Annotated in this window: 53 protein-coding genes, 5 tRNA genes, 1 rRNA gene and 1 other annotated feature (1 of these 60 running past the window's edge); of the genes, 43 read left to right on the top strand and 16 right to left on the bottom strand. The window is 53.0% G+C overall.

Translation table 11 applies throughout. The features are described from left to right. Window positions 1-468: the beginning of an S-methyl-5-thioribose-1-phosphate isomerase gene (mtnA, locus tag RZ35_RS10460; protein WP_026743252.1), read on the bottom strand. Its footprint begins 564 nt before the window's first position; 468 of the gene's 1032 nt are visible here — the first part of the coding sequence; its start codon is at window positions 466-468; its stop codon lies beyond the left edge, outside the window. Between the two features lie 141 nt (window positions 469-609). Here mtnA and mtnK point away from each other — a divergent pair, with 141 nt between their 5' ends. The 4 genes from mtnK (at window position 610) to RZ35_RS10440 (ending at window position 5102) form a co-directional block, all read left to right on the top strand. Beyond that, a complete protein-coding gene (mtnK, locus tag RZ35_RS10455; RefSeq protein ID WP_026743251.1) occupies window positions 610-1812 on the top strand; it encodes an S-methyl-5-thioribose kinase in 1203 nt (400 codons plus the stop codon). 417 nt (window positions 1813-2229) lie between these two features. Further along, window positions 2230-3252 carry an alpha/beta hydrolase gene (locus tag RZ35_RS10450; protein ID WP_036153179.1) on the top strand — a complete coding sequence of 341 codons (1023 nt, stop codon included), beginning with the start codon at window positions 2230-2232 and terminating at the stop codon, window positions 3250-3252. 248 nt (window positions 3253-3500) lie between these two features. Then, complete coding sequence (lpcA, locus tag RZ35_RS10445) at window positions 3501-4082, top strand: D-sedoheptulose 7-phosphate isomerase (protein ID WP_026743249.1); 582 nt, start codon at window positions 3501-3503, stop codon at window positions 4080-4082. Window positions 4083-4334: 252 nt separating this feature from the next. Continuing rightward, entirely contained in the window at window positions 4335-5102 is a 768-nt protein-coding gene (locus tag RZ35_RS10440) for a class II glutamine amidotransferase (protein WP_026743248.1), read from the top strand. Here the strand turns inward: RZ35_RS10440 and dpaA are convergent. Further along, window positions 5073-5795, bottom strand: coding sequence for a peptidoglycan meso-diaminopimelic acid protein amidase (gene dpaA, locus RZ35_RS10435; protein ID WP_026743247.1), 723 nt, complete (start codon window positions 5793-5795; stop codon window positions 5073-5075). The two genes, RZ35_RS10440 and dpaA, sit on opposite strands and share 30 nt — an antisense overlap. Window positions 5796-6289: 494 nt before the next feature. Between dpaA and dinB the strand changes: the two genes are divergently transcribed. Beyond that, window positions 6290-7351 (top strand): DNA polymerase IV, encoded by a 1062-nt coding sequence (gene dinB, locus RZ35_RS10430; RefSeq protein ID WP_026743246.1) that lies wholly within the window; start codon window positions 6290-6292, stop codon window positions 7349-7351. Between the two features lie 69 nt (window positions 7352-7420). Here dinB and pepD read toward each other — a convergent pair whose 3' ends face one another. Continuing rightward, complete coding sequence (pepD, locus tag RZ35_RS10425) at window positions 7421-8881, bottom strand: beta-Ala-His dipeptidase (protein ID WP_026743245.1); 1461 nt, start codon at window positions 8879-8881, stop codon at window positions 7421-7423. Window positions 8882-9223: 342 nt separating this feature from the next. Here pepD and gpt point away from each other — a divergent pair, with 342 nt between their 5' ends. From gpt to RZ35_RS10370, 10 genes are all read left to right on the top strand, one after another. Further along, window positions 9224-9682 carry a xanthine phosphoribosyltransferase gene (gpt, locus tag RZ35_RS10415; protein WP_026739764.1) on the top strand — a complete coding sequence of 153 codons (459 nt, stop codon included), beginning with the start codon at window positions 9224-9226 and terminating at the stop codon, window positions 9680-9682. Window positions 9683-9820: 138 nt separating this feature from the next. Then, the gene (gene frsA / locus RZ35_RS10410; RefSeq protein WP_036153175.1) at window positions 9821-11080 is read left to right on the top strand and encodes an esterase FrsA; all 1260 of its coding nucleotides are present in this window, start codon (window positions 9821-9823) and stop codon (window positions 11078-11080) included. A 247-nt stretch (window positions 11081-11327) separates the two neighbouring features. Continuing rightward, window positions 11328-11831 carry a YfiR family protein gene (locus RZ35_RS10405; protein ID WP_167627226.1) on the top strand — a complete coding sequence of 168 codons (504 nt, stop codon included), beginning with the start codon at window positions 11328-11330 and terminating at the stop codon, window positions 11829-11831. Continuing rightward, a complete protein-coding gene (dgcN, locus tag RZ35_RS10400) occupies window positions 11815-13062 on the top strand; it encodes a diguanylate cyclase DgcN (RefSeq protein ID WP_455709705.1) in 1248 nt (415 codons plus the stop codon). Before RZ35_RS10405 ends, dgcN begins: the two co-directional genes overlap by 17 nt. Window positions 13063-13070: 8 nt before the next feature. Next, window positions 13071-13556 (top strand): OmpA family protein, encoded by a 486-nt coding sequence (locus tag RZ35_RS10395; RefSeq protein WP_036153172.1) that lies wholly within the window; start codon window positions 13071-13073, stop codon window positions 13554-13556. A 125-nt stretch (window positions 13557-13681) separates the two neighbouring features. After that, window positions 13682-14056: a sigma factor-binding protein Crl gene (gene crl, locus RZ35_RS10390; RefSeq protein WP_026743239.1), complete on the top strand. Its 375-nt coding sequence runs from the start codon at window positions 13682-13684 to the stop codon at window positions 14054-14056. Between the two features lie 128 nt (window positions 14057-14184). After that, window positions 14185-15288 (top strand): glutamate 5-kinase, encoded by a 1104-nt coding sequence (gene proB, locus RZ35_RS10385; RefSeq protein WP_026743238.1) that lies wholly within the window; start codon window positions 14185-14187, stop codon window positions 15286-15288. Between the two features lie 10 nt (window positions 15289-15298). Continuing rightward, entirely contained in the window at window positions 15299-16552 is a 1254-nt protein-coding gene (gene proA, locus RZ35_RS10380; protein ID WP_026743237.1) for a glutamate-5-semialdehyde dehydrogenase, read from the top strand. Between the two features lie 177 nt (window positions 16553-16729). Continuing rightward, window positions 16730-16805 (top strand) — tRNA-Thr (locus RZ35_RS10375). Between the two features lie 455 nt (window positions 16806-17260). Then, window positions 17261-18256, top strand: a complete 996-nt coding sequence (locus tag RZ35_RS10370; RefSeq protein WP_026743236.1) for a PDDEXK family nuclease — start codon at window positions 17261-17263, stop codon at window positions 18254-18256. Window positions 18257-18277: 21 nt separating this feature from the next. Here RZ35_RS10370 and yecR read toward each other — a convergent pair whose 3' ends face one another. Together yecR and RZ35_RS18320 are read right to left on the bottom strand one after the other, a co-directional pair. Further along, window positions 18278-18619: a YecR family lipoprotein gene (gene yecR / locus RZ35_RS17370; RefSeq protein WP_071999788.1), complete on the bottom strand. Its 342-nt coding sequence runs from the start codon at window positions 18617-18619 to the stop codon at window positions 18278-18280. Between the two features lie 215 nt (window positions 18620-18834). Beyond that, entirely contained in the window at window positions 18835-19086 is a 252-nt protein-coding gene (locus tag RZ35_RS18320) for a cupin domain-containing protein (RefSeq protein ID WP_268748628.1), read from the bottom strand. A gap of 436 nt (window positions 19087-19522) precedes the next feature. Here RZ35_RS18320 and katE point away from each other — a divergent pair, with 436 nt between their 5' ends. Beyond that, a complete protein-coding gene (katE, locus tag RZ35_RS10355) occupies window positions 19523-21781 on the top strand; it encodes a catalase HPII (protein WP_026743235.1) in 2259 nt (752 codons plus the stop codon). A 342-nt stretch (window positions 21782-22123) separates the two neighbouring features. Further along, window positions 22124-23071: an alpha/beta hydrolase gene (locus RZ35_RS10350; RefSeq protein ID WP_051625552.1), complete on the top strand. Its 948-nt coding sequence runs from the start codon at window positions 22124-22126 to the stop codon at window positions 23069-23071. 21 nt (window positions 23072-23092) lie between these two features. Here RZ35_RS10350 and RZ35_RS10345 read toward each other — a convergent pair whose 3' ends face one another. Beyond that, window positions 23093-23305: a YceK/YidQ family lipoprotein gene (locus RZ35_RS10345; RefSeq protein ID WP_036153168.1), complete on the bottom strand. Its 213-nt coding sequence runs from the start codon at window positions 23303-23305 to the stop codon at window positions 23093-23095. Window positions 23306-23674: 369 nt separating this feature from the next. Between RZ35_RS10345 and RZ35_RS18595 the strand changes: the two genes are divergently transcribed. Beyond that, entirely contained in the window at window positions 23675-23863 is a 189-nt protein-coding gene (locus RZ35_RS18595; RefSeq protein WP_081825718.1) for a YmiA family putative membrane protein, read from the top strand. Between the two features lie 448 nt (window positions 23864-24311). Here the strand turns inward: RZ35_RS18595 and RZ35_RS10340 are convergent, their stop codons facing one another. From RZ35_RS10340 to RZ35_RS10315, 6 genes are all read right to left on the bottom strand, one after another. After that, window positions 24312-25241, bottom strand: coding sequence for an alpha/beta hydrolase (locus RZ35_RS10340; RefSeq protein ID WP_026743233.1), 930 nt, complete (start codon window positions 25239-25241; stop codon window positions 24312-24314). Window positions 25242-25509: 268 nt separating this feature from the next. Further along, window positions 25510-26013, bottom strand: a complete 504-nt coding sequence (locus RZ35_RS10335) for an ankyrin repeat domain-containing protein (protein ID WP_235195104.1) — start codon at window positions 26011-26013, stop codon at window positions 25510-25512. 96 nt (window positions 26014-26109) lie between these two features. Then, the gene (locus tag RZ35_RS10330; protein WP_051625547.1) at window positions 26110-27657 is read right to left on the bottom strand and encodes a catalase; all 1548 of its coding nucleotides are present in this window, start codon (window positions 27655-27657) and stop codon (window positions 26110-26112) included. A 405-nt stretch (window positions 27658-28062) separates the two neighbouring features. Next, a complete protein-coding gene (locus tag RZ35_RS10325) occupies window positions 28063-28836 on the bottom strand; it encodes a (S)-acetoin forming diacetyl reductase (RefSeq protein WP_026743230.1) in 774 nt (257 codons plus the stop codon). Window positions 28837-29153: 317 nt separating this feature from the next. Next, entirely contained in the window at window positions 29154-29924 is a 771-nt protein-coding gene (locus RZ35_RS10320; protein WP_026739747.1) for a (S)-acetoin forming diacetyl reductase, read from the bottom strand. 436 nt (window positions 29925-30360) lie between these two features. Next, complete coding sequence (locus RZ35_RS10315) at window positions 30361-30864, bottom strand: SRPBCC family protein (RefSeq protein ID WP_394296482.1); 504 nt, start codon at window positions 30862-30864, stop codon at window positions 30361-30363. A 268-nt stretch (window positions 30865-31132) separates the two neighbouring features. Here RZ35_RS10315 and pncC point away from each other — a divergent pair, with 268 nt between their 5' ends. The 13 genes from pncC (at window position 31133) to luxS (ending at window position 40906) form a co-directional block, all read left to right on the top strand. Then, entirely contained in the window at window positions 31133-31627 is a 495-nt protein-coding gene (gene pncC / locus RZ35_RS10310) for a nicotinamide-nucleotide amidase (protein WP_026743228.1), read from the top strand. Between the two features lie 105 nt (window positions 31628-31732). Then, a complete protein-coding gene (gene recA, locus RZ35_RS10305; RefSeq protein ID WP_026743227.1) occupies window positions 31733-32809 on the top strand; it encodes a recombinase RecA in 1077 nt (358 codons plus the stop codon). Window positions 32810-32859: 50 nt separating this feature from the next. Further along, window positions 32860-33336, top strand: a complete 477-nt coding sequence (locus RZ35_RS10300) for a regulatory protein RecX (protein ID WP_026743226.1) — start codon at window positions 32860-32862, stop codon at window positions 33334-33336. A gap of 137 nt (window positions 33337-33473) precedes the next feature. Continuing rightward, window positions 33474-36101 (top strand): alanine--tRNA ligase, encoded by a 2628-nt coding sequence (gene alaS / locus RZ35_RS10295; protein ID WP_026743225.1) that lies wholly within the window; start codon window positions 33474-33476, stop codon window positions 36099-36101. A gap of 314 nt (window positions 36102-36415) precedes the next feature. Continuing rightward, window positions 36416-36601 (top strand): carbon storage regulator CsrA, encoded by a 186-nt coding sequence (gene csrA / locus RZ35_RS10290; RefSeq protein ID WP_005972168.1) that lies wholly within the window; start codon window positions 36416-36418, stop codon window positions 36599-36601. Window positions 36602-36914: 313 nt separating this feature from the next. Next, window positions 36915-37007, top strand: a tRNA-Ser gene (locus tag RZ35_RS10285). A 12-nt stretch (window positions 37008-37019) separates the two neighbouring features. After that, window positions 37020-37096: transfer RNA gene (locus RZ35_RS10280), tRNA-Arg, on the top strand. Between the two features lie 72 nt (window positions 37097-37168). Beyond that, a tRNA-Arg gene (locus RZ35_RS10275) sits at window positions 37169-37245 on the top strand. A gap of 53 nt (window positions 37246-37298) precedes the next feature. Then, window positions 37299-37375 (top strand) — tRNA-Arg (locus tag RZ35_RS10270). A gap of 218 nt (window positions 37376-37593) precedes the next feature. Next, window positions 37594-38160, top strand: a complete 567-nt coding sequence (yqaB, locus tag RZ35_RS10265; protein WP_026743224.1) for a fructose-1-phosphate/6-phosphogluconate phosphatase — start codon at window positions 37594-37596, stop codon at window positions 38158-38160. Next, the gene (locus RZ35_RS10260; protein ID WP_026743223.1) at window positions 38157-38585 is read left to right on the top strand and encodes a YqaA family protein; all 429 of its coding nucleotides are present in this window, start codon (window positions 38157-38159) and stop codon (window positions 38583-38585) included. Before yqaB ends, RZ35_RS10260 begins: the two co-directional genes overlap by 4 nt. Before the next feature lie 82 nt (window positions 38586-38667). Then, window positions 38668-40221 (top strand): glutamate--cysteine ligase, encoded by a 1554-nt coding sequence (gshA, locus tag RZ35_RS10255; RefSeq protein ID WP_026743222.1) that lies wholly within the window; start codon window positions 38668-38670, stop codon window positions 40219-40221. Between the two features lie 169 nt (window positions 40222-40390). Continuing rightward, on the top strand, window positions 40391-40906 hold the full coding sequence (gene luxS / locus RZ35_RS10250) for an S-ribosylhomocysteine lyase (RefSeq protein ID WP_026743221.1): 516 nt from the start codon (window positions 40391-40393) through the stop codon (window positions 40904-40906). 57 nt (window positions 40907-40963) lie between these two features. Here luxS and RZ35_RS10245 read toward each other — a convergent pair whose 3' ends face one another. Then, complete coding sequence (locus RZ35_RS10245) at window positions 40964-41758, bottom strand: cytochrome C assembly family protein (protein ID WP_026743220.1); 795 nt, start codon at window positions 41756-41758, stop codon at window positions 40964-40966. A 171-nt stretch (window positions 41759-41929) separates the two neighbouring features. Here RZ35_RS10245 and ffh point away from each other — a divergent pair, with 171 nt between their 5' ends. The 8 genes from ffh to tyrA all read left to right on the top strand — a co-directional run bounded on the left by ffh (window position 41930) and on the right by tyrA (window position 49085). Then, entirely contained in the window at window positions 41930-43291 is a 1362-nt protein-coding gene (ffh, locus tag RZ35_RS10240; protein ID WP_026743219.1) for a signal recognition particle protein, read from the top strand. A gap of 158 nt (window positions 43292-43449) precedes the next feature. Further along, window positions 43450-43698 (top strand): 30S ribosomal protein S16, encoded by a 249-nt coding sequence (gene rpsP / locus RZ35_RS10235; RefSeq protein WP_026739736.1) that lies wholly within the window; start codon window positions 43450-43452, stop codon window positions 43696-43698. A gap of 18 nt (window positions 43699-43716) precedes the next feature. Next, window positions 43717-44265 carry a ribosome maturation factor RimM gene (gene rimM, locus RZ35_RS10230; protein ID WP_036153165.1) on the top strand — a complete coding sequence of 183 codons (549 nt, stop codon included), beginning with the start codon at window positions 43717-43719 and terminating at the stop codon, window positions 44263-44265. A gap of 37 nt (window positions 44266-44302) precedes the next feature. Beyond that, window positions 44303-45055: a tRNA (guanosine(37)-N1)-methyltransferase TrmD gene (gene trmD / locus RZ35_RS10225; RefSeq protein ID WP_026743217.1), complete on the top strand. Its 753-nt coding sequence runs from the start codon at window positions 44303-44305 to the stop codon at window positions 45053-45055. A 65-nt stretch (window positions 45056-45120) separates the two neighbouring features. Continuing rightward, entirely contained in the window at window positions 45121-45468 is a 348-nt protein-coding gene (rplS, locus tag RZ35_RS10220) for a 50S ribosomal protein L19 (RefSeq protein ID WP_026739733.1), read from the top strand. 231 nt (window positions 45469-45699) lie between these two features. Continuing rightward, a complete protein-coding gene (locus RZ35_RS10215; RefSeq protein WP_157755381.1) occupies window positions 45700-46308 on the top strand; it encodes a DUF6216 family protein in 609 nt (202 codons plus the stop codon). A 582-nt stretch (window positions 46309-46890) separates the two neighbouring features. Then, complete coding sequence (locus RZ35_RS10210) at window positions 46891-47955, top strand: 3-deoxy-7-phosphoheptulonate synthase (protein ID WP_036153199.1); 1065 nt, start codon at window positions 46891-46893, stop codon at window positions 47953-47955. An 11-nt stretch (window positions 47956-47966) separates the two neighbouring features. Further along, window positions 47967-49085 carry a bifunctional chorismate mutase/prephenate dehydrogenase gene (tyrA, locus tag RZ35_RS10205; protein ID WP_026743214.1) on the top strand — a complete coding sequence of 373 codons (1119 nt, stop codon included), beginning with the start codon at window positions 47967-47969 and terminating at the stop codon, window positions 49083-49085. Window positions 49086-49144: 59 nt separating this feature from the next. Here tyrA and pheA read toward each other — a convergent pair whose 3' ends face one another. The 3 genes from pheA to bamD all read right to left on the bottom strand — a co-directional run bounded on the left by pheA (window position 49145) and on the right by bamD (window position 51917). After that, window positions 49145-50305, bottom strand: coding sequence for a bifunctional chorismate mutase/prephenate dehydratase (pheA, locus tag RZ35_RS10200; RefSeq protein ID WP_026743213.1), 1161 nt, complete (start codon window positions 50303-50305; stop codon window positions 49145-49147). A 29-nt stretch (window positions 50306-50334) separates the two neighbouring features. Further along, window positions 50335-50459 (bottom strand) — a sequence feature (Phe leader region). Window positions 50460-50570: 111 nt separating this feature from the next. Further along, window positions 50571-50909 carry a ribosome-associated translation inhibitor RaiA gene (gene raiA / locus RZ35_RS10195; protein ID WP_026743212.1) on the bottom strand — a complete coding sequence of 113 codons (339 nt, stop codon included), beginning with the start codon at window positions 50907-50909 and terminating at the stop codon, window positions 50571-50573. A 276-nt stretch (window positions 50910-51185) separates the two neighbouring features. Continuing rightward, a complete protein-coding gene (gene bamD / locus RZ35_RS10190; RefSeq protein WP_026739727.1) occupies window positions 51186-51917 on the bottom strand; it encodes an outer membrane protein assembly factor BamD in 732 nt (243 codons plus the stop codon). 133 nt (window positions 51918-52050) lie between these two features. On the opposite strand from bamD, the gene rluD reads away from it, so the two are divergent. From rluD to RZ35_RS10170, 4 genes are all read left to right on the top strand, one after another. After that, complete coding sequence (gene rluD / locus RZ35_RS10185; protein WP_026743211.1) at window positions 52051-53028, top strand: 23S rRNA pseudouridine(1911/1915/1917) synthase RluD; 978 nt, start codon at window positions 52051-52053, stop codon at window positions 53026-53028. A gap of 4 nt (window positions 53029-53032) precedes the next feature. Continuing rightward, entirely contained in the window at window positions 53033-53755 is a 723-nt protein-coding gene (yfiH, locus tag RZ35_RS10180) for a purine nucleoside phosphorylase YfiH (RefSeq protein WP_026743210.1), read from the top strand. A 134-nt stretch (window positions 53756-53889) separates the two neighbouring features. Further along, window positions 53890-56463, top strand: coding sequence for an ATP-dependent chaperone ClpB (gene clpB / locus RZ35_RS10175; protein WP_026743209.1), 2574 nt, complete (start codon window positions 53890-53892; stop codon window positions 56461-56463). 469 nt (window positions 56464-56932) lie between these two features. Further along, window positions 56933-57671, top strand: a 16S ribosomal RNA gene (locus tag RZ35_RS10170); the annotation flags it as partial.

Below are 57671 nucleotides of genomic sequence, written 5' to 3'. Positions count from 1 at the left end.
CGCCGTCGCCAGTCCGCCGGTGTTGCAGTGTGTCAGCAGCCGGCTGCCGGAGGTGACCAGCGTGGCGCCGTAATCCGCGATGCGATCGCACAGGGCGCGATCTTCCTCAATCAACCGCAGGGCTTCCCGCCCCAGCGCCGGGATCCACTCCGGCGCCGCCAGCGCCTGCTTCATGCGATCAAGATTGTTCATCAGGTTGACGGCGGTCGGGCGTGCCGCGCGCAGCGTCTCAAGCGCGACCGTCAGCGCCTGTCGCGACAGGCCGCCTTCCGCCAGCAGTGCCAGCAGCAAACTCGCCGATAATCCGATGACCGGCGCGCCCCGCACGCGCAGCGCTTTGATGTGTTCTACCAACGCAGGGACGTCCGGGCAGGGATGCCAGACCATCTCCTGCGGCAGCGCCTGCTGGTCCAGGATCCAGAGCTGGTTATCGATAATCTTCAGACTTGTCGTGTTAATGTTTTGCATTCAGGGTTAAATCCGTGTTGCGCTATTGCATCAATTTTTTTATTCTGCCAGTATGCTTTACGGATGTATAGACGTCCAAACGCTTTTATGTCTAAAACAACAATAAAACGACCAACAGCACCACATACCAGGGGATTCGCAATGTCGCAATACCGTACTTTTCACGCAGACGATGCTGTAGCATACNCCCGCCAATACGGCGGCGTGGCAGAGGCACATACGTTGGTCGCCGCCGAGGAGATTGGTGACGGCAACCTGAATCTGGTCTTCAAAATCCGCGATACGCAGGGCGTCAGCCGTGTGATTGTCAAGCAGGCGCTGCCCTATGTGCGCTGTGTCGGCGAGTCGTGGCCGCTGACGTTGGACAGATCGCGCATCGAAGCGGAAACTTTGCTGACCCATGCGCAGTTTTGCCCGCAGCATACCGTCGCGGTGTTGCATTACGATCCCAAACTGGCGGTGATGGTGCAGGAAGATCTGTCCGATCACCGCATCTGGCGTAACGAACTGGTGGCGGGGCGCCATTACCCGCAGGCGGCCTCTCAGCTAGGCGAGTATCTGGCGCAGACGCTGTTTCATACCTCCGACTTCTATCAGCCGCCGCACGATAAGAAAGCGGCCGTCAGCCGTTTCACTAACCCGGAGCTGTGTCAGATTACCGAGGATCTGTTCTTTACCGACCCTTATATCGACCATGAACGTAATCAGTTCGAGCCGGAGCTACTGCCGGACGTACTGGCGCTGCGGGAAGATCGCGCCCTGAAGCGCGCGGTGGCGGCATTGAAACACGGTTTTCTCGCCAAGGCGGAAGCGTTGTTGCACGGGGATGTGCACAGCGGATCGATTTTCGTGGCCGAAGGCAAGCTCAAGGTGATTGATGCCGAGTTCGGTTTCTACGGTCCCATCGGCTTCGATGTGGGGTCGGCGCTGGGGAACCTGCTGTTGAATTACTGCGGCGTGACGGGATTGTTAGAAGCAGAATCGGCAAAGATCGCCCGATCTCAGCGTCTCGAGGAGTGCGCCACGCTATGGCGGACTTTTGCTGAGCGCTTTACGGTGCTGTGCGCAGAGCAAGGTCGTGAGCCTGCGCTGGCGGCTGACGGCTATGCAGAACTGTTTTTGCGTCAGGTGTGGCGAGACGCCGTCGGGTACTGCGGCAGCGAATTGATTCGTCGCACCATCGGCCTGGCTCACGTCGCGGATCTGGACGGTATTGGGGATCCCCAGGCGCGTTTGACCGCGAAAAGACATGCGCTGGCGCTGGGCAGAGCGCTGATCGTCGAAGCGCCGGTTGTCGGCGACATCGACGTGCTTTTGACGCGGATCCGTCAGTTCGACGTCTGATCCACTCCGTATCGCAGTCGGTGCGGCCAGGCCGCCGTCACGACAGGAAAATAGCATTCGTGGCGGTGGTCGACGCATCGAATATTGCGCTCATCGGTCATGGCGGCGCGCCAGCGCTTCAACGCTTGGCGACGTCAGGCGCACAATTCCACTCCTCGTTGTTTCTTCGTGTTCCTTCCCCACATATCGCTGAAGTAAGGGNTCTTTCAGGCAAGAACCACTTGAATGTGTCGCTGTTTTCGAATGAGGGCTTTGCGATATTGGCGCTATGTGGGCGTTGTTCATCTGTTCATAAAACACCGAAGGTTAAAGTCGGTGAGTTGTGGCTATTTTCACCTATCATTTTCATGAGCAGGATTGCATTAACCNCCATGAACGCTTGGATTACGGCATCAATGCGCTGATAGAGGGTAGAAGATGAAAAAACGCGCTTGTCATCGACACGATGGCAGCCTGTTACCGTCGGCGGGTATCGCTTACGCGGCCAGTGCTGACCCGTATATTGAACGTGACACGCAGGCTTTGTTAACTGCGCTGAGCCGCGGGGATGGCCCGCCGATTGAGCAACGCTCTCCGGCAGAGGCGCGAAAGGTACTGGCCGATCTGCAGGCGAGCGTCGAAGTAGATCTGTCCGGCACCATCATCTCGCATAAAACGATTCAGGTGGACGGGCATCCGCTGGCGTTGACCATCGTGCGGCCTGACAACGTCGGGGACATGCCGCCCGCGTTCATGTTTTTTCATGGCGGTGGCTGGGTGCTGGGTGATTTTATGGCCCACCAGCGTATGGTCAGGGATTTGGTGCTGTCTTCTCATGCGGCGGCGGTCTTTGTGGACTACACCCTCAGCCCTGAAGCGCATTATCCCGTGGCAATTCATCAGGCCTATGCCGCGACCCAATGGGTGTCTGAGCACGGCGCTGAAATCAACGTCGACGGACAGCGTCTGGCCGTAGTTGGCAATAGCGCTGGCGGTAACATGGCGACGGTGGTCAGCTTGATGGCGAAAGAAAAGGGCACGCCGACGCTTCGTTATCAGGTGCTTTTCTGCCCGGTTACGAATGCCAAATTTGATACGGAATCTTACCAACTTTTTGCGGAAGGCCGTTTTCTGACTCGCGCTATGATGACCTGGTTTTGGGATCACTACACAATTAGCGACGCGCAGCGCGCCGAGATTTACGCATCGCCGCTGAGGGCGAGCGAAGCGCAGTTGAAAGGGTTACCGCCAGCCCTGATCCAAACCGCAGAAAACGATGTATTGCGAGACGAAGGAGAAGCCTATGCGCGTCATCTGAACGCGGCGGGCGTTGATGTCGTGCAGGTGCGTTACAACGGCATGATCCACGACTTTGGTTTTCACAACGCGTTAGTGAACGTGCCGGAAGTTCAGGCCGCGCTAGATCAAGCTGGCAGCTTGCTGAGAAAGCATCTGCAGTAATCACCGCGTGTCGAGAGGCATGTTTTAATGTCTTATACTGCCGATACGTCGGCGGTTTTTTTTCATTCCAGCCGTGCCTTGCAACGTGGTTCTATGTGATGGACGGTGGAAACTGTGCGTTAAATAATCTCCCCTACGTGACCTCCGCCGCGAATCATATCAATCGTTAATTGTCCGCTTCTCCGGGTTTGGGCGATCCGTTACACTGCATGGCAGACCATCGTGATATCACCTAATGAGAGGGTTCCATGTATCAGGACTTAATCCGTAAAGAGCTAACAGAAGCGGCGGATACGCTGAATACCTTTTTGAGCGACAATGCCAATATTCAGTCGATTCAGGATGCGGCGGTACTGCTGGCGGACGCGTTCAAAGCGGGCGGAAAGGTAATCTCCTGTGGGAACGGCGGTTCTCATTGTGATGCCATGCATTTCGCTGAAGAGCTGACCGGCCGTTACCGTGAAAACCGTCCGGGACTGCCGGCGATCGCGATCTCCGATCCGAGCCATATCTCTTGCGTCGGCAATGACTTTGGCTACGACTTTGTGTTCTCGCGCTACATAGAATCGCTTGGACGTGAAGGCGATGTGCTGTTGGGGATCTCCACCTCGGGCAATTCCGGCAATATCATCCGGGCCATTGCGGCCGCGCGCGCCAAGCGGATGAAAGTCATCACGCTGACCGGCAAAGACGGCGGCAAAATGGCGGGATCGGCGGACGTCGAAATCCGCGTGCCGCATTTTGGCTACGCCGACCGTATTCAGGAAATCCATATCAAAGCGATTCATATCCTGATCCAGCTGATTGAAAAGGAAATGGCGGAGAGCTAATCCCGCTGCGCCTACGGTGCATCAGGCAGCATCCCGCACCGGTGCAAAGGCTGTCGTTGCCGCGAAATCGCTTCATCAAGGCGCGGACGGGCGCTCCGCAGAAGATGGGGATGTCACGTTGGCCCTAAGGAGCAGAGCTGCGCTGTTTTTTAGGGCCATTCACACCGCACGGATCTCGCCTGAAGACGCAGGCTAATCACCGCCAGCGGCTCTGACGTTTTCATCGCGGGTCACAGAGGTAAGGAATCCACCATGTGTGAACTGCTTGGGATGAGCGCTAATGTCCCAACTGATATCTGTTTTAGTTTTTCCGGGCTGATGCAACGCGGCGGCCGTACCGGGCCGCATCGTGACGGCTGGGGCATCACCTTTTACGAGGGCAATGGTTGCCGTACGTTCAAAGATCCGCTGCCTAGCGCCACGTCGCCCATTGCACAGCTGGTACAGAAGTATCCCATCAAGTCCTGCGCCGTGGTGTCTCATATCCGCCAGGCCAACCGCGGTGCGGTGGCGCTGGAAAACACCCATCCGTTTACCCGCGAGCTGNGGGGGAGAAACTGGACGTTCGCCCACAACGGTCAGTTAAAAGGCTATCGCAGCCTGAAAACCGGAACCTACCGCCCGGTAGGGCAGACAGACAGCGAATACGCCTTCTGCTGGCTGCTTCACCATCTCTCGTTACGCTATCCCCGTACGCCATCTCACTGGCCTTCGGTCTTTCGCTATATCGCATCGCTGGCGGAAACGCTGAGCAAAAAGGGCGTGTTCAACATGCTGTTGTCCGATGGACATTTCGTGATGGGGTATTGTTCCACGCGGCTATGCTGGATTACGCGCCGTGCGCCATTCGGCAGGGCGACGCTGCTGGATGATGATGTGGAGATCGATTTTCAACAGCAGACCACGCCGGATGACGTGGTCACCGTGCTGGCGACGCAGCCGCTGACGGGGAATGAAACCTGGCATCAGATCGAGCCAGGCGAGTTCGTGTTATTCCACTTTGGTGAGCGCATAGTTTGAAAACGGGTTCTTGTTCGGCGTCGCCTGATTCACCATATACTGGCCGTTAAACACCGCAACGGCCGGGGGCTGGTGGTGCTGGTTGAAGTAGGCGTAGCCCGGCTGCAACTGCTGCCAGAAATTGGCGTAGGTAGAATTGCGATGCCGCTGCAGGTTTTTGTCCGTCATGCGGAACGGGTAAATCGCCAGTTCGACTTTCGCCTGCCCGTTCAATAGCGCCCGCTCGACGTAGGTGTAGATCTCATCGATGTACTGATTGGTCATCGCATAACAGCCGACCGATACGCACTCGCCGTGAATCATGAGATAGCGTCCGGAATAGCCCTGGGCACGGTCATATTCGTTGGGAAAACCGACGTTGATGGCGCGGTGAAATCGGCTATCCGGTTTAAGCTGATGCAAATCGACCTGATAAAATCCTTCCGGACTTTTCATATCGCCTTCCACACGTTTGGGACCGAGACCGCCCGAGTATTTGCAGATGGGATAGCTTTGCACCAGACGATAGTCGGTGCCGATTTTGGCATACAGCTCCAAAAGCCGCTCTTCTTTGAAGATTTGAATATAAACCGGCGAGCCTAACGCCTGCTGCTTGAAAGAGGTCGTGACCGGAATGACTTCGCTCGCATAGCTGGTAACAAATACGGAAGGCAAAAAAAACAGCGTCGCAAATGACAGTGCGATTTTTTGCATTGATGGATCCTGATAACTGAAGCTGTGTGACATACGGTATTTTTGTGGTGTCGTCCCGTATTCCTGTGCCTAAGGCGGTGTAGCGCTGTCACATTAGCACTGCGTTTATTTTATTCAAGTGGGAAATTATGTCAGACGCAAACAGCGGTGAAAGAGAGGTCGGACCGGGGGCGTCATCGTGGCCGGAATGACGGCTCCGCGCCCAGCCGATAAGGCGCGAGAAGGTCAGGGCAAAGCACCGGTAACACGACGATTTTATTAAGAAACTTATTGGCATCAACCCGTCTGAGGCAGAAAAGGGAAACCCTCCCTGAGACAGGAAGCGAGCGCGAGCCATTTTTCTTTTAGCGTATTTTCCACGAAAATCGGGCGGATGAGCGCGCCGTCAGGGCCTTTGACTTTCGCGGTTCACTGGCGCGACGTGGCTCCGGTGGTGGAGCTGCTTGCATCATTCCATATTGGTACTGTATTTTTATACAGATACCGGAGGGGATATGCGCAAGATTATTCATGTCGATATGGATTGCTTTTACGCCGCCATTGAAATGCGGGACAACCCGCGCCTGCGCGATATTCCCCTTGCCATCGGCGGCAGCGCGCTGCGCCGCGGGGTGATCAGCACCGCCAATTATCCCGCTCGCCGTTACGGCGTACACAGCGCAATGGCGACCGCGACCGCTTTGCGACTCTGTCCGCATCTGACTTTGCTGCCGGGACGTATGGAGGTGTACAAAGCCACCTCCCTCCAGATCCGTCAGATCTTTGCCCGCTATACCGAACTGATCGAACCTTTATCGCTCGACGAAGCGTATCTCGATGTCACCGACAGTCTTCACTGCAACGGCTCCGCCACGCTGATGGCGCAGGAAATACGTCAGACCATTTTCGATGAGCTGAATCTGACTGCCTCCGCGGGCGTCGCGCCCATCAAGTTCCTGGCGAAAGTGGCCTCGGAGCAGAACAAACCCAACGGGCAGTTCGTCATTACGCCCGCTGAGGTGGATGACTTCATTCTGGCGCTGCCGTTGGCGAAGATCCCCGGCGTCGGTAAAGTGACGGCCAGCCGGTTGTCCGAGCGGGGGCTGCATACCTGCGCCGACGTGCGGCGTTATGATTTGTCCGCGCTATTGAAGTCGTTCGGCAAGTTCGGGCGTGTGCTGTGGGAGCGCTGTCATGGTATTGATGAACGCCAAGTGTTGCCTGACCGGCTGCGTAAATCCGTCGGCGTCGAGAAAACGCTGGCGGAGGATATTCACGACTGGCCTCAATGCGAAGCGCTGATCGAAACGCTGTATGACGAGCTGGAGGTGCGGCTGCGTCGGGTGAAGCCGGATCTGCATATCGCGCGTCAGGGCGTGAAGCTGAAATTCGACGATTTTCGGCAGACCACGCAGGAGCACGTCTGGCCGGTGCTGAACAAACAGGATCTCATCCAGTTGGCGAGGCAGACCTGGGAGCAGCGGCGGGAGGCGCGCGGCGTTCGGCTGGTGGGATTACACGTGACGCTACTGGACCCGCAGCTGGAGCGACAGCTGGTATTTAACTGGGAGCGTTAATCGAGGGCGCTTGGCGCCGCATCCGGCGAGGTTTCCAGCCGGATGCGGGAAGGGCAGGCGATGAACGCCTTAGCGTTTCTCTGGGATGGCTTTCAGAACCGCAGTCAGCAGTTGCCAATAGAGGCCGACGCTGACGATATTTACCCGCTCATCCGGCGAGTGCGGTCCGGTGATGGTCGGGCCGATAGAAACCATATCCATCTCCGGATAAGGCTTCTTAAACAGCCCGCATTCCAAACCGGCGTGTATCACCTGAACGCTCGGCGTTTTATCGAACAGCTGCTGGTAGGTTTCCCGCACCAGTTGCATGACCGGCGATTGCGCGTCCGGCTGCCAGCCCGGATAGCCGCCTTTGGGACGCGTTTCCGCGCCGGCCAGCTGTCCCAGCGACGTCAGCATGCTCACCACATAGTCCTTGCCGCTGTCGATCAGCGAACGGATCAGGCAGTGCACTTCCGCCTGTGTCTCCGTCATGGTGATCACGCCGACGTTAAGCGAGGTTTCCACCACGCCTTTCACCTCGTCGCTCATGCGGATGACACCGTTAGGGATCGCGTTGAGCAGGGCCACTAGCCGATCGCGGCTATCTGTGGTCAGGGCTGCGGCGGCGTCCGACGTCGGTTCGACCAGAATAGTGATGTTTTTTTCCACCGCGGCCAGTTCGTGTTTCAGTACGGCCACATAGTCCTGCGCTGCCGCTTTCAGCGCAGCGATTTTATCTTCTGCGATGGCCAGCGTGACCGCGCTTTCGCGCGGGATGGCATTGCGCAGCGTGCCGCCGTTCAGGTCGAGAAGACGCAGGTCCAGCGTTTTCGCCTGCTCCGCCAGGAAACGGCCCAGCAGTTTATTGGCGTTGCCCAGCCCCAGGTGAATATCGCAGCCGGAATGACCGCCTTTCAACCCTTTAATCACCAGCTTCATCACCTGATAGCCCGCGGGCACCGCTTCCCGCTGCAGCGGCAGACGCGTCAGGAAATCGATCCCGCCCGCGCAGCCCATGTAGACTTCGCCTTCCTCTTCCGAGTCGGTGTTGATCAGAATCTCTCCCTGCAGCCAGTTCGGTTGCAGGCCGAAAGCGCCGTCCATGCCGGACTCTTCCGTCATGGTGAGTAGCACTTCGAGCGGACCGTGTTCGACGCTGTCGTCGGACAGGACGGCCAGCGTAGACGCCATGCCGATACCGTTGTCAGCGCCCAGCGTGGTGCCGCGCGCTTTCACCCACTCCCCGTCGATATATGGCTGAATCGGATCTTTCGTGAAATCATGCGCCGTATCGTTGTTTTTCTGCGGCACCATATCCAGATGCGCTTGCAGCACGACCGGCTTGCGGTTTTCCATGCCCGGCGNCGCCGGTTTGCGCAGCAGAATGTTGCCGACGCGATCGCGCTCTGAATGAATGCCGCGCGCCTGCGCCCATGACAGAATGTGCGCCGCCAGCGCCTCTTCATGATAGGAGGGATGCGGAATGGAACAGATCGTGGCAAAAATATCCCACAAGGGCTGTGGGGAAAGCTGAGACAATTCAGACACTATTCACGTCTCCTTTTCAGCAGCCTAAGTCCGCGTCTGGCGCGTGAGGCGCTACAGGTTAAAAAAATGATCGCGCTTGAGCGCGGCGATCGGGCATCATGAAACAGAGTATCACTTTCCCGCCGCCGGGGAGAGTCTGTCAATCCTGGTGGCGAAGAATCGGCTGAGGTGGCTGGCAGCGGGCGGATTGCTAACGATGGCGGCGGGGATTTTGTCGCCACCCACAAAACTCAATCGGATAAAGGCTGGTTTTTATGAGGTTGCCTATCTATAATCTCGCGCAACCTTTTTCCCCCTCCGACTATGATAAAGCCGACTCCACCGTTGGCCGGGATATATTATATGAGTGAAAAATACGTCGTAACCTGGGATATGTTGCAGATTCATGCCCGCAAACTGGCCGAGCGTTTACTGCCGGCGGACCAATGGAAAGGCATTATCGCCGTCAGCCGCGGCGGTCTGGTTCCTGGTTCTCTGCTGGCCCGCGAACTGGGCATCCGTCATGTGGATACCGTATGCATTTCCAGCTACGACCATGACAATCAGCGTGAGCTGAAGGTGCTGAAACGTGCCGAAGGCGATGGCGAAGGCTTCATCGTGGTGGACGATTTGGTCGATACCGGCGGTACCGCCAAAGCGATTCGCGATATGTATCCGAAAGCGCACTTCATCACCATTTTTGCGAAACCCGCAGGGAAACCGTTGGTGGACGATTATCAGGTTGATATCCCGCAGGATACCTGGATTGAGCAGCCTTGGGACATGGGCGTGGTGTTCGTGCCGCCGCTGTCCGACCGCTAATCGCTCCCTGATTTGCCGTCTATCACGCCCGGTTTTGCCGGGCGTTGTCATTTCCGACTCTTTTCCCTCTCCCGTACTGCATTTCCATGTAGTGTTGAGTACACTTTAGCGAAACGCTCTCTCTGCTGCTTGACCTTTATGGAGGCTGCTGNGGTTCAGGCCAACCTGTCCGAAAAGCTGTTCAAACCGTCCTTCAAACATCCGGAAACCTCGACCCTGATCCCGCGCGCGCATCACTCCACCAGTGCGATGCACTCCGCCCTGGAAGGCAGCGACAACAGCGCCTGGTATCGGATGATCAACCGCCTGATGTGGATTTGGCGCGGCGTAGCGCCGCTGGACATCGAGGAGGTACTGTCGCGCATTGCCGCCAGTACAGCCCAGCGCAGCGACGACGCGCTGTTGGATACGGTCATCGGTTACCGCGGCGGAAACTGGATTTACGAATGGGTCGTACAGGGAATGCGCTGGCAGCAGCAGGCGACGGAAAGCGAACACGATGAAGAGAGCAAAGGGCAGTGCTGGCTGAAGGCCGCCGCGCTGTACAGCATCGCCGCCTATCCGCACCTGAAGGGCGATGAGCTTGCCGAGCAGGCGCAGACGATGGCGAATCGCGCCTATGAAGAGGCTGCCGGCCTCCTGAGCTATGAACTAAAAACGCTGTCTATTCCCATCGACGGCGGCGGAACGCTGACCGGTTTTTTGCATATGCCCTCTCAGGGCAGCGCGCCGTTCCCCACCGTACTGGTGTGCGGCAGCCTGGACCTGCTTCAAAGCGACTATTACCGCTTGTTCCATGACTATCTGGCGCCGGCGGGGATGGCGATGCTGACGATTGATATGCCATCAGTCGGTTTTTCGTCGCGCTGGAAGTTGGACCAAGACTCCAGTTTCCTGCATCAGCAGGTATTGAAAGCCTTGCCGGACGTGCCGTGGGTGGACCATACCCGAGTAGGGGCATTTGGTTTTCGCTTCGGCGCGAATATCGCCGTCCGGCTCGCGTATCTGGAATCGCCGCGTCTGAAGGGCGTTGCCTGCCTGGGGCCGGTGGTGCATTCGCTGCTGGCTGGCGCCGTGCGTCAGCAGGACGTGCCGGATATGTATATGGATATCCTCGCCAGCCGGCTCGGTATGCCGTCTTCCACCTACGCCGCATTGAAGGCTGAGATGGGGCGTTATTCTCTAAAAACGCAGGGACTGTTGGGTCGACGTTGCCCAACGCCGATGCTCTCCGCTTACTGGAAGGACGACGTACTTAGCCCGAAAGAGGAATCCGAACTGATCGTCAACTCATCGCTCCAGGGCAAGCTACTGGAGGTCAAAGCTTCACCGGTCTATGAAAGTTTCCATCTCTGTTTACAGCAAATCAGCCATTGGTTAGGGCGTCAGCTTCAGTAGCGATGTCTTTATCTGCCGCATGATCGTCCCCTTTATCGTCCCATTACCTTGAATGGGATGGTGATAACGTATTCATTAGCTATGCTATTTGAAAAACAAAATAGCTTCGAAGGTAAGCCGCCGCGCGTATGGCTTCGCAGCGCGCGCAAAAAACATTCCTTCCTAATTGGATGATAAGCAGCTGGATAACGTTATTATGGAGAGAAGGTGGATCTTACTTGTTCTGATATTTTCGATGTTACCCCTTATGTTGTTAGCCAGGGCCGATGCGTCCAATCTTAAAACAGAGATGAATCAGGTTTCGGCTGCCGACCTACGCCGTACCGTATCCGGTATCGTCAGCTACACTCGATGGCCATCCGCCCAAATGGTTCCCACGCTTTGCGTATTCTCTTCAGCGCATTTCGCTGCCGTGCTCACCGATATGCGTAATGAACAAGATACCCCTTTATTCAATGCAATCTTGGTAGAAGATGTCGATGATTTTTCGTCCTCGCACTGCGATGCGGTATACTTCGGCAGGGAATCCATTCAAGAGCAGGTCGGAATTTCAAGCCTGGACCCGGCGCATCCACTCCTGACTATTTCGGAGCAAAACCCCGAATGTGTTGATGGCAGCGCGTTTTGTCTTATCTTCGCGGATAAAAAGGTCAGTTTCTCTGTCAATTTGGACTCGTTGTTTCGTACCGGGGTGAAAGTTAGTCCCGAAGTCTTAATGCTTGGTCGTCCGCGGAATGCTAAACATGGATAAGCCAGCCTCTACGTCCAGTACAGTCACCGGCAGAATCACTTTCAGGAATGCCCTGGCGCGTATCAGTACCTTGAGTATCGTCATCACCATGACGGTGTCATGGATGTTGATCACCACGGCGTCGCTGATTTCATTCAAACAGTATTCTGAGAAGAATCTGCAACTGCTCACCAGTACCCTGAGCCAAAGCATCGAGGCCGCTGTCGTGTTCCGCGACGGCGTGGCGGCCCGTGAAACGCTGAGCACTCTCGGCCAGCAAGGTCAGTTCAGTCAGGCTATAGTCACTGATGCGAACGGACGTAAAATCACATTCTGGCAAGCCGCGGGCAGCGAGCACGCCGACCCGATGAGCCGTATGATCGCCAAATGGCTTTTTCCCAGTTCGGTACTGCAGCCCATCTATCACCGTGGCAATCTCGTGGGCCATATCGAGATTTCGGGCAGCGACGCCCCGGTTAAAAGCTTTGTTTACTTTTCCCTGCTGGTGCTCACGCTTTGCCTGGTCTTCGCCTCGATATTGTCCGTCATCATCACCCGTCATCTGCACCACGGCTTAATTATGGCGCTGCAGAATATTGCCGAGGTGGTGCACGATATTCGTGAAAATCGTAATTTCGCCCGGCGTGTACCGTCGGCAAAGATTGTTGAACTGGATGTCTTTAGCCAGGATTTCAACAGCCTGCTCGAAGAGATCGAAAGCTGGCAGGAGCAGATTCTGAAAGAGAATGATTCCTTGCTGAAACGTTCTCTGCACGATGCATTAACGGGCCTGGCCAACCGCACGGCATTCTGCAGCGCGCTCGAAAACGTGCTGGAAGATGAAGACAGCCACAGCCATACGGCCGTGNTGTTTATGGATGGCAACCAGTTTAAATACATCAATGATACCTATGGCCATGCTGCTGGCGACAAGGTGTTGATAACCATCGCTAAACGATTGAAATACTGCGCAGGAAAAAAAGACCTTCCGGCGCGATTGGGCGGCGATGAGTTCGCTTTAATCCTGTCTGACGTCCAGGATATGGATGACGTTATNCCCATCGTGAACAAGATCCGCCGTCGCGTGAGTCAGCCGATCGAACTTCAAAATGGCGCGGAAGTTGTGATGTCGCTAAGCATTGGCGTAGCGATTGCCGATCAGTACTCCACTATAGAGGACCTCCTGGAGCAGGCTGACAAAAACATGTACCTGGAAAAGCAAAAATACCGGCGACATGCGTTAACGAGGTAAGTGGTTGTATGAAGTTCACTCTGCAGTTCGTGTTGATTGCCGCGCTGGCTCTAGGGCTGACGGCCTGCCAGTCGCACAAAGATCCGTTTACTCCTGAGCAGGTTGCCGCATTGCAATCGACTGGATTCAAGCCGAGCGAAGAGGGGTGGACTCTGGGGCTGACGGAAAAGGTGTTGTTCGGTGTCGATCAATCCACGCTGACCCCCCAAAGCCGGGCGGCGATAAAAAGAGTTGCCAATACGTTGTCCGCCGTAGGACTGAGCCATGCACGCATGGATGGTCATTCGGATAATACGGGTGAAGATCGCTATAACAAGGCGCTTTCCTTACGCCGTGCGGAAGTCGTCGCGGATGTTTATGCCGTCAGCGCCAACATTCCGCGTAGCCATATCCAGACGCGTGGCTTAGGTAAGGATTATCCCATTGCGAGCAATGCGACGGCGCAGGGTAGAGCGCAAAATCGCCGTGTCGCGATCGTGATCACCGCCCCGTAAATTCTCCCCGCTGGCGTCAGGCCTCGATAAGCACGCCTGTCGTCAAGCCTTATTTATCCCGCAATTTGGTTGAAAAATGCGGCATCTCTGCTAATAACTTAAGGGTAAAACTTGGAGAATGCCGAATGACATTATCGTGTGGACATACGCGACACCGTTTGATTAAAAACTTTACCTCTTTGGGACCCTATTTGCGGGAAGGCCAGTGCCATGATTTCTACTTCTTCTTTGACTGCCTGGCGATGTGCGTCGATGTCAAAGCGGATCCGGAAAAACGCGAGTTTTGGGGCTGGTGGTTAGATTTGGAAGCGCAGGGACAAAGTATGACTTACTCGTATCGTTATGGCCTGTTCGATGAAGCTGGCAACTGGTCTGAAATTAAGTTCAAAGACAAAGCCATCACCGAAAAAGTGCACACTACGCGTCAAAGTTTCCACAAGCGACTGGAAGTCCTGGTACAGCAGCTAGCCCCCCCCTATTCCTTAACGGAAAGACCCTAACGCCTCTTCAGGTCACGCGCCGGTGCCGGTTTTTTTTCGCGTTGTGCCTGTTGGCATAACGCGTCTCTCCTGTTACAACGTTTTCTTCATCATCCTCTTTTTTTATACAAAGCAATGGCAGAAAAATTATGAATGGCAGCCAAACAGTGGTTGTAAAGCTGGGCACCAGCGTGCTGACAGGCGGGTCTTCTCGCCTCAACCGGGCCCATATCGTAGAACTTGTACGTCAGTGCGCGCAGCTGCATGCCGCAGGGCATCGCATCGTGATTGTAACTTCAGGCGCTATCGCCGCAGGCCGTGAGCATCTCGGCTATCCCGACCTCCCCGCAAATGTCGCCACCAAGCAGCTTTTAGCCGCTGTCGGACAGAGTCGACTCATCCAACTATGGGAACAGCTGTTTTCGATTTACGGCATCCACATCGGTCAGATGTTACTGACCCGTGCGGATATGGAAGATCGAGAACGGTTTCTCAATGCGCGCGACACCATGCGCGCACTGCTGGATAATCGCGTCGTCCCGGTGATCAATGAGAACGACGCGGTCGCGACGTTGGAAATCAAGGNGGGCGACAACGACAACCTGTCGGCGCTGGTCGCCATTATGGCGGACGCCGANAAGCTGCTTCTTCTCACCGATCAGAAGGGCCTTTTCACCGCCGATCCGCGCGATAATCCCGAGGCGAAGCTGATTAGCGACGTGTCGACCATCACCGATGAGCTGCGTCACATCGCCGGCGGCAGCGTATCAGGCCTGGGCACCGGCGGTATGTCGACCAAAATCCAGGCGGCCGAAGTGGCCTGCCGCGCCGGTATCGACGTGATCATTGCCGAAGGATGCCGACTCGGCGTCATCGGCGATGTGATGAATAATGTGTCGGTCGGGACTCACTTTCATGCCGTCGACGAGCCGCTCGAAAAACGCAAACGTTGGATTTTCGGCGCGCCTCCGGCTGGTGAGATCATTGTCGATGACGGCGCTCTGTCCGCCATCCAGGAGCGCGGCAGTTCTCTCCTGCCAAAAGGCATTCGGGAGGTGACGGGGATTTTCTCGCGTGGCGAAGTCATCTGCGTACGCAGCCTTTCCGGTCGTGATTTGGCACATGCGGTCACTCGCTACAACAGTGATGCATTGCGCATGATTGCGGGTCACCACTCCCAGGAGATTGAAGATATTCTTGGATACGAATACGGTCCGGTGGCGGTTCATCGGGACGACATGATTATTAATTAAGGAGTACGCGGTGCTTGAACAAATGGGCAAAGCGGCAAAACAGGCCTCTTATCAACTAGCGGCCTTGAGCACCAGTCAGAAAAATCAGGCCCTTCTCGCGATAGCCGATCTGCTGGAAGCGGAGAGCGCCTCTATTCTGTCCGCCAACGAACAGGACGTTGCCGCCGCTCGTGAAGAAGGACTGAGCGAAGCGATGCTGGACCGTCTGCAACTGACCCCAGCGCGTTTGTCGGCGATCGCCAGCGACGTGCGTCAGGTCTGCCGCCTCAACGATCCGGTCGGCGAAGTCATCGATGGACGGATCCTGGACAACGGTCTCAAGCTGGAACGTCGACGCGTACCACTGGGCGTGGTCGGGGTTATCTACGAAGCGCGTCCCAATGTGACGGTCGACGTAGCGAGTCTGTGCCTGAAAACCGGCAATGCGGCCATTCTGCGCGGCGGGAAAGAGACTTATCGCACCAACGTGGCCACGGTCAGCGTGATCCAACGGGCGTTGACGCAGTGCGGCTTGCCGGCGGCGGCGATCCAGGCGATTGAAAAGCCGGACCGCGAACTTGTTAACCAATTGCTGAAGCTCGACCGCTACGNGGATATGCTGATCCCGCGCGGCGGCGCGGGTCTCCACAAGCTGTGCCGAGAACAGTCCACGATCCCGGTTATCACCGGCGGCATTGGCGTCTGCCATATTTACGTTGATGAGTCGATGGAGTTCGATCCCGCGTTGCGCATCATCGTGAACGCGAAAACTCAGCGTCCCAGCACGTGCAACACGCTGGAAACGCTGCTGGTGCATCAGCGTATCGCTCAGGATTTCCTGCCGCAGCTGAGCGCCGCGATGCATAAAAGCGGCGTCACGCTCCACGCCTGCCCGCGTTCTCTGCCGCTGCTAAGCGGGGGACCGGCGCAAGTCACGGCCGTTGAAGCCGCCGACTTTGACGATGAGTGGCTGTCTCTGGACCTGAATGTCGCGCTGGTGGACGATCTTGACGATGCCGTCTCCCACATCCGTGAGCACGGTACGCAGCACTCAGATTCGATTCTGACCCGTTCGCTGAGCCGTGCGGAACAGTTTATCCGTGAAGTCGACTCCTCCGCTGTCTACGTGAATGCCAGCACCCGTTTCACCGACGGCGGACAATTCGGACTGGGCGCCGAAGTCGCCGTCAGCACGCAGAAACTGCACGCCCGCGGCCCGATGGGACTGGAAGCGCTCACCACCTACAAGTGGATTGGCTACGGCGACGATCTCGTCCGCGCTTAATCGCCCGTGTTATAGCGATTTAGTTCGTTATAACAGGCTGCTATAACAGGAAAAAAGCGCTCGTTGGCCCGATTATAAAATCGGCAGACGAGCGCCAGATGCTTGACTTGCTGGCATGATTTCACTAGTTTGTCACCCCGTAACACAACGTCAGGCATTCGCCGGGCGACCTAAAAAGCCGATATAGCTCAGTTGGTAGAGCAGCGCATTCGTAATGCGAAGGTCGTAGGTTCGACTCCTATTATCGGCACCATTTCAACATCCTCAAACGACCGTTTTTAACTCCCAACAACTTTCGTATTGTGACGTGAAATAACTGTTTCACTGAGTTTACCGTTTTTTTGTTCGTCTTGATTTATGAGCGTGCTGCGTAATCTGTGAAGGGATGAGTGTAAAACGACAGCGCCCCTGATAAAGGGGAGAATGAGTTCGCGGCAGAGACTCCGGACTTTCGAAACAATGTAGCGCGACCGACAATTACGTCCTCTAGATTGACATTAATCTCCATGTTGAATTATTACTCGGAGGGTGAATATCTCTATTTCGATGACGATATTTCTGACCTATTCATGGTCTATTGCATTTCCACTTCTCATGGTGAGGAAATGTTCACGCATGTCGTACTCGTTCACTTTAAACGGCAAAAGTGAACAACAAAACTCTTGCAATGGGTATGATAAATAAAAAACAGCCATGGATAATTTAATTATGTCGCTTTTCCATATTGAAAATAAATCACTGAGCGCAGTGAACAAAACCAACTTTCAATCCGCCGGTATTACTGAACGGTATGATTTACAGCAGGCGCTAAAAAGCAACATTGCCTCTATTGCACCGGATTGCCTGATTATTTCTGAGGAGTTCTCCGATTGGGAGGATAGCCGACGCCGAATTGATTTGCTGGCGATAGATAAGAACGCAAACCTTGTCGTCATTGAGCTGAAACGGGATGAGACCGGCTCGCATATGGAACTTCAGGCCCTCCGTTATGCCGGGATGGTGTCGACCATGACGTTTGAGAAAGCATGCGGATATTACGAGTGCTATCTCCAGAAGCAAGGCACCGAGCGCAACGCGAAAACTGAGATTTTAAATTTCACCGGTTTAGATGAGTCGAATATCGATGAATTTGGTAATGATGTAAGAATAATCCTTGCCTCTGGAGATTTTAATAAAGAGATTACTTCTTCCATTCTTTGGCTAATCAGCAAAGGGATTGATATAACCTGTGTGAGAATGACATGTTATTCTTTTAATGAGAATATCTTTATCGATATAGATCAGATAATCCCTGTCCCTGAAGTGGCTGATTACCAGGTCAAGTTTCGTGAAAAGCAAATTGAACAAAAAATTATCAAATCAAAATCCAGAGACTATTCGATGTATAGTTATAATGGAGAAATCTTTAATAAAAGGAATTTAGCTTTGAAGATGATGTCTGACTGGATAGCGAATAATGATTTAAAAGATATTGATTCCGTTCGTTGCGCGCTGGATAGTCGGTTGAATAATAAAATAATTGAGTTGGTGTCGGAAATCCCTGACAATAAGATTAATCGTTATCATATGAATGACGAGGATCTCATTGAGCTTCCTTCCAGAGAAGTGGTCACAATTTCGAATCAATGGGGGGTAGGTAACATTAATATTCTTATCGAATTTTTAAGTCGATATAATCAAGTCGTTGAGAAAGTCAGTGGCTGATCGCAGNATGGTTTTAGTTGACTAATATTTTAAAAAGGGGCGAGCTGCCCCTGTGTTCATTTTTTTTATTTCGCCAGTACATTGATACTCAACTGTGACGGTTGTCTGCATGCAGCCTGAATATGACGGTTTCGTACATTGAGACGTGAATCCTCCGAATGGTTCGGCTCCTGAATAGCCCCAAGCAGCACAACGAGCCTTAGCTGCTACCATGCCCTGTTTTGGATCTATTACCGGACTTTCAAACAACCCAAAAGAATATCCCATGCGAACTGTGCCATCGGATTTACTACCACCTGTCGGAATAAGCTCTTTCTTTATTGAACATCCGGAAATAAGTAGCGTGAAGCATAATGCCATCATTAACTACGTTTTCATTTTACCTTTATTTGTTATTAGTGGTGGGGGGGTAACTCTTTATTTTATATTTCAATGTGAGTAACATAGTGATTTTTATGTGAATAGAAAATTCATTAAAATTAAACTAAGCAAGGGGAATGTATTCGATAAAAAGCAGCAATCAACAAAAGTGGAGCGAATGCACTCCCTGTTGTCGTTATTTTTTGTGAATATTAAATTCAAATATCATATTTGGCCGTTCTCTTTCCCCTTTCATATCCGGTATTCAATACGCCGCGGAGTTCGATCAGTAGAGGTGTCACTTCTTTTTCCGCGCAGGGTTTATGTTCAAGTCCGTGTTTAACCGCAAACATTTCTCCGGCGTTGAGGGGCACTGCGCCATCGTGAAAATCGATCAGCAATGTGCCTTCCGGCACGTTGAATGTCTCGTCGGTTTCTTTGTGAGTGTGCCTGACAAACTTGCCTTCGATTTTGACGACTTGAAATTAATAGCCATACATTTCAGCGATGACTGTCGAGGGCAATGGCATTGTGGATCCCGCGGATTAAGGTATAGAAGTATTAAAAATCTAATGAGTGACTCGTAATAAGCTTCAGATCGTCAGGCGGCTTTGAGCGACCAAGACGAGGGGATTCACCGGCGACTCAAATCGTCTGACTTTCGGGCGCCAGTTGACCCGCGATGGATCACTAACCCGGAGCCAATCCCAATCCCCCCAGATGACCACTGCGTTGCTGAGCGATTCCTGCTATTCAGCGTGGCGTCTCTTTCCCATGTCTCCGCTTTAATCCCCGCTTTTATGCCGCCGCATCGCCCCGTATCACAATCCATTAACTATATTTAAAGTGTGGTTATTTTTATGCCTTTCTTATGTATTTGTTTTCTAACAATTAACAGGAGGAAACATGAAAGATGAAAAGGATCGAAAGCCGACGAAGAGGGTAAAACTGGATGCATCTCAGTCGGTCAAGCCTCATCTGGCGGATACCGCACCCGACGATGCCGCGCTAAAACCGGCAAGCAGTCCGACTCCGCCAGGCGCGGAACCGATGTTTCCCGGCAGTGCTAAAACGCCTAAAAACACTAACGCTAAGTTGAAACAGCTGGACAAATACCGTACCGATCCTGAGCACGAAGCCCTGCGTACGGATCAGGGCGTTAAAATTGCAGATAACCAAAACTCACTTAAGGCAGGCGCGCGTGGTTCTACGCTGCTGGAAGATTTTATCCTCCGTGAGAAAATCATGCATTTCGACCATGAGCGTATTCCTGAACGCGTGGTCCATGCACGTGGGGCGGCCGCGCACGGCTATTTCCAGGTTTACGCGCCGCTCTCCCGCTACACCAAAGCGGAGTTTTTGCAGGACCCGAAAGTAAAAACGCCAGTGTTCGTACGTTTCTCCACCGTGCAAGGATCGCGAGGGTCAGCCGATACGGTGAGAGACATCCGCGGATGGGCCACCAAGTTTTACACGCAGGAGGGCAACTTCGATCTGGTCGGGAACAATACGCCGATCTTCTTTATTCAGGATGCGATCAAGTTCCCTGACTTCGTGCATGCGGTGAAGCCGGAGCCTCACAATGAGATTCCTCAGGGGCAGAGCGCGCACGACACCTTCTGGGATTACGTCTCCCTGCAACCGGAAACGTTGCACAATGTGACCTGGGCGATGTCGGATCGCGGTATTCCGCGCAGTTATCGCATGATGGAAGGTTTTGGGATCCACACCTTCAAGCTCATCAACGCCGAAGGAAAGTGTCACTTCGTGCGCTTCCACTGGAAGCCGGTTTACGGCGCGGCGTCGTTGATTTGGGATGAAGCTCAGTTACTGACGGGGAGAGACCCCGATTTCCATCGTAAGGAGTTGTGGGAGGNAATCGAAGCCGGCGATTATCCCGAATACGAGCTGGGACTGCAAATTATCCCCGAGGAGGATGAGCACAAGTTCGATTTCGATATCCTCGACCCGACGAAGCTGATCCCGGAATCTCTCGTGCCGGTGCAACTGGTCGGTAAGATGACGCTTAATCGCAATCCGGACAACTACTTCAGCGAAACAGAACAGGTGGCGTTCTGTCCGGGCAATATCGTCCCAGGGATCGACTTTTCCGACGATCCGCTGCTTCAAGGGCGGTTGTTCTCATATCTGGATACGCAGATTAGTCGACTGGGCGGACCGAATTTCCACGAGCTGCCCATCAACAAACCGGTTTGCCCGTTCCATAATCATCAGCGAGATGGTATGCACCGGATGGAAATCAGCGGAGCGGCGAATTACGAACCCAATTCCATCAATAATAACTGGCCTCGGGAGACCGCCCCTGCACAGGCTAACGGTGGATTTTCGNCCTATCCACAGGCGCCGGACGGTGAAAAAATTCGTCAACGCAGCGAGTCTTTTGCTGACTACTATTCTCAGCCTCGCTTGTTCTGGCTAAGTCAGACCGACGCGGAAAAAAAACATATCGTAGGTGCCTATAGCTTTGAGTTAGGGAAGGTGGCGCGTCCGTGGATCCGTGAGCGCGTCGTCGATCAGTTAACATATATCGATCACGATTTGGCAGAGAAAGTGGCGGAGAATCTGGGGATGAAACTCACCGCTGAACAGCGCCAACATCCTTTGCCTGGCGCTATCAACGGTATCACGACGGATGCAACGCTCAGCCTGTATGCGGCGGATAAAAAGCAGACGTTGAAATCCCGACAGGTCGCGATCCTGGCCGCGGACGGCGTATGCGGCGCATCAGTCGAGAAAATCGAAAAAGCGCTGCATAAACTGGGGATTCATACCAAAATCTTTGCCCCCCACCTTGGCAAGATCAAAACGCTGCAAGGGCAGGAGCTGGAGGTGTCGGGCACGATTGAGGGTAACCCTTCCGTTCTGGTCGATGCGGTGATTGTACCGACTGGTAAGCAGAGCATTGAGACGCTGAAATCCGATGGCAACGCCAAGTACTATCTGCTGCAAGCGTTTAAGCATCTTAAAGCGATAGGGCTGCAAGGGGATGCGCTGAGCCTGTATCAGGCGCTGCCGCTGCCTGAACCGGATGAAGGCGTGCTGATAGACGAAGAGGCCAAAAAGGTCACGGAGAAATTTATTCACGCTATGCGGGAACACCGCGTATGGTCTCGTGAGCCTGTCGCGCAAACCATTCCAAGCTGATGTGGCGTAACTGATTAGTCTGCTGTTGCTTTCCTAAATCACGGCTGTGCCTGTCTCAACCACGAGAGAGGGCAGCCGTTCCTGTATTGACGATTCTCCAGCAGCCATAAGTTATTGATGATCGCCTTCAGCGTTAGCTCAAGCTGAAAGCTGTGAGTGAGCCGTGATATTTCGCCGAAAAAGATCGGAGTCGGCGCTGCCGAGGGTTTTAAAACATGGCGTAACACTATCCGCAGGCGTTACAGAGACCCCGTTGGGGGAACTGCCGAAGCTGCCCTATGCTGTGTATTGAGGCTCCGTGGATGAGGGCGCCGACTTTCTGGGAGAAATGCTGGTATGAAGATAAATCGTCGACATTTTCTGGCCGGTTCGGCAGCGGCGCTGCTGACAACGCCTATCCGTGGCAGTTGGGCGACCAACGAACCGCTGAGGAGTCATCTTCCGCTGTGGCGTGACATTCCGCCGGGCGGCGGTGGGCCGTCAGGGGACGAAGTGCTTTCCCCAGGCGGTGCGCTGAAAAATATCTCCCATCCCGCTCTGGAGGTGTTTACGCCAACGAATCCGAATGGCTGGGGTATTTTGGTCGCTGGCGGCGGGGGCTATAAACATATCGAAATGGGCGATGAGGCGTGGCCTGCCGCGCAGTGGTTGGCGGCGCTCGGGTACTCGGCCTATGTTCTCAGCTACCGCTTGCCGGGGGAAGGCTGGGGCGCGGGCAGTCTGGTCGCATTACAAGATGCGCAGAGGGCGCTGCGGATGATACGCCATCGTCAGCAACACGTCGGCGTTTTGGGATTTTCCGCAGGAGGGCATCTGCTGGGAATGGCGATAACACGCACCGATTTTAAATCTTATCCGGCAGTGGACAGTCTTGATGACGTTCCCGCCTATGCTGAACATGCCGCGCTCATCTATCCAGTCATCACTCTGGAAAAGCCCTATACGCACACCTCGACCCATAAAATTCTGGTGGGGCCTCACGCTGATCCTACGGCAGAGGCCGCGTGGTCGGTACAACATTTCGTGACTTCGGCCACGCCGCCGGTGTTTATGGCGCAGGCGAAAGATGACACCATTTCCGATCCACATAACACGTTGATCATGGCGGCAGCCTGTCAGCGACACCATGTTCCGGTCGAAATGCATCGTTATAGTCATGGCGGACATGCTTTCGGTATGGGGAAGGCGGGAACGCCGACGGTGAAATGGCCCGCCAGCTATCGGGAGTGGTTGGCGACAGTTCAGGAGCGCGCCACCAGCAGAAACTCTGTAAAAACGAAGGAAGCGTGAAGCGCTTAAAACGTGGCGCCGCTACTCGTAGGGACCATGTCGCATATCGACGGGCAGCAAGATAGTGTCGACGATGATAGAGAAGGGNAAATCGATAAACGTGATGTATTTCAGCCAGGTATCACGCACGTCCCACTGCACGCCGGGATAGTATTGATGACCGTGTCCCTGTCCCTTGATGTTGCGACTGATGATGCTGCCGCAGCCGGACAGAAGGCTGCTGATGATGAGCATGGCGATAACTCTTTTCACTATATCCTCGGTTTAAGCGTCGATGGGGTGCCGTATGCGGTAACGAATGTACGTCAAAAAGGGGCAATCTGGCGATCTGAATCGGATAATCTTACTGTCATCTTATACATAAATGTTCTCTGAACGTCAGTCTTTCCGTCAAAGTGGCATAACATGGCGTTTTTCTTACCGTCGACTCTGCCGACACAGGCAATTCCTTCCCGATGGACTATGATTAACATTCCTTGAATATCAATTAAATAACGCTAAGTAGCGTTTTTTAGTACCCCGGTTTACCTTCCGTTTGGCTGGTACATGATTATTTAAAGCGCGATATAAGGGTGGAATTGAATATTAAAGTACCGATTACGGATGCCGATATTCATGTATCATGACCCACCCGAATCATATCAACATAAAGTAAGCAATAGGATGATTGAGATAATTACTATGGGCGACAACCAAGACTCCGATTTGAAGCGTAAAGCCTGGACTGCTTCATTTTTTGGCTGCCTGCTGTTTTGGATTGCTGTAGGTGCCTTAGCTTATTTCTGTTTCTGAGTGGCTCATGCCGATCCATCGGCTGATGAATGCCCCATTCTGGATAGTTGTCTTGCTAGTATCACCTCAATAACTCCCTCGGAGTCGCATTAGCAGGGTTGGCGTTATGCTGATGATGCCAACAAATGACGAATCGACGAGAGACGCTACTGCTACGAGCGGCCGGGCCGGGCGTCTTTACCCTCTTAAAATCTGAACTGTCCTTTCTGTCATTTCAATAAGTAGATATCGCATAGGCCGTGTGGCCGAGTACAGCGATCTTTTCTTTTACCCCCTATCGTGCCAGACCCCAGACCCCGGTTGAAGCATCCGCGTGGCTACTTAGCTTTAATATTCAGCCCTGGCTCACATTCAATGTGCCTGCGATGACACGTGTTGAGACACTTTCCCGGCATAAAATCGCTGACCAGCCGACAACGAGGTTTCTCACGTGCGGTTCGTTGCCTCGCTAGTCTTCTTCTGTATTCACCATCCGCCCGACGTTGGAAGCGATATCCTGCATGACGTCTCGTGCCGCCTGGCTAATTCCCCCGAGTTGGAAAAATCCATGAATGACGCCCAGATAGCGTTTGCATCGTACGCTCACGCCCGTCTCCACCAGCGTGCGATACAGCTGTTCTCCCTCATCACGCAGGGGGTCATACTCCGCTGTGATAATCAGCGTTTGGGGAAGATCGTTCAGGTCGTGCCGCCACAAGGGGCTGGCTTCAGGATGATGGTACTCAGACGAAGCGAAGTAAGCTTCATAGCCGGTGAGCAGCGTATCGCGAGTGATAATGAAGTCGTCGCCATGGGTGTGGTACGTGTCACAGCGAGCGGTGGCATCCAACATGGGGTAAATCAGCACCTGCCCGCGAGGCTGCTGGCCCCCGCGATCTCGTAACCGCAATGCCGTGATGAAAGCCAAATGGCCGCCAGCGCTGTCTCCCATCAAAACCAGATTGGCGGCATCGATTTGTAACGTCGTCGCCTGCTCCTGAATAGCACAGAATGTTTGAAAAGCGTCGTCGTGGGCGGNAGGATAACGATGCTCCGGCGCAAGCCGATACTGGACGGCAATGATGCGACATCGGCTGTGATACGCCAGCTGGCGCANTGTGTTGTCGTGAGTGGCAAAGCCGCCGCTGACGAAACAGCCGCCATGATAATAGACGATGGCGGGGGCATTGGACGGTGCCTGGAGCGGCGAGTAGATCCGCAGAGACACCCCCTGCAATGCCCGCGCCTCCACACTAACGCGTGTTTCACTATCGCCGGACAGGCTGGCCGCGGCGATGTATCCCGCCCGGCGTCCATCAATAGATTGGTGTCTTGCTGATGGGCGGCCTGCGTTGATGAAGTCCTGAACGAGTGCGGCTATGCCGGGCTCAAGCGTCATGGCGATAGCTCCATAATGCGTATTCATGGATAGGCGCAATCGGAGAGGTTGACGTCATCCTGTCAATACCTGGGTGGAAAGCATTGACGGTAGCGCACTCGCTTTGACGACGTCAAAGCCTCTGAGACGAAAGTCGCTAGCCTGTTTGCAGAAGGTGATGAAACTGGTTTCGTCATGAAGAGGAAGGGGTTAACGCGATGATGCGACAGCTGTTATGACTTTGATGGGAAGCAGCGGCCGATAGTCAGGCCGCCGGGAAGAGGAAAGTTTACTGCCCTTTCACGTCGCCGCGTTCGAGCGTGGTAACGCTGTTGCCCATGGCATCTTTTGTACTCATATCTGCCCCTTTTCGCTGCAAATCGTGGAGAAGCTCGGTACGTTTGAACAATGCGGCATACATTGCCGCCGTCTGTCCGGCGTTGTTACGTTCGTCCGGGTTGCATTCAGCAGCGAGTAGCCGTTTGGCGATGCGCAGTTCTCCTTTGAATACGGCGCCCATCAGCGCGGTATTACCTCGTTTGTCCTTCAAACAAGGATCGGCCCCGTGTTTTAGCATGAGTGCGACGGCATCATCGTGGCCGNGATAGGCCGCAAGAATCACGGGGGTATACCCTTTTTCATCCTGCACGTTCAGATTGTAACCCGAGCGGATGAACTCGGTGATGACAGGCAACTCGCCATTTCGGGCGGCATCCCACAGATAATGATTTAACTGCGATGGTACGTTCCCGGCATCTTCCGGCGGTTGAGCTTGCGCAAGACCGATTAGCATCAGCAGGCCCGTAACGAGCGATAATAGACGTTTCATGATGGTATTCCCTGAAATGAGTGGCCGCCCGCAGAGATCCCGACGGGCGGCCGGGCATCATTAGTCGCTCAGTTTAGCGGCCAGACTCTTCACCTTCGCCAAATCGCCTTTGGCGATCGTCGTCAGTCGTGAGCCATATTCCTGATCGGCTTTATAGAAGTAGGACAGCATGATGTTTCTGCTTTCAACGTCTGCCGTTCCCAAGGCTGAACCCAGGCTGTTAACCAGATCGGTGCGATCCTTTTCGCTATAAGAGCGGTACAGCTCGCCCGTTTGCTTAAAGTTCTGCTCCTTCTGGATCTTGCTTTGCTGTGTTGTCCCAGTCAGCGTAGTTTGGCTATAACGGGCGGAAACCAGCTCTTCACGCGGATGTAGTCGGCTGGGCTGATAGTTCACCCCCTCATCCTGGGTGTGCCCGTGGTTCAACGTACCATCCTGATTGCCGTTATTGACGGCTTTAAGCGGCGCATTGATCGGCAGGCTCAGCCCCGTCGTGCCTACCCGGTACAACTGGGTATCGGCATACGCGAACAGTCGGCCTTGCAGCAGTTTGTCTTCAGACGCTTCGATACCGGGAACCAGATTCGCAGGCGCCATCGCGACCTGCTCGGTTTCCTGGAAGAAGTTATCCGGGTTTTTGTTCAGAACCATCTGTCCGATTTTGCGTTCAGGGACGTCAGGCCAGATTTTGGTGGCATCCAACGGATTGAAGTCGAACTTCTGCAAATCTTCCGGCTTCAGCACCTGAACATAAAGATCCCACTTCGGATAGTCGCCGCGCTGGATCGCGGTGACCAAATCATTGGTCATGTGGCTGTAATCTTTGCCCTGTACTTCTTCAACCTGTTTGGGGTCCAGATTCTTCACGCCCTGCAACGTTTTCCAGTGGAACTTCACGTAGTGAACTTCACCTTTCGCGTTAATCAGTTTGTAGGCGTGAACGCCGTTACCATCCATATTCCGGTAAGTCGCCGGCGTNCCTTCGTTGGAGTAGAGCAACGTCAGCGTACGGGTGGATTCCGGCAGGTGGGAGAAGAAGTCGAAGCGACGTGCATCGTTATCCTGGTTGGTGCGCGGGTCCGGCTTGAACGCATGCACCATATCGGGAAACTTGATGGCGTCTCGAATGAAGAAGGTGGGGAAGTTGTTGCCGACTAAATCCCAGTTACCCTGTGTGGTATAGAATTTGGTGGCGAAACCGCGCGGATCACGCAACGTTTCCGGGGAGTGGTTGCCATGCACGACGCTGGAAAAACGAACGAAGACGGGGGTGTGCGTTCCTTTTTTGAATACCTCCGCGACCGTGAGATTGGAGATGTCGTCCGTGGCGGTAAACTGACCATGCGCGCCGGTTCCCCGAGCGTGAACCACACGTTCCGGAATGCGTTCGCGGTCAAAACGCTGCAGCTTCTGTAGCAGTTGGACGTCCTGAAGAAGAACCGGGCCATTGGGACCGGCGGTTTGCGAGTTCTGGTTATCGCCCACCGGGGCGCCATTGTCGCGGGTCAAGGTATCGGCGAATGCCGACTGAAACACGATAAGTGAAGATACGGCGACCAGCGTTCTTTTCCAGCCGGCGCCACGATGCGTTGCGGGTATATTGCTCATAATTTGCCTCTTCTTCCTTGCGATGTTCAACAATAAGGAGTGTATTGCCGTCGAGTCCGTTGTGCTGATTTCCGGCAAACCGCGGTCTATAGCCGCCTGATGCTCTGTCTTTCCTTGGGCGTGTCGTTGTTTCCCTCTGTTCAGGCCTGACCGGGTTGCCACCTATAGGTCGATCATCTCGGTAAGCACCAAATAGTTACTTGCCGTGACCGAATTACTTTACCTGTTTTAACCTTATGCTTGAGGCTGTTATTTCTATTGAATTGATAGGTGGGNTATAGCGGCAGAATCGTTTTGCGAAATCGGAAAAAAAGAGGGGGAAAGAGGGCGTCGGCGGAGAGGTTTCCCGCCACAGACAATGTCATCCTGGCGGGAAATACACGACGTTATGGCTAAGATGATGGCTTATTTAAATACCATACCACCGTCGATCAGCAATGACTGACCCGTCATGTAGTCAGAGTCCGGCCCACAAAGGTAGGACACGCATGCCGCGACGTCTTCCGGCGTGGAAGGACGACCCAGTGCTATCTGCTTGGTGAACTGCTCCGTACCATAACCTTCCGGTTGACCTGCCGCGGCAGAGAACTTGCGGTCGAATTCTTGCCAGAGCGGAGTAACGACGATGCCAGGGCAAAAGGCGTTTACATTAATGCCCAGCGGCGCAAGGTCGCGAGCGGTTGTTTGCGTCAGTCCGCGAACGGCAAACTTACTGGCGCTGTAGATGGACATATCGGGGTTGCCGACCTGGCCTGCTTGTGAACAGGCGTTGACGATTTTGCCGCCGTGCCCCAGTTTTTTAAACGCTTCTACCGCGGCCTGAGTTCCCCAGATGACGCCTTTGATGTTGATATCCACAACGCGGTCGATGATCTCGGTCGTCATGTCTTCAATCGGGCCACGCGGCGCAATACCGGCGTTATTCACGATCACGTCGAAACCGCCCAGCTGCTGTTCGGTCGTTTTGACTGCGGCGAAGATTTGATCGCGGTCGGAGACATCCGCCGTGATCGCGATGGCTTTACCGCCGGCGGCGGTGATTTTCTCAGCGACCTGCTTGGCGCTTTCACCGTTATAATCAACGATAGCGACCGCGAATCCATCTTTGACAAGGCGAAGCGCGATGGCTTCACCAATTCCCTGACCCGCTCCTGTAACCAGCGCGACTTTATTTGTCATCTGTTATCCCTTCAATAAATGTTATTAATCAATTGGGAACAGGGTAGCGTCTGGCGTATTAAATAAAAACTCATAATAAATTCAGTGACTTTTACCCGGCATGCAATAACCAATAGCGCTTATCAACCCCAATAATTGTTCTCTGGCTAACCATTTTGGGCTTGGTCCGGGGAAGTTCCTGCGAGGGAATATCGAAAATGAGTGGGGTGGGAGGAGCCGAAGAGTAGCGTTCTCTCGTCTAACTTAATTGTAGGACGGGAGAACGCTGGGGGGCTGGCAGCGCCGTTGAGGCTGCCATCACGGGTTAACGCGTCGAATTAACTAAATACCATACCGCCGTCGATGAGCAGCGACTGACCGGTCATATAGTTGGAATCAGGGCTGGCCAGGTAAGAGACGCAGGCGGCCACGTCTTCCGGTTCGGACAGACGGCCCAGCGTAATGCGTTTGGCGAATTGTTCGGTGCCATAGCCTTTGGGTTTGCCCGCGGCTTCGGAGATTTGGCGGTCGATTTCATCCCACATCGGCGTTTTCACGATACCGGGGCAGAAACCGTTAACGGTAATACCCAGCGGAGCCAGGTCGCGTGCTGCGGTTTGCGTCAAACCACGAACGGCAAATTTGCTGGAGCTGTAGACAGCCAGTTCCGGGTTGCCAATATGACCCGCTTGGGAACAGGCGTTGATGATTTTACCGCCGTGTCCCAGTTCTTTGAACGCTTTGACGGCGGCTTGAATACCCCAAATCACCCCTTTCAGGTTGATGTTGTAAACCTTATCGACGATTTCCGGCGTGATTTCTTCAATCGGCGTGCTCGGCGCGATACCTGCGTTGTTGACGATCACATCAAAGCCGCCCAGCTGTTGCTTGGCTGTTTCAACGGCGGCAAAGACCTGGTCCCGGTTGGAGACGTCGGCTGTGACCGCAATCGCTTTACCACCCGCTTCATTAATACGCTGCGCTACCGCTTTAGCGCTGTCACCGTTGTAATCCACAATAGCTACGGCAAATCCGTCTTTAACCAAGCGAAGGGCGATAGATTCCCCGATGCCTTGACCCGCACCGGTTACCAATGCAACTTTCGTCATGTTCTATTCCTTAGTATGTAATAGTTAAACCGTTCTAATGAGGATAGCTGTAGACCTAAAGAATAAAAACTTATAGTGAGAATGATTATTGTTAGTTGGCTTTAAATAACTTATCGATATTAATGCGCGCATCGTTATTCGCCACTCGCTATTCACCAGTTGTTATTCACCACATAGTGCATGGCGATTGATGAGGGGCAGTTTGAAGATCATCCCCTGTAAAACCGGGTCATCATGAGTAAAGGAAGGGTGAAATCAGAAAGTTTGTAACATGCCAAATTCACCTTACATCCTCGCCATCAACCTTACCGACCTATGACAGTTCTATACATTCAGGTTGATAGATTAGAGCCATCCCTTGTTGATGTTGTGTTATTCATCCCTGTCTGAGAGTAGTTATTTACCCGCTTCCGAGCGGGTTTTTTTTGTCTGTTGATTATGATGAGGCTGCTGACGGCGCTGGTTTCTGCTCTGCCAGTTTTTTGAAGCGTTGAAGGGTATTGTTCAGCATTTCTTTAGAAAGCAACGCGAACATCTGGCCGATTTGTCGCCCCAGAAATCCGCCGGGCGCATCGAAATAGATCGTCAGCGTGACTTCGGTGCCTTTTCCCTGAGGGGCTGGCTGAAAGACCAATTTGCCCTCATTGGGAACACGGGCGCCTGCGAGGGAACACCAGTGGATGAAACTGCCAGGCTGTTCCTCAACGATACGAGCTGTCCATTCGATGCTTGGACCGAGCGGCGCTTTGACCCGCCAGAGAGAATCCGTGGCGTTGAGAATGTCTATTCGAGCAAAGTGATTCATCAGAACCGGCAGCGTCTCTGGCTTACGCCACAAGTCGAATAACATGTCAGCAGGTCGGTCTATGACGATCGATTTGCCAAAACGGGTGGCGTTAGGACCTTTCACGCCCATATTGTTCAAGAACGTTGATGACACGTTCGTCCCTCCTTTATTTGGCGCCATAGGTCGCTATCGAGAATGGTATTCCCAAGTGTATCGCAGAATGTGCGTTCGCAGGATCGTTCTATCGGCGTGCCTCATCGCGTTGATGAAAAGGAGACGACGATCTGAATGTTATTGCTGGTCTTTATGCGTTTCTCATCCTTGCTGCTTATCGGTTTGCACTTCGGGACTTGCCACGTTTTTTGAGGCGAGAAATGCTACCCTGAGGGGTAACAGCTTCATTACTATAGTGAGTCGATAGATGACAGAACATGCTATTTTTCAGTTGAGTGAGCAGGTTGGCGAACGATTGAAATCCCGCGGCGCGCACGTGACCTGCGCAGAGTCCTGCACAGGGGGCGGGCTGGCGAAGGTGATTACTGATGTCTCGGGCAGTTCCGCGTGGTTTGACTACGGTTTTGTGACCTACAGCAATCGGGCCAAAGAGGTACTGGTCGGCGTCAAGTCGGAAACACTGGCGGAGTATGGAGCGGTCAGCGGCGAAGTGGTTGAAGAAATGGCCTCAGGCGCACTGGATAAAGCCGATGCGGATTATGCCATTTCTATCAGCGGTGTCGCCGGACCGGATGGCGGTACCCCCGAAAAACCGGTCGGCACCGTATGGTTTGGCTTCGCCGCAAGACAAGACAAGGGGTTCGTCCGCAGAATGCAGTTCGACGGCGATCGTAACAGTGTCCGCCAACAAGCGGTCCAGTTTGCGTTGGAAACGCTGCTGAATACTTTTCTGCAAAATTAACCTTGATGCTGTATGAGTGTACAGTATAATGTCCGTCACCCGTTCGGTGAATCATGAACAAGCAACAGCGCAGATGCAGCCTCGTGCTGCGAGACAGGAGTAGAAATGGCTATTGATGAGAACAAACAAAAGGCACTAGCAGCAGCACTGGGTCAAATCGAAAAGCAATTCGGTAAAGGTTCTATCATGCGTTTGGGCGAAGATCGCTCAATGGATGTTGAAACTATCTCTACAGGTTCCCTGTCCCTGGATATCGCGCTGGGCGTCGGCGGTTTGCCTATGGGCCGTATCGTTGAAATCTACGGGCCGGAATCCTCAGGTAAAACCACGCTAACGCTGCAGGTGATTGCCGCCGCTCAGCGTAAAGGCAAAACCTGTGCCTTCATTGATGCGGAACATGCGCTGGACCCTATCTACGCGAAGAAACTGGGCGTTGATATCGACAATCTGCTGTGTTCCCAGCCGGATACGGGCGAGCAGGCGCTGGAAATCTGTGACGCGCTGGCGCGCTCCGGCGCGGTCGATGTCATTATCGTTGACTCCGTAGCGGCATTAACGCCGAAAGCGGAAATCGAAGGTGAAATCGGCGACTCTCACATGGGGCTTGCCGCGCGAATGATGAGCCAGGCGATGCGTAAGCTGGCAGGCAACCTGAAACAGTCCAGTACGCTGCTGATTTTCATCAACCAGATCCGTATGAAGATTGGTGTGATGTTTGGTAACCCAGAAACGACGACTGGCGGTAACGCGCTGAAATTTTACGCTTCAGTACGATTGGATATCCGCCGTATTGGCGCTATTAAAGATGGCGACGAAGTTGTGGGTAGTGAAACCCGTGTGAAAGTGGTGAAAAACAAAGTTGCCGCGCCGTTCAAACAGGCAGAATTCCAGATTATGTACGGTGAAGGTATCAACACCTTTGGCGAACTGGTCGACCTTGGCGTTAAGCACAAGCTGATTGAAAAGGCGGGTGCCTGGTACAGCTACAACGGTGAGAAGATTGGTCAAGGTAAGGCCAATGCATGTAACTTCATCCGTGAAAACACTGCGATCGCGAACGAGCTGGATAAAAAGCTACGTGACATGTTGCTCAATAAAGGCAATGAGTCGGCCGTAGCGGCTGCCAGCAGCGAAGCGGGTCTTGATGAAGAAACAGCAGGTGAGTCCAAAGAAGATTTTTAATCAGTTCATTATGTTAGCTAGCAGCAGCCATACAACTATCAAGGTCACGCATGTCTAAAATATTGCGTTATGCCATGAATGTGTTGGCGGTCCGCGACCACAGTGAAACCGAGTTACGCCGCAAAATTGCGGCGTTCTTGTATTCCCCGTCAGAAGAAAATGGCGATGATTCCATTGCCGTTACTCAGGAAATTGAACAGGCCGTTGCCTATTGCGCCGAGTATGGTTGGCTCGACGACCAACGATTCGCTCAACGTTACATTTCTAGCCGGAGCAGGAAGGGGTATGGCGCTCAGAGAATTCGCAGCGAGTTGAGTCAAAAAGGCGTGGACAAATCCACGCAAATCCAGGCATTACGTCGCAGTGACGTCGACTGGTATCAATTGGCTCAGCAGGTTGCTGAGCGTAAGTTTGGTCATCCTCTCCCCTTAGAATGGAAAGAAAAAGCGAAAGTTCAGCGTTACCTCTTGTATCGCGGTTTTTCGCATGATGAAATCCAATCTCTATATACGAATTTTTCAGATTGAATGCATGCGGGATTTTACTTCCCTCCTGAGAAAATTTATCTTATTCCCACTTTTTAGTTCGTGATGGGTTCGATCATGTCGGTATGTTGCACGGATCGAACCCGCGACCATTCTTTTAGCTTGATTTCAGGACAATTATGAGCAAGAGCACCGCTGAGATCCGTCAAGCGTTTCTCGATTTTTTCCACAGTAAGGGACACCAGATTGTCCCCAGTAGCTCCCTAGTACCTAATAACGATCCAACACTGTTATTTACGAATGCGGGGATGAACCAGTTTAAGGACGTATTTCTTGGTCTGGATAAGCGTAGCTATTCGCGCGCGACTACGTCTCAGCGTTGCGTGCGTGCCGGTGGGAAACATAACGATCTCGAAAACGTAGGTTATACCGCACGTCATCACACTTTCTTTGAAATGCTGGGTAACTTTAGCTTCGGCGACTACTTCAAGCATGAAGCTATCCGCAACGCCTGGGAATTACTGACCGGCGAGCAGTGGTTCAATCTGCCTAAAGAAAAGCTATGGGTGACCGTCTACGCGACGGATGACGAAGCCTTCAATATCTGGGCTGACGAAATTGGCGTTCCGCGCGAGCGCATCATTCGTATTGGCGACAACAAAGGCGCGCCCTATGCGTCAGATAACTTCTGGCAGATGGGCGATACGGGGCCATGCGGCCCATGTTCCGAAATCTTTTACGACCACGGCGACCACATCTGGGGCGGACCTCCAGGCTCTCCGGAAGAAGACGGCGACCGCTATATCGAGATTTGGAACCTGGTGTTCATGCAGTTTAACCGTCAGGCCGACGGCACCATGCTGCCTCTGCCCAAGCCTTCGGTGGATACCGGCATGGGGCTGGAACGTATTTCAGCGGTACTGCAGCATGTGAACTCCAACTACGAAATCGATCTGTTCAAAACACTGATCGCTGACGTGGCGAAAGTCATTGGTACAGACGATCTTGATAATAAATCGCTACGTGTCATTGCCGATCATATTCGTTCTTGTGCTTTCCTGATCGCAGATGGCGTCATGCCGTCCAATGAAAACCGCGGTTATGTGTTGCGCCGTATCATTCGACGCGCCGTACGTCACGGCAATATGCTGGGCGCCAAAGATACCTTCTTCTATAAGTTAGTGGCGCCGCTGATTAGCGTTATGGGGCCGGCCGCAGAAGACTTGAAACGTCAGCAAGCGCTGGTCGAACAGGCGTTGAAGAATGAAGAAGAGCAGTTTGCTCGGACGCTGGAACGTGGGTTGGCACTGCTGGACGAAGAGATTAATGGCCTGCAGGGCGATACGTTGGATGGCGAAGCGGCTTTCCGTTTGTACGACACTTACGGCTTCCCGCTGGATTTGACCGCGGATGTGTGCCGTGAGCGCAATATCAAGGTCGATGAAGAAGGCTTTGAGCGGGCGATGGACGCGCAGCGCCAGCGAGCTCGTGAAGCGAGCGGCTTTGGCGTGGATTATAACAGCCAGATCCGCGTCGATACGGCCACTGACTTCTGCGGCTACGAAAACACAGCAGGCAATGCCAGCATTATTGCGCTTTACCGTGAAGGTCAATTGGTCGATGAAATTCATGCCGGTGAAGATGCCGTGGTCATTTTGGACAACACGCCGTTCTACGGTGAGTCCGGTGGTCAGGTGGGGGACCGGGGTGAACTGAAAACGACCGATGCGCGTTTCGTGGTGGAAGATACCCAGAAATATGGTCAGGCTATTGGTCATATCGGTAAACTCAGCCATGGTACGCTGAGAATTAATGGTACTGTGAATGCCGTTGTTGACCAGGCGCGTCGCGATCGTATTCGTCTGAACCACTCTGCGACGCATCTGCTGCATGCGGCACTTCGTCAGGTGCTGGGTGAGCATGTCGCTCAGAAAGGTTCATTGGTTAATGACCGTCATCTGCGTTTCGACTTCTCGCATACGGAAGCCATGAAACCGGAGCAGATTCGCCAGGTTGAAGATATTGTCAATGCTCAGGTTCGTCGCAATTTGCCGATCGAAACCGAAGTGATGGCGATTTCAGAGGCGAAGTCAAAAGGCGCTATGGCGCTCTTTGGCGAAAAGTACGATGACCATGTTCGTGTGCTGACAATGGGTGACTTCTCGATAGAGTTGTGCGGCGGCATCCATGCCAGCCGCACGGGCGACATCGGCCTGTTCCAAATTGTGTCGGAATCAGGCNCTGCTGCGGGTATTCGCCGTATCGAAGCCGTGACGGGCGAGAATGCCATCAACGCACTGCATCGTCAGAGCGATGTATTGCAGGAAGTGACCGCACTGGTTAAAGGCGATAGCAATAATCTGGCGGAAAAAGTACGTTCTGTCATCGATCGCACGCGTACGCTGGAAAAAGAATTACAGCAGTTGAAAGCGCAGCAGGCAGCACAAGAAAGTTCCTCTTTGGCAGGCAAAGCGAAAGAGGTGAAAGGCGTGAAACTGCTGGTTGTCCAGTTGGATAACGTTGAGCCCAAGATGCTGCGTACGATGGTCGATGACCTGAAAAACCAGTTGGGGTCAGCGATTATCGTTCTGGCTACGACAGCCGAAGGTAAGGTCAGCCTTATCTCCGGAGTGACGAAAACGTTGACCAGCAAGGTGAAAGCTGGGGAGCTCATCGGCTTTGTCGCCAGTCAGGTTGGCGGTAAGGGCGGTGGTCGGCCTGATATGGCCCAGGCCGGAGGCAGTGACGTTAACGCCCTGCCAGCGGCTCTGGAGAGCGTTGAAGCCTGGGTGGNTGATAAGCTATAACTAATTTATCAATGTTATCTAGACATACGTCGTAACCTTTAACAGTTTTGGCGCCTTGGGCTTGCGGAAACGGACGAACGCAAGCCAGATGGAGTTTACCGGCCCTTTGAAAACCGGGGCCTGTGAGACCTTCCATCTGGCTGTGATAACAAAAATCGCAAGCTGTCTTATATCGACTAGACTGAACATTAGTAACAACTATGAGTGGGATGATGAACAATCATCATCTGGGTTTACGTTTTCTTGGCCCATGACGGATAATGGTGAGAAAATGAAGGGGCCTGACTCTTTATAATCTTTTCAAGGAGCAAAGAATGCTTATTTTAACTCGTCGAGTTGGCGAAACCCTCATGATCGGCGATGAGGTTACGGTTACTGTACTGGGAGTAAAGGGCAATCAGGTACGCATTGGTGTCAACGCGCCCAAAGAGGTCTCCGTTCACCGCGAAGAGATTTATCAGCGAATTCAGGCAGAGAAGTCTCAGCCAACATCGTATTAATTGACAATGCGTCTCGCAAAACGAGGCGCCATTGCTTCTATCGCTCGTTTTAGTCGTATTTCCCGTTTTTCCCGTTTTTCCCATCTAAGTTCCGCATTTGTTTCTTCATGCTAGCGAGCATGATAAGCAATTGTTTTTCTGTTGATAAAATACACGTTGTGTTGCCAATCTGTACGTATTGACCGCGAAGTGTGCAAACAAACAGGGTGAGGGAAAAATTGTTTGACTTATAAGTCGTGGAAAGTAATATGTGCGCCACGCAGTACCGGTGAGCACGAAACGAAAGATGAGTTGAGTATCACTGGTGATGTTAGGTGAGGTGGCCGAGAGGCTGAAGGCGCTCCCCTGCTAAGGGAGTATGCGGTCAAAAGCTGCATCGAGGGTTCGAATCCCTCCCTCACCGCCATTAATTGATAATGCATCCGTAGCTCAGCTGGATAGAGTACTCGGCTACGAACCGAGCGGTCGGAGGTTCGAATCCTCCCGGATGCACCATCANACAGTTTGTTGTCCTGATGGCTCCTTGTAGTTCATCAGAGAAAAGAGAAGTTTGCAGTTAGTTCTTATGCATCCGTAGCTCAGCTGGATAGAGTACTCGGCTACGAACCGAGCGGTCGGAGGTTCGAATCCTCCCGGATGCACCATCNCTACTGTTTCATCCTCTGTTTTCAAAATTCTTAGCGCACCATTCTGATATGCATCCGTAGCTCAGCTGGATAGAGTACTCGGCTACGAACCGAGCGGTCGGAGGTTCGAATCCTCCCGGATGCNCCATCTTCTTTCTTAGATTTATTTTCCCCTTTATCTTCTTGTTTCTCTGCCTGAGTTCTTCATTTTCTCCAGCGCTGTATCACGCTTCCCATTAGTTCTCTTCCTCCGGTTTCTTACAATCACCATAATGGCCTGTTTTTTATATGGTTATTGAATAAGCGACAAGTTTTTGACTTTGCGCTAAAGTAGATATCCTTTTTTTAAAGTGCCATGGAGGCAAGATGTACGATCGCTATCTGGGCCTCATATTCGATATGGATGGCACTATTCTGGATACCGAGCACACTCACCGTCTGGCCTGGAGACAGGTGCTTGCGCGGCGGGGAGTGGAGTATGATCCAGCGCCTCTTGTGTCACTCAATGGCGCGCCAACCTGGCGTATCGCCGAATTTATCATTGCCAGACATCAGCTCGAACTCGATCCTCACCAACTCGCAGAAGAAAAAACTTCGCTAGTGATGGAAATGTTGCTGGATGCCGTCAGACCGTTGCCGCTGATGGACGTGGCGAAGCATTATCACGGCCGGCGGCCAATGGCGGTTGGAACAGGAAGTCGACATGCGATGGCGGAACAGCTACTAAGCCATCTTGGGGTCAGACACTATTTTGATGTGATTGTGGGCGCCGACGACGTGGAAAATCATAAGCCGTTCCCCGATACCTTCCTGCGTTGCGCCGAACTGATCCAGGTAGCCCCTCAAGACTGTGTCGTTTTTGAAGATGCCGACTTCGGTATTGAAGCCGCGAGGCGGGCAAATATGGACGTTGTCGATGTCAGAACGTTGTGAATGAAGTCTGGTCTTTCATCTCGCTTTTCGGAAGCAGCTTTCTCAGCGCCACGTTATTACCCGGCAGCTCGGAGGTTGTGCTGGTGTCGCTGTTGGTCGCAAAAACGTCCAGCCCATGGCTTCTGGTCGCTATCGCAACGGCCGGTAACACGCTTGGCGGTTTAACCAATATGATCGTCGGCCGACTCATACCCGAACGCCACGGCGGGGGAGGGCGAGCTATGGCTCAGCGCTGGTTAGAGCGTTATGGTGTTGCTGCGCTATTATTTAGCTGGGTGCCTATCATTGGAGATATGCTCTGCGTCTTGGCGGGCTGGCTACGTTTACCGTGGGGGCGAGCTTCGCTCTGTATTTTTATTGGGAAAACGCTACGTTATCTTGTGCTGTGCTGGATGACGTTACAAGGGGTTGCATGGTGGTCCTAGCCAGTTTTAATCGCGTCGGATGGACGGCATCCGACATCAGTTATGCTAACAACTATTACATATTAACTAACGGGAGGTCGCTTTGATCCCGGACGTATCAGAATCTCTGTCCTGGCTGGAACAACATCCTCAGGCCATCAAGGGAATTCAGCGAGGAATAGAACGCGAAACATTGCGTGTTATGGCCAATGGACATCTGGCGCAGACCGGACATCCGGAAACGTTAGGGGCCGCATTGACGCACTCGTGGATCACCACAGATTTTGCCGAGTCTTTGTTAGAGTTTATTACTCCGGTTGATAAAGATATTCATCATCTGCTGACGTTCCTGCGCGACATTCACCGATATGTCGCTCAGCATCTGGGTGAAGAAAGAATGTGGCCGCTCAGCATGCCGTGCTTCGTCGCCGCGGAAGATGATATTGAACTGGCCCAATACGGCTCATCCAATATTGGACGGATGAAGACGCTGTACCGCGAAGGGCTGAAAAATCGTTATGGCGCTCTGATGCAAACCATTTCCGGCGTGCATTACAATTTCTCTTTGCCGCTATCTTTTTGGCAGCAAAAAGCGGGCGTGGTCGATGAAATCAGCGGTAAGTCCGCGATCTCATCCGGCTATTTTCAGCTGATTCGCAATTATTATCGCTTTGGCTGGGTCATCCCTTACCTTTTTGGCGCCTCCCCAGCTGTCTGCTCTTCGTTCCTGCAGGGGAAAAAATCCTCCATTCCTTTTAAGCGTACGGAAAATGGCCTTTGCTATCTGCCTTATGCCACTTCGCTGCGTCTCAGCGATCTGGGGTATACCAACAAGTCGCAGAGCAATCTGGGCATTACCTTCAACGATCTGGATACGTATGTCGCAGCGCTTAAACAGGCTATTGCCACCCCTTCAGAAGATTATGCTCGACTGGGCGTGAAACGAGATGGTCGCTACCTTCAGCTCAATACCAACGTTCTGCAGATAGAAAACGAATTGTATGCGCCAATCCGCCCTAAACGTGTCACGCGCTCGGGAGAGAAGCCCTCAGATGCTTTGCTGCGTGGTGGCGTCGAGTACATCGAGGTCAGATCGCTCGACATTAACCCCTTTTCCGCCACGGGTGTCAGTGAAGAGCAGGTGCGCTTCCTCGACCTATTTCTGATTTGGTGCGCACTGGCCGATGCGCCGGATATGAGCAGTGAAGAGCTGCAATGTACTCGTAAAAATTGGAATCGCGTTATTCTTGAAGGGCGTAAGCCCGGACAAACCATCGGGATGGGCTGTGATTCGCGGCAGCAGCCGTTGGCTGAAGTCGGGCGCGAGCTGTTTGCCGATTTACGTCGGGTAGCGGAATTGCTGGATAAAGAGCATGATGAACCTTGTTATCAGCAGGTCTGTGATAACCTAGTCGCCCAGTTTGACGATCCAGAAAGCACGTTCTCAGGCCGATTGTTGAAAATGATGCTTGAAGAAGGGAGTGGAGGCGTCGGTTTGGCGCTGGCGGCCCAATATCGTGAAACCTTGCGAAAAGAGCCGTTGGAAATCCTGACCGAAAGCCAGTTTATCGCCGAGTCTGAACGCTCATGGCTGCGGCAGCGACAGCTGGAATCTGAAGATAAACAAAGTTTTGACGAGTTTCTTGCCGCGCAATAACAGCGGGTAAAAAAAGAAACGGCCACACCGTAGTGTGGCCAAATAAACATCTCTGTTAATAGGGATGATGATGATAAATGCGCGTCTTTCATATGTTATGACTTGCGCCAAGAAAAAAAGTTTCCTGGAAACCAGAAAAAAACATTTTTTTCGATGAGGAGGTGGCAACATGCCATTACTAGATAGCTTTACTGTCGATCATACGCGTATGGCAGCCCCTGCGGTACGGGTCGCAAAAACCATGAAAACTCCTAACGGCGATACCATCACGGTCTTCGACCTGCGTTTCTGCCGTCCTAACCATGAAATCATGCCGGAACGCGGTATTCATACGTTGGAGCATCTGTTTGCCGGTTTCATGCGCGACCATCTGAATGGTGAAGGGGTCGAGATCATCGATATATCCCCGATGGGATGCCGCACGGGTTTTTACATGAGCCTAATTGGGACGCCGGATGAAGTCCGCGTGGCTAAGGCTTGGAAAGCTTCAATGGAAGACGTTCTGAAAGTGAAAGAGCAGCGGAAGATCCCTGAACTGAACGAGTTCCAGTGCGGTACTTATGATATGCACTCCTTGACCGAAGCGCAGGATATTGCTCGCCACATCCTGGAGCACGATGTTCGGGTCAATAAGAATGATGAGCTGGCCTTGCCTAAAGACAAGCTGGCTGAGCTGCATATCTGACAGCCTTGAGAAAAAAAGAGAGCATAGCGCTCTCTTTTTTGTGTCTGAAACGTAAGTTTAATGAACGAGAAAAGGATTAATCATACGGCTGCCGAAATAGGACAGCGTCAACAGCAGCGCTCCTATGAGGTTGAAGTAAACCACACGGCGACCCCTCCAGCCTTCATGGTAGTGCCCCCACAGCAGCAGAATATAGACGAACCAGGCTAGCAAAGAGAACAGCGCCTTGTGGAGATTCTCTTTATTGTTGAGCAAGTCGCTCATGTAAAACATCCCGGTGCACAATGTCAGCGTCAGTAGAATCACCCCGACCTGAGTGATGTGGAACATCTTGCGTTCAATGCTGAGCAGCGGCGGCATATCCGACGTAAATCCCAACATTTTATTCTTCAACATGTAGTCCAGAGACGCCATTTGCAGCGCGTACAGCGCGGCAATCATCAGCGTGGCGTAGGCGAACAGCGCCAGGCCGATATGCACCATCAACCCAGGTTCATTTTCGAGATGAGTGATGAATTCACCCGGCATAAACGTCGCGAATGCCAGGTTTATTAGCGCGAAAGTATAGACAACGGGCAGCAGAAACCAGCCGCGATTGCGTGTGGCGACGAAGGTCATGACCGAACAGATCATCAGACTGACTAGCGAGCCGATGTTGAGCAGGCTCAGATTCTGCCCGGCGTAGACATCAAAGATGCGTTGATAGAGCGCCACGGCATGACAGGCAAGCGCGAGCACCGCGGAAGCGACTGCCAACCGACGAAAGGCGCTGTTCTTTTTCAACAGGCTGGGAACAATCAGCCCCAGGCTGAGCGAATAGGCCGCTAAAGCCACGATGGCGAAAACAGACATAGCGTTAGATTATTTAATACCGACAGAGTAATAAGGACGGCCAGTATAGCCTTAGTCATTACGGCCCACCAACCTGTTATCCGTAAACACGCGCGGAGATTGCCGCCGCTTTCGTGTTATAATCCCCACCGTTCACGTCGCGATAGCGGCCAGTTTACGTTGAGCAGAGCTATGTTTGAAAATCTAACCGATCGACTATCGCGCACTTTGCGCAACATCAGCGGCCGTGGCCGACTGACTGAAGAGAATATTAAAGAGACGCTGCGCGAAGTTCGCATGGCGTTACTTGAAGCCGATGTGGCACTGCCTGTGGTGCGTGATTTCATCAATCGCGTCAAAGAGCGGGCTGTCGGCCACGAGGTAAATAAAAGCCTGACGCCGGGGCAGGAGTTCGTCAAGATCGTTCAGAACGAACTGGTTTCCTCCATGGGCGAGGTTAATGCCGAGCTGAATCTGGCGGCGCAGCCTCCTGCCGTTGTCCTGATGGCGGGTTTGCAAGGTGCGGGTAAAACGACCAGCGNCGGTAAGCTGGGTAAGTTCCTGCGCGAAAAGCAGAAGAAAAAAGTGCTGGTGGTTTCAGCGGACGTGTATCGCCCTGCGGCGATCAAGCAGCTGGAAACGTTGGCGCAGACGGTTGGGGTCGACTTTTTCACTTCCGACGCCGGTCAAAAGCCGGTTGATATCGTCAATCAAGCGTTAAAACATGCCCAACTGCAGTTTTATGATGTGCTGCTGGTAGATACCGCGGGTCGACTGCACGTTGATGACGCGATGATGGATGAGATCAAGCAGGTCCATGCAGCATTAAATCCCGTGGAAACTCTGTTTGTGGTCGATGCCATGACGGGGCAGGATGCGGCGAACACGGCGAAAGCGTTTAACGAAGCGCTGCCGCTGACCGGTGTGATCCTGACTAAAATCGACGGTGACGCCCGTGGCGGTGCGGCGCTGTCTATCCGCCATATCACTGGCAAACCGATCAAATTTCTCGGCGTCGGTGAAAAAACGGAGGCGCTGGAGCCGTTCCACCCGGATCGTATCGCGTCCCGTATTCTGGGAATGGGTGACGTCCTGTCCCTGATCGAAGAGCTGGAAACCAAGGTCGACCGCACCCAAGCCGAGAAGCTGGCGAAAAAGCTGAAAAAGGGCGACGGGTTTGACCTGACCGACTTCCTAGACCAGCTCAAGCAGATGCGCAACATGGGCGGCATGGCCAGCATGATGAGCAAGCTGCCTGGTATGGGCCAACTGCCGGATAACGTCAAGTCACAGATGGATGACAAGGTTCTGGTGCGTATGGAAGCCATCATCAACTCCATGACGCAGAAAGAGCGCGCTAAACCTGAAATTATCAAGGGATCACGCAAACGCCGTATCGCTATGGGTTCAGGCATGCAGGTGCAAGACGTCAATCGGCTGCTGAAGCAGTTCGACGACATGCAGCGCATGATGAAGAAGATGAAAAATGGCGGTATGGCGAAAATGATGCGCGGAATGAAAGGTATGATGCCACCGGGCTTTCCGGGGCGCTAACGTCCGATGTTTTACCGCGGCGTAGAAAGTATTCGGGGATGAAACACGCTTTAGATTGCTTTTTACGCCAAAATGAGTAAAATTTTCGGGCTTTTTATATGACACTGGGCCCCGTTCCTCGATGGGGCCCGGTTGTTTTATTCACTAAAGAGGATGTTATGGTAACTATTCGTTTGGCACGTGGCGGCGCTAAAAAACGCCCGTTCTACCAAGTCGTCGTGACCGATAGCCGCAATGCGCGCGACGGTCGTTTTATTGAGCGTGTAGGTTTCTTCAACCCGATCGCAACCGGTCAGGCCGAAGCACTGCGTCTGGACCTGGATCGTATCGAGCACTGGGTTGGCCAGGGCGCTACCGTTTCTGATCGCGTTTCTGCGCTGATCAAAGACGCTAAAAAAGCAGCATAACCTGTTGCGGTGGTGACAATGAGCAAGCAGCTTAGCCCTCAAGCCCCGAAAAACCCGGTAGTTCTCGGGAAAATGGGGTCTACGTATGGCATCAGAGGTTGGCTCAGAGTGTTTTCCTCCACCGAAGATGCCGAAAGTATTTTTGACTATCAGCCCTTGTATCTCCGGAATAAAGGCGGTTTGCAGCTCATCGAAATAGAGAGCTGGAGGCACCATAATCAGGACCTGATCATCAAGATCAAAGATGTTGAAGATCGGGATGCCGCGAATCTGTTGACCAATTGCGAGATTGTTGTCGACGTCTCTCAGCTTCCTGAGCTGGATGAGGGTGATTATTACTGGAAAGATCTTATTGGCTGTGAAGTCGTAACCGTCAACGGTTACGGGCTGGGCAAAGTCATCGATATGATGGAAACCGGTTCGAACGACGTGATGGTGGTAAGAGCTAACCTGAAAGATGCTTACGGGGTCAAGGAGCGGTTAATTCCGTTCCTGACAGAGCAGGTGATCAAGCATGTTGACCTCTCTACTCATCGTATTGAAGTAGATTGGGATCCTGGTTTTTGATCTCCGTACAACGCGCAGTAACGGGTGGAACGATGCTATGTGGATTGGGGTAATCAGCCTGTTTCCAGAAATGTTCCGCGCCATTACTGATTATGGAGTCACTGGCCGGGCAGTAAAAAATGGCCTGCTGAGCGTAGAATATTGGAGTCCGCGAGACTTCACCTACGACCGGCATCGCACCGTGGACGATCGCCCTTATGGCGGTGGCCCCGGGATGCTGATGATGGTGCAGCCTTTGCGGGATGCGATTCATGCAGCTAAAGCAGCGGCAGGCGAAGGCGCTCGGGTGATTTATCTGTCACCACAGGGCCGCAAATTAGATCAGCAAGGCGTACGTCAACTTGCCACAAATGAGAAGATGATTCTGGTCTGTGGAAGGTACGAGGGGATTGACGAGCGCGTAATCAAAACCGAAGTCGACGAAGAGTGGTCTATCGGTGATTATGTACTCAGTGGCGGCGAACTGCCGGCAATGACGCTGATTGACTCTGTTTCCCGGTTTATCCCGGGCGTGCTGGGTCATGAAGCTTCCGCAGAAGAAGACTCTTTTGCGGATGGGTTGCTGGATTGCCCCCATTTCACCCGGCCTGAAGTGTTGACGGGGATGGAAGTGCCGGCGGTTTTACTGTCAGGCAACCATGCTGAAATACGTCGCTGGCGTTTGAAGCAGTCGCTGGGCCGAACCTGGCTTAGAAGACCTGAACTTCTGAAAAGCCTAGCTCTGACTGACGAGCAAACAAGGTTGTTGGCTGAATTCCAACGGGAACATCAGTCACAACAAGAGTATTAGGGGGCCGTGACGGCGCAGTGCCGGGCGAACCCATATATCAGTTTACCTAGGGTAAGAGACATATTATGAGCAACATCATTAAACAGATCGAACAAGAGCAGATGAAGCAAGACGTACCTTCATTCCGTCCGGGTGATTCCGTGGAAGTGAAGGTATGGGTCGTTGAAGGTTCTAAAAAACGTCTGCAGGCATTCGAGGGCGTGGTTATCGCTATTCGTAACCGCGGTCTGCATTCTGCATTCACTGTTCGCAAGATTTCTAACGGCGAAGGCGTGGAACGTGTATTCCAGACGCATTCTCCAGTAGTGGATAGCATTACTGTGAAACGCCGTGGTGCCGTACGTAAAGCGAAACTGTACTACCTGCGTGAGCGTGCTGGTAAGTCTGCTCGTATCAAAGAGCGTCTTAACTAAGAACGCGCTTTCGCGACATCCGAAAGTCGTTTTGAATGAGGGGGTGGCCTATATGCCGCCCCTTTTTTTGTATGCAAAAAGCGTTAAATTAACGGGGGTATATCGAATATTCGAGATCTAAGGAGAAATCATGGACAACTTAGAGCAAGTTAACGCTATTCTGGGGAGTCCCTTTGAGGGATTTTTTCGGCCACTACGGCATTTTTCGCCATAGTCGCTCGGCTCTGGCTCATGACTGTTCCTGAAGATCGAAAAGGGTGGGGAGTTATTGAGGGAGTGAAACCCTGGATGATCAGACTGAGCGGAATAAAATGTAGAAAGAAGCTGCTTAAGCCTCCGAGTTGGTTCGATTATGTTGCCGCCGCTATTTTTTTCATTTTGTTTGTTAGCCAGTTAAGTATGATGACTTACGTCATGGGCCGCTATGTTATCAGCGTTCCCCACGACTGGGCGTCATTAACGATGAAGGNGGAAGGGAAAGAGAACTTCCTGTTAACGCTGGATAAAGCTAAGGGGGTAGTCGATCAGCAACCTTGGGAAATCACGCCCACTAACTGTAGGAGCAAATCTTACAACGATATCTCACTTGATTTACNCCTTTCTCCCGCGCTGATACGGACCGTATGCGATCACATTGGTATGGAAAGCTCACAGCGTAATATTCAAAAAAAGATCGATGAGACGCGCTATAACAAAGTTTGGTTTATCGTCACTTATCTATATTTCCTGCTGTTTTTTGTTTTCATTCTTGCCTCGATATTCTCAGACATCCTGTTGCGTAAAAAAGCCGTCGCCCACCATGAGAAAGAAAAAGCCATTGCTGAACAGTACTTAACGTAGCCTAGCTGTAGGGGGCAGAGGTTGACTCTCTTTAAACCACGTTATCCACATTCAATGAAAAAACGGTGCCGTTCTTACGCTCAGTTCAAATCGAATTAGCTTGAGAACTCGGTGATGATGATAAATAAAATACAGTTGAGTGTAATTATAAGTTTACATACGGCGACTGGTTGAGGATTTTCTTTTTGTCTTTGAGGCGGTTTTCTTCAACTTCAGTGTCTGACGAGAAAATTGTTCAACTTCCGTCTAGGGTTTTGGGTTGTGTCTGAGCCCCCCCATTTGGTGGTGTTTCTTTTTTATTATATGTTTTTAATGATATTTAAATTTCAATGGGGAGTGATTCAATGCTTTTGGCGTCACCCCTCTTCAGTATGGCAAGGCGTCCCAGGACAGTGAAGGTTTGTCTATGTCGGTGACTGTCCTCAAGAGCGGAGTCTGCCTGGTGTGACACTCCGCTTATAGCGGTAATTATAACTTTACAGAGTGTGGTTTTAAAGATTTACACCCTATGGTAGTGTGTCCCGAGTCATTTCATAACCGCCGCCATTGCATAGGCACAGCATAAGGGACAGGACGATGATCATGCAGAAAGACGCGCTGAATAACGTCAATATCGTTGAAGAGCAGATATTGATTACTCCGGATGAATTAAAGGCGAAGTTTCCCCTGAGTGAAGAAGCTCAGCAGGCGATTTCTCGCTCCCGACAAGCCGTGGCGGATATTATCCACGGCCGCGATAATCGGTTGCTGATTGTGTGCGGTCCTTGTTCCATCCATGACACCGATGCCGCGCTGGAGTATGCCCGCAGGTTACAGGCTCTGTCGGCAGAGCTGAGCGACAGGCTCTATATCGTCATGCGTGTCTATTTCGAAAAGCCCCGGACCACCGTGGGCTGGAAAGGGTTGATCAGCGATCCGCATATGGACGGTTCGTGCGATGTGGAAACCGGGCTGCATGTTGCGCGCGACCTGCTGCTGAAACTGGTGAATATCGGTCTTCCCCTGGCGACGGAAGCGCTGGACCCCAATAGTCCGCAATACCTCGGCGACCTTTTCAGCTGGTCAGCTATCGGAGCGAGAACCACGGAGTCGCAGACTCACCGTGAGATGGCATCCGGGCTTTCCATGCCGGTCGGATTCAAGAATGGCACAGATGGCAGCCTTGGCACCGCTATCAATGCTATGAAGGCCGCCTCGATGGCGCACCGTTTCATGGGGATCAACCAAAGCGGGCAGGTTTGCCTGCTACATACGCAGGGGAATACCGACGGTCATGTTATTTTGCGTGGCGGAAAAAGACCGAACTACAGCGCGGAAGACGTGGCGGAATGCGAAAAACAGATGCGTGATGCGGGACTGAAACCGGCCCTGATGATAGATTGTAGCCACGGAAATTCGAACAAAGATTATCGTCNCCAGCCGCTGGTGGTGGCGTCTGCCGTGGAGCAGCTCAAAGCCGGCAATCGGTCCATTATCGGCCTGATGCTGGAAAGCCACTTGAATGAAGGCAGCCAGTCTTCCGAACAGCCGCGTTCTCAGATGCATTACGGTGTGTCTGTCACGGATGCCTGCATTAGCTGGGATAAGACCGAATCATTATTGCGATCGGTGCACCAGGACCTTGGCGCGATACGCACCCATCAGTAAGGAGAAGAGTCATGACCGCTGAACTGACCGCGTTACGTGATCAGATTGACGAGGTAGATCAGGCACTATTGGCATTGTTGTCTCGGCGGTTAAAACTCGTCGCAGAAGTGGGCGAAGTCAAAAGTCACTATGGATTACCGATTTATGCGCCAGACCGGGAAGCGGAAATGCTGGCTTCTCGTCGAAAGGAGGCCGAGGCCCTAGGGGTTCCTCCCTCTTTGATTGAAGATGTGCTGCGGCGCGTCATGCGTGAATCCTATTCCAGCGAAAATGACAAAGGGNTTAAAACGTTGAACCCTTCACTGCGGTCGGTCGTCATTATCGGCGGTCGCGGTCAGATGGGACGCATGTTCGATAAAATGCTGACCCTTTCTGGTTACCAGGTCAAAACCCTGGAACAGGAAGACTGGCCTCGGGCGAACGAACTGCTGGCGGATGCGGGAATGGTGATCGTCAGCGTACCCATTCATCTTACCGAACAGGTGATTGCCCAACTGCCGCCGCTGCCGAAGGACTGCCTGCTGGTGGATTTGGCATCGGTCAAAAATGGCCCGCTGCAGGCGATGCTGGCCGTACATCAGGGGCCGGTCGTGGGGCTGCACCCGATGTTCGGGCCGGATACGGGCAGTCTGGCCAAGCAGGTGGTGGTGTACTGCGATGGGCGCCAACCCGAAGCCTATCAGTGGCTGCTGGAACAGATTCGAGTGTGGGGCGCGCGTTTGCATCGCATTAGCGCGGTCGAGCACGATCAAAATATGACCTTCATTCAGGCATTGCGCCATTTCACGACGTTTGTTTACGGGTTACACCTGACGGAAGAGAATGTTCAGATCGAACAATTGCTGGCGCTGTCATCGCCCATATATCGGCTGGAGCTGGCGATGGTGGGGCGGCTGTTTGCACAGGACCCGCAGCTTTACGCGGACATCATCATGTCATCCGGCAACAACTTGGCTTTGATCAAGCGTTATTACGAGCGGTTCGGCAAAGCGATTGCGCTCTTAGAGAATGGTGATAAAGCGGCGTTCATCAATAGTTTTAAGAAAGTGGAGCATTGGTTCGGCGACTATTCTCGTCGCTTTATGAGCGAAAGCCGTACATTGTTACGACAGGCCAACGATATCCGCTAGCCCTTCATCTGCAAGAACACTGCGCCGCCATCTCCTTATGGACATGGCGGCGTTTGCGTTTAACCGCCCAAATCGACCGGGACGACATTTTCGCTAGGGTAGCAGCCGAGGACTTTCAGCGAACGAGTGATCGCCGTGAGTTCATTGATGGCTTTCTGCATCGGCTTGCTGCGCAGGTTTGCCTGGACATCAATGTAAAACATCTCTTCCCACGGGTTGCCGTGGATAGGACGAGACTCCAGTTTGGTCATGATAATGCCTTGATCCCGCAGAACCTGTAATGCTTCGACCAGCGCGCCGGATTGCTGGCCGGTCGCCATAATTAACGTGGTTTTAGCCGGAACCTGTTCTGCAACGTCGATTTGCTTGCGAGCCAATACGATGAAGCGGGTGTAGTTTTGGGTCTGGTTCGCCAGGTTGTGCTCCAGCACCTGCAGATTGTAAAGCGTACCTCCGGCCTCACTCCCTAGCGCCGCGGCGTGAGGGGAGTTCAGCTCGGCCACTTTCGCCATCGCGGCGGCGCTGCTTTCGCAATACTCGATTTTCCAGTGGGGGAAGCGATTGATAAAATGGCTGCATTGCTGGAAAGGCTGAGGATGGCTATAAACGGTTTGGATCTGGTCAAGCTGAGTGTCTGTAGCCACCAACACGCAGTGGTCGATCGGGTTGGAAAGTTCGCCCACGATCGACAATCCTGTGTGTTGCAGCAGATCGTAGACGTCGTTAATCGATCCTGAACTGGTGTTTTCGATCGGTAAAACGCCGTAATCTGCGTGGCCATTCTCAACCGTGGTGAAAATATCCTGAAACTTCTGGCAGCCGCATTCGATGATCTGATCGAAGTGACGCGCGGTGTATTGACGTGCGGCCAGGNGGGAATAGGAGCCTTTAGGGCCGAGGAACGCCNCACGAGCCGAGAGTGCGCCGGTTTGATTCAGGTGCTGTTGGAGCAAAGCCTGCTGGGTCAGTACGGAGTCCTCGATGATCAGCTGGAACAGCCGGGTGATGTAGTGACCATCGAGTTGATACTTCTTGCCCGCTTCTACCAGGCGCGCCAGCAGGTCGCGTTCACGCTCTTTGTCTCTGATAGGACGATGCGTGGTTTGCTTAGCGCGGGCAACGTCCAGAGCCAACGCTCGTCGTTGAGCCAGAAGCTCCAGCAACTGTAAATCCAGCGCGCTGATGCGGTCGCGCAGTGCTAATAATGGATTGTCGGTCATTTTGCTTTACCCTGTTTGCTGTCCAGAACAAAAAAAAGCCTCCTGTTTTCAGGAGGCTTTTTGTTCGTCTTCGTATTCTTACTCACACGACCAAGCGCCCCCCCTGCGGGGGAAGAAAAAGAAGAATACGAAGAACAATGAGTGGTGTGTCATCGATGAAATCCTGATGGTTGATAGGGCTAGGTTAACGACTGCCTTTTCATCCTGTCAATAAAAAACGCGCCTTTCGGCGCGTTAACAACATCGACGGTAGGGAAGACGGGAATTACTCTTCCGGGGTTGGCAGCGGCGCGATGTCTTTGAGGCAGGTGTCTGCACGGCGCGCTTCGCCTTTATGCTGAACCTTATTCAACTGTCGTTCGAGCTTGGCGATGAGTTCGTTGACCGCAACATACATGTCTTCATGTTTTGCGCTTGCGACTAGCGGTCCGTTCGGTGTGCCAATGGTGGCATCAGCGACAAAGCCTTTGGGTTCTTTCGACAGGATAATGTGTGGGTTGATTAGGTTGGTTTGCCACTTGTCCAGCTTGGTGAGACGGTCTTCGACATGTTTGCGTATTGCCGGGGTGATATCCATTTGCTTACTGGTAATGTTGATAGTCATAAACGTTTACCTCTCTGCCTTGTCCGTCTTGGATAATTTCAGCATACCCCGAGATGGCTAAAATGGCAGGGTTTTGAGTCTTTTTTTTGTCATATATCGGAATGGTCGTGTAATTTGTGAGCGACTTTTGGAATTACGGCCGCAAGCCTTGTCAGTGATGGGGCGTTATGCCAATCTTTTCAATATTTGCCGCCTGACATTGCCTTGCCTAATAGGCATTGGGCATAAAAAAGGCAGCCTAAGCTGCCGTTGTGCAATCCTTTCAAACGCATTCGATCAGGCTTGATTAGCCGAGATCAGCTTAGCGACTTTGTCGGCCTCTCCGGTCAACTGCATCTGGCGATAAGCATTTTCCATCAGCGGCAGAGCCGTACGCGTGGCCTGCGTATCCGGGTAGTCTTTCAGCATCTGCTCAACACGATTAACCACCGCGACATAAGCGCCGCGTTTCGTGTAATATTGCGCGACCGAAAGTTCATACTTCGCCAAACGCTCTTTCAGAAACGCCAGACGTTTGCCGGCATCGGTCACATACAGGCTGCGAGGATAGCCCTCCGCCAGTTGGCTGAACGCCTTGAAGGCGGCGCGAGCATACTGCGGATCGCGGTCTGAACGATCTACACCGAAGAAACCCTGCAATGCACTGTCATCTAACGCCATGTTGGTTAATCCGCGCATGTACAACACGTAATCCACATTGGGACTCGTGGGGTTCAGACGCAGGAAACGGTCGATGGATGCCTGAGCTAACGGTAACTCAGCAGATTTATAGTAGGCGTAGATCAGGTCAAGCTGAACCTGCTGGGAATAAGGGCCGAATGGATAACGGTTATCCAACGCTTCCAACTGCGTAATGGCTGCCTTAAAGTTGCCCTCCTGCAATTTCTCCTGCGCGGTGGCGTAAAGCTCGGCAGGTGGACGGTCTGGAACCGCATCCTTGGTGCTGGAACAACCCGCCAGCACCAGGCTCAACGTGGCAGCAGCCACCAGATATTTCATACGCGTCATGACGTTTTGATTATCCTCAGAGTGTTTTTTTACGGGAAACTGTCCGTTAAGCTCCCGATGAAGACCAGCTACAATGGTACATGATTTTATACGGCATCGCCGTTAAAACCCAACGTAAAAGAAGCGGCATACTATGGCACAACAAGTACAACTCACCGCAACGGTGGCCGAATCGCAACTCGGACAACGTTTAGATCAGGCTTTAGCCGAATTGTTCCCTGATTATTCACGTTCTCGCTTAAAAGAGTGGATTCTGGACCAGCGCGTGCAGGTGAATGGCACCGTGATTGATAAACCTAAAGAGAAGGTGCTGGGAGGCGAAACGATTGCCGTCGACGCGTTGATCGAAGAGGAAGCCCGTTGGGAACCTCAGGCGATCCCGCTGGATATCGTCTATGAAGATCAGGATATTCTGGTCATCAACAAGCCGCGAGGCCTGGTCGTCCATCCGGGCGCGGGCAATCCGGACGGCACCGTGCTGAATGCGCTGCTTCATTATTGTCCCGAGATTGTCGATGTGCCGCGTGCCGGCATTGTGCATCGACTGGATAAAGACACCACCGGGCTGATGGTGGTCGCCAAAACCGTGCCGGCGCAGACCCGGCTGGTGGAATCGCTGCAGGCCCGCGAAATCACGCGTGAATATGAAGCCGTGGCGATTGGTAATATGACGGCGGGCGGCATGGTGGAAGAACCTATTGCGCGTCACCCTACGAAACGCACGCACATGGCCGTGCATCCGATGGGCAAACCGGCGGTCACTCATTACCGGATTATGGAGCATTTCCGTGCTCATACCCGGCTCAGACTCCGTCTGGAAACGGGGAGAACCCACCAGATTCGCGTTCATATGTCCCATATCGCACATCCGCTGGTCGGCGATCCGCTCTATGGCGGCCGTCCCCGTCCCCCGAAAGGCGCATCGGACGAATTCATCAGCGTGCTGCGCGGCTTCGACCGTCAGGCGCTCCACGCCACCATGCTGAGACTGTACCATCCCGTCACCGGTATTCAGATGGAGTGGCATGCAGCGTTACCGCAGGACATGGTGGATTTGGTCGCCGCACTGAAAGCGGATACCGACGAGTTCAAGGATNAACTGGACTGGTGACGACATGCTGATTCAGCCCGACTGGCCCGCGCCAGCGTCCATCCGCTCCTGTTCTACCACGCGTAGCGGGGGAAGCAGCAGCGAACCCTATGCTTCTCTTAATCTCGGCCACCACGTGGGCGATGACATCGCATGCGTGGAGCAAAATCGCCGTCGGTTGGTGGCAGACGCCGAACTCCCTGCTGAGCCGCATTGGCTTCAGCAGGTGCATGGGACTCAGGTCGTCAATCTTGACGACGCATTTCCCGGGACGACGGGGGATGCTGTCTATACCTCCCGTCAAGGCAAGGTCTGTGCGGTGATGACGGCCGATTGTTTGCCGGTGCTGTTTTGTTCGTTGAAAGGGAATGAGGTTGCGGCGGCGCATGCGGGTTGGCGAGGCTTACAGGCCGGTGTGCTGGAACAGACGCTGCAGGCTTTCCGGGCGGCGTCATCGGACATTATGGCGTGGCTCGGTCCCGCTATTGGACCGCAGCAATTTGAGGTCGGCGCTGAGGTGCGGGAGGCGTTCATGGAGAGCGACCCCGCTGCGGCGCACGCGTTTGTCGCGCGTGACGATAAGTACCTGGCCGACATTTTTCAGCTAGCCCGACTGCGACTGCGCGCGGCGGGCGTCACCCGCATTTACGGCGGCGAATACTGCACGGTGGGCCGTCCGCAACACTTCTTCTCCTACCGCCGCGACGGCGTAACCGGTCGGATGGCAAGTTTAATCTGGCTGATATAACCTTCTGAATTAGGACGGTCCAGCGCGTAGAACATTATTCCTACTATTATTACTGACAAATCATCTTGAAAATTTGGGGCTAGGCCTCATCTAATCTCCAGTAGCACATTTGATCAGTACAAATCGGAGGAGTTATGCGTCTGGATCGTCTTACAAACAAGTTCCAGCTTGCCCTCGCTGATGCCCAATCTCTCGCTCTTGGTCGAGACAATCAATTTATCGAACCACTGCATTTAATGAGTGCCCTTTTAAATCAGGAAGGAAGCACGGTCAGCCCGCTGTTAACCGCAGCTGGCGTTAATGTCGCTCAACTGAAACAAGAGATTGAGCAGGCGTTAAGCCGTCTTCCGCAGGTTGAAGGGACGGGGGGCGATGTACAGCCATCCAATGAATTGGTGCGGACATTAAATCTTTGCGACAAGCTGGCTCAGAAAAGGGGTGACACCTTTATATCGTCGGAAATGTTTGTTCTGGCGGCGTTGGAAGCGCGGAGCACGTTGACGGATCTGTTAAAGAACGCCGGCGCAAACATGGATAGCGTGACCAAAGCGATTGACCAAATCCGTGGAGGAGAAAACGTGAACGAACAAGGGGCTGAAGATCAGCGCCAGGCATTGAAAAAATTCACGATTGATTTAACCGAACGAGCCGAGCAGGGCAAGTTGGACCCCGTCATCGGTCGTGATGAAGAAATTCGTCGCACTATTCAGGTGCTTCAGCGCAGAACCAAAAACAATCCGGTACTCATCGGCGAGCCAGGGGTCGGTAAAACGGCCATCGTCGAAGGGTTGGCGCAGCGTATCGTCAACGGGGAAGTGCCGGAAGGGTTGAAGAATAAACGCGTGCTGGCGCTGGATATGGGCTCGCTGGTAGCGGGCGCCAAGTTCCGCGGCGAATTCGAAGAGCGCCTGAAAGGCGTCTTGAATGATCTCTCGAAACAGGAAGGTAGCGTTATCCTGTTTATCGACGAACTGCACACAATGGTCGGCGCGGGTAAAGCCGACGGTGCTATGGATGCGGGCAATATGCTGAAGCCTGCGTTGGCACGCGGTGAGCTGCACTGCGTTGGGGCGACCACGTTGGACGAATATCGCCAGTACATTGAGAAAGATGCTGCATTAGAGCGTCGATTCCAGAAAGTGTTTGTGGCCGAACCGACGGTGGAAGACACCATCGCGATTCTGCGCGGGTTAAAAGAACGCTATGAATTGCATCATCATGTTCAGATCACGGACCCGGCGATTGTGGCTGCGGCGACGTTATCCCATCGTTATGTCGCAGATCGTAAGCTGCCGGACAAGGCGATTGACCTGATCGATGAGGCGGCATCCAGCATTCGTATGCAAATCGACTCGAAGCCTGAGGCGCTGGACCGTTTGGACCGACGCATCATTCAACTGAAGCTTGAACAGCAGGCGTTGAAGAAAGAGTCTGACGACGCCAGCCTGAAACGGCTTGAGATTTTGAATACCGAGCTGGAGGAGAAAGAGCGTGACTACTCTAAGCTGGAAGAGGAATGGAAAGCCGAAAAAGCCTCGCTGACGGGGACTCAGAATATTAAGGCCGCGTTGGAACAGGCCAAAATTGAATTGGAACAGGCGCGCCGTCAAGGCGATTTGGGCCAAATGTCGGAATTGCAGTACGGCAAGATACCTGAGCTGGAAAAACAGCTGGCAGCGGCGACGCAGTCGGAAGGTAAAACCATGCGCCTGCTGCGTAACAAGGTGACGGACACCGAAATCGCTGAAGTGTTAGCGCGTTCTACCGGCATTCCGGTATCAAGAATGCTGGAAGGTGAACGAGAAAAACTTCTGCGCATGGAAGATGAGCTGCATCAGCGGGTGATTGGACAGAATGAAGCGGTGGAAGCGGNGGCGAACTCAATCCGACGTAGCCGCGCCGGCTTGGCCGATCCTAATCGTCCTATTGGTTCGTTCCTTTTCCTGGGGCCGACAGGGGTGGGGAAAACCGAGCTATGCAAAACGCTGGCGAAATTCCTTTTCGATAGCGACGATGCGATGGTGCGCATCGATATGTCCGAATTCATGGAAAAACATTCGGTATCCCGACTGGTGGGGGCGCCCCCGGGATATATCGGTTATGAGGAAGGGGGTTACCTCACGGAAGCGGTGAGACGCCGTCCTTATTCCGTCATTTTGCTGGATGAAGTCGAGAAGGCGCACCCTGATGTGTTCAACATCCTACTGCAGGTGCTGGATGATGGCCGCTTGACAGATGGGCAGGGACGAACGGTGGATTTCCGTAACACGGTGGTCATCATGACGTCCAATCTGGGATCGGACGTGATTCAGGAACGGTTCGGCGAGATGAGCTATAACCAGATGCGCGATATGGTCATGAATGTCGTCAACCACCATTTCCGCCCTGAGTTCATCAACCGTATTGATGAAGTCGTGGTCTTCCATCCGTTAGGCCGGGAACACATCACGTCAATTGCCCAGATTCAGCTGCAGCGTTTGTACCAGCGACTGGAAGAACGGGGCTATAGCGTGACGATTTCTGAACCTGCGTTGGAGATGCTGGGTAAAATCGGGTTCGATCCGGTATATGGCGCCCGCCCATTGAAGCGTGCCATACAGCAACTGATCGAAAACCCGCTAGCGCAGCAAATATTGTCAGGCAAGCTGCTTCCGGGTAAGCCGATTACCCTGGATGTTGATGGTGAGTCTATCGTCGCGCATCAGTAGCGTTAGGCTGTTTCACACAACGAAAAGCCCAGAGTCTTTTATCTCTGGGCTTTTTTGTTGATTAAATACGCATTTCGAGGCTTTAAACCGCACTGGATTGATGTTTTGGTTTAAATGTGAGCGGTCGGTCATTTTTTTGCATTTAGCGCTTGTCAGCCCGAAATAACTCCCTATAATGCGCTCCCACTGACACGGCGCAGCGGACAACGCGACGCGGTGACAGTCGGAGAAAAACGAAGAAAGTCGTTGACTCTGAATGAGGTAAGCGTAGTATACGCGGCCTCACGTTAGTCGCAACGGCGGCAACGAAACGCTCTTTAACAATTTAATCAGACAATCTGTGTGGGCACTCACAAGACACTATCGCAATCAGATACGAAAAAGTCTTGAAGAGTGAACAACAGTTAATTCATTACGAATGAACAGTAAATTCTTTGAGCATCGCTATTAACTTAGCAAATCAAGCTTTTAATTGAAGAGTTTGATCATGGCTCAGATTGAACGCTGGCGGCAGGCCTAACACATGCAAGTCGAGCGGCAGCGGAAGGAAGCTTGCTTCCTTGCCGGCGAGCGGCGGACGGGTGAGTAATGTCTGGGGATCTGCCCGATGGAGGGGGATAACTACTNGAAACGGTAGCTAATACCGCATANCGNCGCAAGACCAAAGNGGGGGNCCTTCGGGCCTCACACCATCGGATGAACCCAGATGGGATTAGCTAGTAGGCGGGGTAAAGGCCCACCTAGGCGACGATCTCTAGCTGGTCTGAGAGGATGACCAGCCACACTGGAACTGAGACACGGTCCAGACTCCTACGGGAGGCAGCAGTGGGGAATATTGCACAATGGGGGAAACCCTGATGCAGCCATGCCGCGTGTATGAAGAAGGCCTTCGGGTTGTAAAGTACTTTCAGCGGGGAGGAAGGCAGTGAACTTAATACGTTCGCTGATTGACGTTACCCGCAGAAGAAGCACCGGCTAACTCCGTGCCAGCAGCCGCGGTAATACGGAGGGTGCAAGCGTTAATCGGAATGACTGGGCGTAAAGCGCACGCAGGCGGTTTGTTAAGTCAGATGTGAAATCCCCGAGCTTAACTTGGGAACTGCATTTGAAACTGGCAGGCTAGAGTCTTGTAGAGGGGGGTAGAATTCCAGGTGTAGCGGTGAAATGCGTAGNGATCTGGAGGAATACCGGTGGCGAAGGCGGCCCCC

This window comes from Lonsdalea quercina subsp. quercina, assembly GCF_000688655.1.
GTDB classification, from domain to species: Bacteria; Pseudomonadota; Gammaproteobacteria; order Enterobacterales; family Enterobacteriaceae; genus Lonsdalea; species Lonsdalea quercina.
This window is presented reverse-complemented; position numbering and strand designations above follow the sequence as displayed.

What these genes read in the sequence shown, in the direction of transcription:
- rplS (WP_026739733.1), top strand. Translation starts at nt 45,121, where the DNA reads ATGAGCAACATCATTAAACAGATCGAACAAGAGCAGATGAAGCAAGAC.
- RZ35_RS10395 (WP_036153172.1), top strand. Translation starts at nt 13,071, where the DNA reads ATGAAGTTCACTCTGCAGTTCGTGTTGATTGCCGCGCTGGCTCTAGGG.
- dpaA (WP_026743247.1), bottom strand. Translation starts at nt 5,795, where the DNA reads ATGCAAAAAATCGCACTGTCATTTGCGACGCTGTTTTTTTTGCCTTCC.
- RZ35_RS10325 (WP_026743230.1), bottom strand. Translation starts at nt 28,836, where the DNA reads ATGACAAATAAAGTCGCGCTGGTTACAGGAGCGGGTCAGGGAATTGGT.
- luxS (WP_026743221.1), top strand. Translation starts at nt 40,391, where the DNA reads ATGCCATTACTAGATAGCTTTACTGTCGATCATACGCGTATGGCAGCC.
- crl (WP_026743239.1), top strand. Translation starts at nt 13,682, where the DNA reads ATGACATTATCGTGTGGACATACGCGACACCGTTTGATTAAAAACTTT.
- dinB (WP_026743246.1), top strand. Translation starts at nt 6,290, where the DNA reads ATGCGCAAGATTATTCATGTCGATATGGATTGCTTTTACGCCGCCATT.
- RZ35_RS10370 (WP_026743236.1), top strand. Translation starts at nt 17,261, where the DNA reads ATGTCGCTTTTCCATATTGAAAATAAATCACTGAGCGCAGTGAACAAA.
- yfiH (WP_026743210.1), top strand. Translation starts at nt 53,033, where the DNA reads ATGCTGATTCAGCCCGACTGGCCCGCGCCAGCGTCCATCCGCTCCTGT.
- recA (WP_026743227.1), top strand. Translation starts at nt 31,733, where the DNA reads ATGGCTATTGATGAGAACAAACAAAAGGCACTAGCAGCAGCACTGGGT.
- RZ35_RS18595 (WP_081825718.1), top strand. Translation starts at nt 23,675, where the DNA reads ATGCCGATATTCATGTATCATGACCCACCCGAATCATATCAACATAAA.
- RZ35_RS10450 (WP_036153179.1), top strand. Translation starts at nt 2,230, where the DNA reads ATGAAAAAACGCGCTTGTCATCGACACGATGGCAGCCTGTTACCGTCG.
- RZ35_RS10320 (WP_026739747.1), bottom strand. Translation starts at nt 29,924, where the DNA reads ATGACGAAAGTTGCATTGGTAACCGGTGCGGGTCAAGGCATCGGGGAA.
- RZ35_RS10300 (WP_026743226.1), top strand. Translation starts at nt 32,860, where the DNA reads ATGTCTAAAATATTGCGTTATGCCATGAATGTGTTGGCGGTCCGCGAC.
- yecR (WP_071999788.1), bottom strand. Translation starts at nt 18,619, where the DNA reads ATGATGGCATTATGCTTCACGCTACTTATTTCCGGATGTTCAATAAAG.
- RZ35_RS10245 (WP_026743220.1), bottom strand. Translation starts at nt 41,758, where the DNA reads ATGTCTGTTTTCGCCATCGTGGCTTTAGCGGCCTATTCGCTCAGCCTG.
- yqaB (WP_026743224.1), top strand. Translation starts at nt 37,594, where the DNA reads ATGTACGATCGCTATCTGGGCCTCATATTCGATATGGATGGCACTATT.
- csrA (WP_005972168.1), top strand. Translation starts at nt 36,416, where the DNA reads ATGCTTATTTTAACTCGTCGAGTTGGCGAAACCCTCATGATCGGCGAT.
- trmD (WP_026743217.1), top strand. Translation starts at nt 44,303, where the DNA reads ATGTGGATTGGGGTAATCAGCCTGTTTCCAGAAATGTTCCGCGCCATT.
- raiA (WP_026743212.1), bottom strand. Translation starts at nt 50,909, where the DNA reads ATGACTATCAACATTACCAGTAAGCAAATGGATATCACCCCGGCAATA.
- rimM (WP_036153165.1), top strand. Translation starts at nt 43,717, where the DNA reads ATGAGCAAGCAGCTTAGCCCTCAAGCCCCGAAAAACCCGGTAGTTCTC.
- gpt (WP_026739764.1), top strand. Translation starts at nt 9,224, where the DNA reads ATGAGTGAAAAATACGTCGTAACCTGGGATATGTTGCAGATTCATGCC.
- bamD (WP_026739727.1), bottom strand. Translation starts at nt 51,917, where the DNA reads ATGACGCGTATGAAATATCTGGTGGCTGCTGCCACGTTGAGCCTGGTG.
- rpsP (WP_026739736.1), top strand. Translation starts at nt 43,450, where the DNA reads ATGGTAACTATTCGTTTGGCACGTGGCGGCGCTAAAAAACGCCCGTTC.
- RZ35_RS10405 (WP_167627226.1), top strand. Translation starts at nt 11,328, where the DNA reads ATGTTGTTAGCCAGGGCCGATGCGTCCAATCTTAAAACAGAGATGAAT.
- lpcA (WP_026743249.1), top strand. Translation starts at nt 3,501, where the DNA reads ATGTATCAGGACTTAATCCGTAAAGAGCTAACAGAAGCGGCGGATACG.
- pncC (WP_026743228.1), top strand. Translation starts at nt 31,133, where the DNA reads ATGACAGAACATGCTATTTTTCAGTTGAGTGAGCAGGTTGGCGAACGA.